This window comes from Mycobacterium persicum (assembly GCF_002086915.1).
Taxonomy (GTDB): domain Bacteria; phylum Actinomycetota; class Actinomycetes; order Mycobacteriales; family Mycobacteriaceae; genus Mycobacterium; species Mycobacterium persicum.
This window is the reverse complement of the sequence record NZ_MWQA01000001.1, coordinates 4399036-4456706: the sequence shown is the minus strand read 5'-3', so window position 1 is coordinate 4456706 and position 57671 is coordinate 4399036. Positions and strand designations below refer to the sequence as shown.

Sequence of the window (57671 nt, the reverse complement as noted above, 5' to 3'; positions counted from 1 at the left end):
GAGGATCATCTGCAGGGGCACTGGCTGCTGGCCCGGCTGGGCAAACGAGTGCTACGGCCTGGTGGCGTGGAGCTGACCCGCACCCTGCTGGCCCGCGCCGACGTCAGTGACGCCGACGTGCTCGAGCTGGCTCCGGGCCTGGGCCGGACCGCCGCCGAAATACTGGTCCGGCACCCGCGGTCGTACGTCGGCGCCGAAGGCGACCCCGATGCCGCCAACCTAGTTCGCGGGGTGCTACACGATCACGGAAACCCGGGCGACGTGCGGGTCACCGACGCCTCCGATACCGGATTACCCGACGCCAGCGTCGATGTGGTGATCGGCGAGGCGATGTTGACCATGCAGGGGGATGCCGCCAAGCATGCGATCGTCGCCGAAGCGGCGCGGGTGCTGCGCCCGCGGGGCCGCTACGCCATCCACGAGCTGGCCCTGACGCCCGACGACGTGCCCGACGACGTCAGCACCGAGGTCAGGCAGTCGCTGGCACGGGCGATCAAGGTCAACGCGCGTCCGCTCACCATTGCCGAATGGTCCCAGCTGCTGGCCGGACACGGCCTGGTTGTCGAGCACGTCGCGACCGCCCCGATGGCACTGTTGCAGCCGCGCCGGCTGATCGCCGACGAAGGCCTGTTCGGTGCGCTGCGCTTTGCCAAGAACGTCCTCACCCAACCGGCCGCGCGTAAGCGAGTGCTGGTGATGCGCAACACATTCCGCAAGCATCGGGAGCGGTTGGCCGCCGTGGCGATCATCGCCTCTAAACCCGCCACATCGAGCATCTGATCGCTGAAGGTCCGGGACTTATGCCCGCACGCTGGTGACAAACGGCTCTGACCCGGCCGGGAGGCCGCCGATAGCGTCGGGTCATGTCATCGCGCAACGCACCTCTGGGAATTGTCGTCGGCATCGACGAGTCACCATCCGCCCGGCTGGCGGTGCAGTGGGCGGCCCGCGATGCCGAGCTACGAAATATTCCACTCACATTGGTGCACGCAGTGTCCCCCGAAGTGTCGACCCGGCTGAAGATGCCCATGCCGGCGGGTCTGGCGCAATGGCAACAGGATCGTGGACGCCGACTGGTCGACGAGGCGCTCAAAGTCGTCGACGAAGCGACTCAGGGTGGAGGTCCCGCCGGCGTACACACCGAAATCCTGGGGTCGGCTGCCGTTCCCGCGTTGGTCGACCTGTCCAAAGACGCGGAAATGGTGGTCACGGGTTGCCTGGGCGGCCGACGATGGCCCGGCCGGCTGCTGGGCTCGGTCAGCTCCGCCGTGTTGCGCTACGCGCACTGTCCGGTCGTGATCGTCCACGACGACGACCCGTCGGCGGCGCACCGCGGTCAAGCGCCGGTACTGGTGGGCATCGACGGCTCGTCGGCCTCCGAACTGGCTACCGCGTTCGCATTCGACGAGGCCACACGCCGGCGCGTCGGGTTGGTGGGCCTGCATGCATGGAGCGATATCGACATCTCGGAGTGGCCCGGAATCGATTGGCCGGCAACACAATCGATGGCCGAACAGGTGCTGGCCGAGCGCTTGGCGGGTTGGCAGGAACAGTATCCGGATGTGGCGGTAACCCGGATCGTCGTGCAGGATCAGCCGGCGCGCCAGCTCGTCGACAAGTCCGGACAAGCCCAGCTGGTGGTCGTCGGCAGCCGGGGCCGCGGCGGGTTCGCCGGCATGTCGGTGGGCTCCGTCGGGGAAGCGGTCGCGCAGCTGGCACAGGTACCGGTGATCGTGGCACGCGAATCGCCCGATTAAGTCGGTTGGTCAATTCACGCCGGCGGAATCAGCTCCAGCACGTCCCCGACCGCACCACCCAGCACAGATAGCACTGTCACCGTCGGCTGACCCAGGAAGAAATTCACTCCCGGGTTGATGGACGGAAGATACGGGTAGGCGTTCGGCGTATAGGACTGTGGCAACAAACCAATATCCACCGACGGGCTTGGGGTCCTTGCACGGTCCCTGACGCCAGATAGGGAATGACGGTGAAGGGGTTGGGTACCGATAACAAACGCGGCAGGAGTCGGAATATCCGCATAGCTGAGCCCGGGCCCGTAGGACGAATAGCCCAAATCGACGAGCACCCGCACATTGGGCTGGAATATGTCGGCGATCGGAGGACCGATAAAGGGGATGTCACGAATCGGCTGCAGCAGCGGCAGATCTGAGTCAGGATCATGTAGTACTCGGTGTTGCCGGTATAGCCCGGAGACGTCGGCAACCGAACTGCGTTAGCAACCTGTGGGGACGTGAAGTCAGGATATTGGCCGTGGATGTAAAACGGGCCCATGAAGCCGTTGAGGGTCGACATGGCATTGAGTGGGTACTGCGGGGCATTCCCGATGCCATCGTATTGGGCCGTGTAAATGGTTGTCGGGTAAGGTGAATTCGGTGGTGTCGCACCGTTGAAAGGCACATCCAGAATGGGGATGTAGAAGCCCGGCAGACGCGCCAGGATCCCGCGGTTGGGGTTATTGGGGTTAGCCATCAGCATGAAGGACAGCCGGTCTTGATCGGGCGAACCCATCGCCATCAGAGCGCTTGTTTCATTGGTGGCCACCGTGGAGCTCTGCGAGTAACCGAAAACGAGGGCGCTATTTTCCGGGTTGCTCAATGTCGTATTGATCGCGTTGTTCAGCAGCGTCACACCCTCGGCGACTGATTGGCCGAAGGTGAGTTTGTCCCACGGCCAGAATTGCTCGGGTGTGTACACGGGTTGGTCGATGGCCCCCGAGAAGCTGGGCTGGATGTAGGCGGCGTTGACTCGGGATCGGCGCTGATTGCGTTAGCGCGTTCGACGGCCGAAACAGCAGGGCCGCGTTGGCGGCGTCCGCTTGCGCGTAAACGCTGCTCGCACCGGCCAGCGCCTGGACGAATTGGTTGTGAAACGCGGCGGCCTGCGCGACGACGGCCTGGTATTCCTGGCCATATGCGCCAACGAGTTGCGCGACAGCCGCCGATACCTCGTCACCCGCCGCCGGCAACACATGGGTTATCGGGCCCGCCCAGGCCCGTAATTCCCCTGTCCCGCAGCGCCCGGCGTGTGCGGCCAAGCCAGATCGGCCCGCGAGCTCAGTCGCGGACCACCAGCACCGAGCATTCCGGGTGCCGGAAAACGGGATGTCCCGACGGGCCAACCAGCCGCGCCAGCTGACCGGCCTCGGCCGCTCCGATCACGGCGAGCAGTACCCGCTCGCGGTGCTCGGCCAGGAAGCGCGCGATGCCCGCTTGGGTGGTGACCGGGTAGACCCGCACGTCGGGATGGCGCTGGTGCCAATCGTGCACCCGGCGTTCGAAGTCGCCGTCCGGGGTTTCGGTGAGTTCCTCCGGCCGCCCGCCCAGCGCGAGTATGGGTGCTTGCCGCAGCAGCGCTTCCCGGGCCGCCTGCTCGACGACGGCGTCGTTGTCAGGCGCGTCGGTCATGCGCACCACAATCCAGTTGATATCCGGCGGCGGCTGATCCGCATCCGATCGGATCACCGCGACCGGGCAGTGCGCTTTTTCGGCGAGCTCGGTTGCCGTCGAACCCAGAATCGAGCGAGCGTAGCGCCGCATCCCGGTGGATCCGACACAGACCAGTTCGGCATCGCGGGAGGCCTCGACGAGAACCGCCGCGGCCGGGCCGCGAGGGGTGTCGGTCTCGACCTTGACCTGCTTGCCAGTGGCCGCCACCGCGACTTGCGCTGTCAGCAAAGACGTTTCGGCATGCCGCAGGTCACCTTCGTAGTCTTCCGGGGAGGGATGCGTGGTCTTGATGACCGAGATCAGGCGTAGCGGCACGGCTGCGCTGCGGGCCTCGTCGGCACCCCATAAGGCGGCCGTGATCGCCGCCGGCGAACCGTCGACCCCGACAACGACCGGTTTCATGTCCGTTCTCCTCTGTCTTTATCCCGGCACCCTGTCGAATACCCCTGCGCGGCACTACTTCTCGTCACTTCTGGTCCCACTGGCTGGCCGGCTGGGGCTGGGCGAGCCGGTAGACGTCGACAAGCCGCGCGATGTCGCTGGCCGTGACGATGCCGACCACCGCGCCGGCGTCGACGACCAGGGCGCGGCTACGGGGGCCGGCCGGCGCCATCTGCTCGAGCAGCGCGCTCAGCGGCTCCCGGGGTGCCGCGGTCGGCACCTCCTGCAGTGGCACGGCGATGTCGCGCACGCTGGTGGTGCCGCGGCGGGCGGGTGGCAGCTCCCGCAACTGCCGTAGCGTGACCAAACCCATGATCGATCCGTCCTGCTCGGCAACCGGGTAGGCCGAGTGGCGGTCGCCGAGCACATAACGCTGGATGAATTCCTCGACGGTGATCCACCCGGGCGCGGTATGCGGCCGGGGGGTCATCGCGTCCGCGACCGTGACGCCGGCGAACAGCTGCCGGGTCGAAATCCGGGTTTCCTCCTCCCGAGCGGCGGCGAAGATGAACCAGCCGATGAAGGCCAACCAGACGCCGCCGACCAGGCCGCCGGCCACAAACTCGGCCAGGCCCAACGCGATCAAGACGAGCGCGACGACGCGTCCGGCGCGCGCCGCCCCGATTCCGGCGCGCACGATGTCGCCGTGACGGCGCCAGAGATAGGCCCGGACCAGCCGGCCGCCGTCCAGCGGCGCGCCCGGCAACAGATTGAACAGACCCAGCAGCAGATTGACCCCCGCCAGCCACCAGGCGACGCTGATCGCGATCGACGGGGTCCGTATGACGGTGAGCGCGACGGCCAGGGTGCCGAATGTCGCGGACAGCGCCAGGCTGGTGGCCGGGCCGGCGAACGCGATCCGGAACGCGGCCCTGGGTGTCTTGGCTTCACCGCCCAGCGTGGTCACTCCGCCGAACAGCCACAGGGTCACGTTCTCGACGGGTACCCCGCAACGGCGAGCGACGATGGCGTGCGCGAGTTCATGGGCCAGCAGCGACGCCAGCAGAACCGCTGCTCCACCCGCGCCGGCGAGCCAATATGCCACGGGCGCATAACCTTTGACCGTACCGGGCAATGTGGTGGCCAGGCTCCAGGTGAACAACCACAGGATGACCAGCACGCTCCAGTGGACCTTCACCGAAAACCCGGCGATCCGTCCCAGTGGGATCTCGTCGTGCACGTCGATAACCTCCGAAACTGGCGGACCAGGCCCGGGCCGCCGACGTCGCTAGCTGGTGATGGCCATCGGCGCGCAGATCGCCTTGACGAACTGGGCGATGGAGTGCTCGGGCAGGTGCCGGGCGATGTCCGCTGCGGTGACGATGCCCACCAGGCGGTGCTCTTCTACGACCGGAAGACGGCGGACCTGATGCTCTTCCATGACGTTGAGCGTCGCCGGGATGGTTGGGTTGACGCCGACGTGGTGAATGTGATCGTGCACCAGCTGACCAGCGGTAGAGGTGTTCGGATCGAGCCCCGTCGCAATGCCTTTGATCACGATGTCACGATCGGTGAGGATTCCATGGAGCCGGTCGGCGTCTCCGCAGATTGGCAGCGCGCCGACGTCGCGCTCACGCATGTGTTGGGCAGCGGCAGTCAGCGTCTCGTGCTCACCGATGCATGTCACGCCGGCGTTGATGATGTCGCGGGCGGTGGTCATCGCATCCTCTCCTCGAGTTCGATTCGCCTACTACCGAACGTAAGCCGACGCTGCGGCGGACACTAGGGTCGTTTGACCTTCTGGTCGCGGATCAATGGCCCCGCGTGGCGACGCGAGAAGCTCGGTCGACGCGTCGAGTGGGGACTTCGGGCTCGGTCGGAGTTCTCCTACGGCTCGTTCGTTCGCACGGTCTCACTACCGGGGGGTGCCGACGAGGACGACATCAAGGCCACTTACGACGAGGGCATCCTGACCGTCTCCGTTCGGGTTTCGGAGCCCGCCAAGCCCGCAAAGCACATCCAGGTTGCGACCAATTAGCCAAGCGTTGCGGGCCCGGGCACTGTGCTCGGACCCGCAACATCGCGCTGTCACACCGGGTATCCGCAGCGAATCTCAGCAACCGGGCGCGGTGGGTTGCGGCAGCGGCAGCCGCTCAACCCGGTGCTTGACACCGAGCAGCAGTCCTCGGGTGCCCAGCGAGATCAACGGCCTGGCCAGTTCCAGGGCGAACACTTCGCCGGGGCGGCGCAGCGCAATCCGGGCGCGGGTGAGGAGCCGCACGCGATCCTCCCAATGCGGCTGCAGGTGAAAAGACCACACCGCATTCCAGCGCAGGTCCGGTCGGGTCGCATTGAGCACGAGGTATTTGTCGGGCACGATTTCGGCGACACGCAAAGTCACCCCGTCGGGCAGGCCCATCCAGCCTTCGGGAGCCAGCCGCACCACATCGCCCACCCCGAGCTGTTGCCATTCCGGGTGAACTCGATCGGCGTCGTTGTGGCCAAGCCCGGCTAGATTTTTCAGCCCTTCACCACCGTAGAAGCCACCGCGGTCCTGACCCATTTGCACCAACCACGGCCACACGGCAGCGGCCGGGGCGTCGATGTTGAGCGCTTCGGTCGTTTGGGTGGCCGGGTCGCTGACCAAGCTGTCGCCGGGCAGCAGCATCCGGGCTTCCTGCTTGGTGGTACCCCAGTTGCGGTAGTACCGGCGCGCGGCGTACAACACTGCCAGCGAGGCCCCCACCCCGGCAATCCGTTTCATCGTCTTGGCCATAGCGCCAGTCTGCGGCCCGCCAGGGGTCGTTCACCAGGGTCTATGGTCCTTGGCGCACAAGCCGACATACCGGACAGGTGACTTTAGACCCTATTCCGCAACATGAGTGTGACGAAATGATGACTTGGTCCACGTAACTTGGCTGCGGTCGTGGCTCAGCAAGGATTAGGACGGCTATGCGTGGCGAACCACCATTATTGACCGATTCCGACGTCGATGGTCTCGCCTGGGAATTCTTGCGCTCACGCTACGTCGACACCATCTACGCCGGCTGGTCGCCCGATCGGCGCCTGGACACTTTCCTGCGACGGCGCGGCCTCGGCCGGGTTGCCGACGACGGCGATCTGTCCAACATCGTTCTGGATCGCATCATGAGGTACGTGGGCATCGCGCCTCGTGAGTTGTCCGACGTGGCGGACGAGTCACCGGTCCCGATCCACTGAACGCGCCGTTCGCCGGAGCGAGTGGCGATGATTCGACCAGGTTGGGAAGTCCGGCACTAGTCCTTGGGGACTAACGGCACTATTGCCCTCGGTGCCGTCCCGCGGATAGTGATGCCGATCGATGGGGATCGGAGGTGGCTGGCGGTGGAACAGCTGACGACCATGGAGGCCAGTTTCCTGGAGGCAGAGGACGCCGACAGGCACGTAAGCCTGGCCATCGGCGCGCTGGCCGTCATCGACGGACCCAGCCCCGGGCGAGACGAACTCGTCGAGACACTGTCGGAGCGGATGCGAACCATCCCCCGGTTGACGCAGTTGGTACACAAGCATCCGTTGGAACTCGCGGCGCCGGAATGGGTCGACGACGCCAACTTCGACATCACCCACCATGTGCGGTGGGCGGCATTGCCGCGGCCCGGTGACGATGCCGCCTTGTTCCGGACCATCGCCGATCTCATGGAGCGCCGGCTCGATCGCGACCACCCCTTGTGGGAGTGCTGGATCATCGAAGGCCTGCCGGAACGGCGGTGGGCGGCGCTGATCAAGATCCACCATTGCATCGCCGACGGGATTGCCGCCATGCGGATGTTGGCCAACATCGCCGATACGGGTCCGGCCGCGACGTTCGCGACCGACATCCGCGCCGCCAAAGAACCGCCGACGTCGATCGGCAACCCGGCCGGGCTCAGCCTCAACCCACTGAGCTGGGCCGGCGGACTGTGGCGCGCATCGGTGGCCACCACCGGCGCGGCCGCGCACACCGCCAAAGGCGCTGCCGAATTCGTTGCCGGCCTACTCGCTCCCGCCGCAAACTCGTCGCTGCGCGGCTCGGTGACGAACATGCGCCGTTACAGCGCGGCGCGAGTGTCGCTCAAAGATGTCGAAACGGTGTGCGAGGTCTTCGGCGTCACACTCAACGACGTGGCACTGGCCGCCATCACCGATAGCTATCGGGCGGTCCTGCTGCGTCGCGGTGAGAAGCCGCGGCGCAACTCGCTACGTACGCTGATCCCGGTATCGGTGCGCACGCCGGATGCCATGGACCGCACCGATATTCGCGTGTCGGCGATGCTGCCGTCGTTACCGGTGGAGCAGGAAGACCCGGTGAAGCGGTTACGGTCGGTGCACACCCGCTTGGACAGGCTGAAAGGCAGCGGCGAGCGCCAGGCGGCGAGCGCCTTTGTCGCGCTGGCCAACGTCGTGCCGTTCGTGTTGAGCGCGTGGACGGTTCGGCTACTGGCGCGGCTGCCGCAGCGCAGCGTGGTCACGCTGGCGACCAATGTGCCGGCCCCCCGCCAGCGGCTGCAGGTCCTGGGCCGCCGGGTGGAAGAGCTGCTGCCGGTACCGCCGATCGCGATGCACCTGCGCACGGTCATCGGCATGCTCACCTATGTCGACACCCTGGTGTTCGGCATTACCGCCGATTACGACGCCACGCCCGACGTCGACGAACTCGCCCGCGGCATCGAACTCGGCGTCGCCCGGCTGCTGGCCCGCGCCCTGGCACGCAAACAGACCCGCGCGAAGCAAAACCGGCGGCCTTCCCGGTTGGCCACCTGAGTTCCGGAAACTGCCGCACGTGATTTCGCGTCCGATAGCTAGCCCGTATGCGGGTCCCGCTTAGCCGAGGAAGGAGCCCCTCATGTCCGATCAGCAACTCTTGCGTCAAACCACGCCGTATCCGCTGCCGCACCCGTTGCGCACCGTACGGTTCTGGTTGGCCCCGATCGTCGTCACGCTCGCCGTATTAGCGGGACTGTCGTGGCTGTTCTTCGGCAGCAGCTTGAACCCGAAGAAAAACTTCCACAACTTCCCGATCGCGATCGTCAACGAGGACACGGGAAGCGCCAAGGCGGGCGCAAAGATCACCGACGCACTCAAAGCCAAACTCGAGGAAGGGCATAAGTTCGACATCCGGCTGCTGACCGCCGAGCAGGCGAACCATCAGTTCGACACCGGCAAGATCTACGGCGCGCTGGTGATACCGCCGGACTTCTCCGACAAGCTGCTGGGGTTGTTGCAAACCGTGTCGAAGCCGGGCGAGCTGACCAAGCCGGTCATCACCATCGAAACCAACCCCCGGGCCAGCGCGATGGGCGCGGGCATCGCCGAAAGTGTGCTGAGAAAGGCGATGGTCGACTACAACACCAAGGCCGGCAAGAAACTCACGGATGCGGCGGCTGCGGGCGGTGGCGACCAGCTGAGCGCCAGTGCCGCATGGGTGCTCGCCAATCCCCTCGACGTTCGGGTCGAACAGCGCAATGAATTGCCTGACGGCACCGGGATCGGACTGTCCAGTTACTTCTACACCCTGATGTTGCTGATCGGCGGCGTCACCGGCGCCCTGGTGGTGAGCATGCTGGTCGAGGCGATGCTCGGCTATTCGCCGGCCGAATTCGGACCGATGTACCGGTTGGCGGATCGGGTCCGGGTGTCCTGGTTCCGCACGCTACTGCTCAAGTGGATGTTGGTGGCGGTGGTGTCGTTGTTCTCCTCGGCGGTCTACCTGTGGGTGGCAAAGGCATTCGGGATGCCGGTGCCCCACCCGTGGGCGCTGTGGCTTTTCGGTGTCTTCATCATGTTGACCGTGGGGGTCGCCTCCACCAGCCTCATCACGGCATTGGGCACGCTCGGCATTCTGACCGCCCTGTTCATCTTCAACTTCCTGGGCCTGCCGTCCACCGGCGCCACGATTCCGCTCGAGGCGGAGCCGAAGATCTTCAGCTGGCTGGCCAATTTCGAGCCGATGCGTCAGGTTTTCATCGGCACCCGGGCGCTGCTGTACTTCGATGGCCGCCTTGACGCCGGCCTGGGCCGCTCGCTGACGCTGACGGCGATCGGGCTGGTGATCGGTGTGGTGTTCGGCGCCGTGCTGACCTGGATCTACGACCGTAAGGGCATCCACCGTATCGCGGCGGTACCCACAACGGCCCCCGCGGCAACGCCGGCTCCTGAATCCAGCTCCCCGGAACCGGCTCATTCCATGTCCGGCGCACCATCGGATGCCGCGCCTGGATCAGCCGAGGAGCGTGGCAAACACGAAGCGCCATGACACAATTCGGTCAGGGGGTGTGGTGTCTCAGACAGAGGGGCCCACTACCCCTTTGTCGTTCGAGATGACATTCGAGTTGTCGGCTGGGCGAGACTCGGCGGGGAACCGGCCGACGAGGTCACCGAACTCGGCGATGCTGGCCATCCCTCAGGGCTTCGAACACACCCGTCAGGAGGAGTACCCACCCGGCAGCGGCTACCAGCGACCAAGTTTGCCCGATGCTTGCCACGATAGGTCTGGCACTTCCCGTAAGTCGGGTTCAGAAGACTCGGCGTCGGCGTATCGTTGCTGCGCATCGAGGGTGATTGCCCTGAGCGCCCGCTGGTCGCGGGCCTCACTCTCGTCGGTCACGCTAAGCGCTTTCCCAAACCTATTTGGGCTGAGCCAGCGACCCCATCGACGCCCAGCTAAGGTTCTGCCGCGCGCCGCCTGATCAGATCTCGACGCCTAGAGCGGTTTCCAGTTCGGTCAGACACTGCTCGGTCAGTGGGATCAACGTCTCGATATCGGGCACGATTTCGAGGCCCGCGACGTAACCGAACCCGATGTGGTCGGCATAGGAGCACGTCGTCACGTTGAGCGCCTGACCGTCGTAGACGGTGGACACCGGATATATCTCGTCGACATGCGCGCCGTTCCAATATCTTTCGGCACGGGGACCCGGAACGTGTGAAATCGGGACGTTGTATCCGGTGCGGATCTTCGGCGAAAACGGCAGCAGCGGAAAAACTACCGTGGCGGCAATGCTTCCCGCGACGGTCAGCAACGATGCCGCCGCTCCGCGCTTGCCCACCCACTGTTTTCCTTCCGACATCGACCGGTGGATGAGTTCCAACCGCGCCACCGGGTCATCGATGTCGGTACCCAAGCGGCACAACCAAAGACCGAACATGTTGCCGTGCTCGTCATCTGCCCCGGCGTGCTCGTGACCACGCACCGTGATCGGGCAGGCGGCCACCAGCGACTGCTTGGGCAACTCGCCGCGGTCGAGCAACCAGCGGCGTAGCGCACCGGCCACCATGGCGGTCACCACGTCGTTGCCGGTCACCCGGGCGGCATGTCGCACCGCCTGAATGCGGGTCTTCGGCCAGCTGCCCGCCGCAACGGCTCGCTCGGGCCCGAGACGACCGTTGAATCGCGTATAGGGAGCTCCGAACGGCAACACCGTCGTATGCCCGATCAAGCTGTCGAGTATCGTCGATATCTCGCCGGTGACAACATGATTCACCAGCCCGACCCCGGACGCGGCCGTCCCGACCAGCGACCGCAACGGCGACACCAGACGAGGTAGCAGACCAGTCGACGTCGCCGCCGTGGCGCGCTCCCGGTGGTGCTCTGCGTAGAAGGGCGGCATCGACCGCCGGTCCGCATCGGTGCTCAGCGCATCGGCGATCATCTTGAACCCGGCCACACCGTCGATGACGGTGTGATGCACCTTGATATAGAAGGCAAATCGGCCATCCTCGAGGCCATCGATCAGATACGACATCCACATCGGGCGGGACCGATCTAGGCGCTCGGCATCCAGTTCGGCGATCAGCCGCCAGAATCCGGAACCGTCACCGGAGGTCGTGCGCCGCTGACAGTGCTGCCCAATGTCAACGGCGTCGGCGTCACGCCAGACCCAGATGCCGCCGGTGTCCACACCCTGATGCGGGTATCGCCGCAGCCGCGGGTCGATCGGATCGTTTCCCGCCTGCGTTACTCGATACAGCTCGTCGACGTATTCGGGACCCGCACCCGGCGGTGGTGACAGGATCAGCACAGCGCCGACATGCATTGGGTTGGATAACATTTCCGCGGTCATCATCGCCGCGTCCAGCGGATCCAGTGGATTCATCTCGTCCTCCGCAACTAGGCCGGGCGGTCGCGCTGTGCCGTCGGCCGGTCCAGGAGCCCTGATTGCCGCAGCGCCTCCTCGACAAACCGCTGCACCGGCCGGGACCGGAAGAATCCCGTGTGACCACCTGGGTACCAAACGATTTCGGGCTTACCCCAGTGCTCCCACAGCCGGGTAACCTGCTCGCGCGGATGGACAAGCTGGTCGGCGACACCGGCGTAGATGAACCGGCCTGCCATGGGCACCAGCGGGGTAAGCGAAAGAGGTGAAATCATTCGGCCGATGGGTTCGGCCATCTTCACCGTGTCGCGGCGCGGGTCGTCATGGCGCAGACCGGAGTGGTGGCCGAGCAACTCGACCAGATCAGCGACCGGTACTCCGAGGATTGCGCAGGTGAGGTCCTCTTCGAGGCTGGCAACCAACGACGCAATGTAGCCGCCCAGCGATAGACCGTTCAGCCCGATCAGTGATTCCGGCTCCTGCAACCGTATCCAGGACAGCAGCCTCCGGATGTCCCACACGCCCTGAGCCGTCGCGTGGACGTTGTCGAGCACGTCCTCGCCGGGAAACACCGCGCCCTTCGGCAGGCCGCGCGCCCGCGGGCCGTGCATGGGAAGGACCGGCATGACGATGTTCAGGCCGAGCTCGTCGTGCAGTTTCCAGGACCGAAACAGCGCCAGATCCAGTGGGGCGCGCCCCATTTCGGTCCCGTGTACACATACCAGCCAGGGGCGCGGTTCGGGATGGCGCAGCAACAATGCGTATTCGCGGTTGTTCGCGGTGTATCCCAGCCATCGTTCGGCGCCCGGTTCGCCCGCGTGCGGCGCATAGCCGCTGTCGAAGTGCAGGCGATAAAAGGTGCGGCGCCGGTTCTTGACCTTGCGGACCGTGACGTCTGGGAGCGGCGGCGGATCACCAAAGAATCCTCGGGGCCACGCCAGCCATTCCCGGTTGCCGTAGAACTCCACGCCGGCGGCCACTTCGTCTCGGATTCGCTCGAACACGTGCCCAGCGCTGACCGGGCGGCGCGCCTTCAGGCCCATCAGGACGATCTCGTCACGAAATGCCTGGGCCGCCAACGCAATGGTGGGTCGGGCGATCGGCAGCTCGTCGGGAGTGTGGTCGAGATAGTCGCGCCATGACTGGGCGAAGTACCGGCCGGTGTGCAGGAACGGTTTGACCACGTTGCCTAACCCGCCGATGCCGGGTGGGTTCAGCTGCCGCGGACCCGGGCGATCCCGGACGTCATCACCGGCCGATGTTGCCATGGCGGCAAAGCTAACAGCCCACGATGTGGTGCGTTAGGGTCTTACGTCCCGCCGAAGGTCACCGGATGGGACAAATCCTCATACCAGGAAAGGACTTTAGTCACTCGTGCCGGTGACTCGACAATCGTAACTTCATCAGCGTCGGCAAGCGTGGTGCGAAGCGCCGGCCAGGCGGCCAGGCGGCCAGGCGGCCAGGCGGCCAGCAAAACACGGTGAGCTGAACCGCAGCACCATCAACCCGCATTGCGGGTTTTGCTTCGGATTGTCTTCTCCGGCACGGTGATCCCCCTGACAGCCGGGTCATTCGACGTCCGGCTCACCCGACATCCGCAGCACCGCCTCGCGGGCCTTGCGTTGCACGTCAACCGCGGCATCCCAGTCCGGGCCCGCCGGCCGGATCGGTGTTCCGATGACGACGTCGACCGCGCCGCGGCGCGGGAAGTGGTGGCCTGGTCTCATGACCGACCGGGTCCCCCGGATGGCGATCGGAAGGGCCGGCACCCCGGCCTCGGCCGCGACGACGAATGCGCCGATGTGGAACGGCCGCAAACCCGGGGCGCGGGCCAGCCGGCCTTCGGGGAAGATGACCAGCGACTGCCCCGCTCGGGCACACCCGACGAGCTGGTCGGTGTCGGCCACACCCTGCTCCCGCCGGTGACGTTCGACGAACGTCGTGCCCAGCCGCCGCAGCGCAAATCCGTAGAGCCCCTGCTGCAACTGCTCGGCGACGACGAAGTGGAACGACGGCGGCAGCACCGAGGCGAGCACGATTCCGTCGATCCAGCTCGGATGGTTGGCCACCGCGATGCAGGTCTGGGCCGGCAGGTGATCGCGGCCGTGCACGGTGATGGCCGTTCCGGTAAGGCGGGCCAGCAGCCGGATCGATCGCCGGACCGCCCACCAGCGCCATCGCTCCCGCGGCAACAGCATCAGCAAAACCACCAACACCAGCCCCAGGACCAGGTACACCGCCCAGGTGTAGGCGGCGAACGCGACGGCGTACGCCGCGCGGCCGGTGCGGCGCATCGACGGGGCCGCGCCGCGCAGCCGCAGCCGCACCAACTCCCACCACACCGCATGTGGCCGGGCGCCGATTCTTCCCGCCTCGTAGAGTTGCCGGCTGGCGGCCCGCCGGATCTTGCCGCTCGAGGTCTTCAACACCGCGCGCGGCGGCGCCAGCACCACGTCGTCCGGCGGTACGCCTAGCAAATCAACTGTGGTGGAAGCTATTTCAGAGCGCAGCGCGGCGCGGGCGGCGTCCTCGGTCAGCCGGGTCTCGGCCACCACGACCAGTCGTTCGGCGCCTCCCGACCGATCGGCGGAGGCGAACACCGCCACACAACCCTTACGGACCCCGGTGAGGTTGCCGACGGCCTCTTCCAGCTCGGCCGGATGCAGGTTACGGCCGGCCCGGATGATCAGATCCTTGACCCGGCCGGTGACGTAGAGGTCGGCGTCAGCCATGTAGCCCAGGTCGCCGGTATCGAGCCAGTCGCCGTGGAACAGCGAACGGGTGGGCGTCGGGTTGTTGAAATATCCGGCGGTCGCCGACGGACCACGGAACTCGATGCGTCCTTCGCGGCGATCGCCCAGTTCGGTGCCGGCGGTGTCGACGATGCGGATTTCGTGGCCGGGCAGCGGCTGGCCGCAGGCCACGAAGCGCAGGGCGTCACGCTCGCCGGGCCCGGCCGGCTCGGCCCGTCCGGAACGCACGAACTCGTCGCGGCGGATCCGGTCGATCAGCGGACCGCGGCCCAGCGGCGGGAAGGCCAGGCCCACCGAGGATTCGGCCAGGCCGTACACCGGGGTCATCGCGTCTCGCCGGAAGCCGTACGCGGCGAAGCGGTCGGCGAACCGCTCGATCGTCGTGGGGCTCACCGGCTCGGCGCCGTTGTAGGCCAAGCGCCACGAGCTCAGGTCGAGTCCCTCGATCTCGTCGTCGCGGACCTTGGCCAGGCACAGCTCGTAGGCAAAGTTGGGGCCGGCCGACATGGTCGCCCGGTTTGTGTGGATGGCCCACAGCCATCGGGACGGACGGATGAGGAACGCCTGGGGACTCATGACCACCAGCGGGACACCGAAATACATGCACCCCAACCACGCGCCGATCAAACCCATGTCGTGGTAGAGCGGCAGCCAGCTGACGAACGTGTCCGTCCCCGACGCCCCGGCGGCCTGGCCCATGGCCCGGATGTTGGCAAGCAGGTTGCGGTGCGCCAGCGCGACTCCTTTGGGCTGGCCGGTGCTGCCCGAGGTGTACTGCACCAGGGCGAGATCGTCGGTTCTCGGCCTTGGCAGTGCGGGCCGGCCCGGCCCTGGGTCTTCGCCTGCGCCCGTGAGGGTTTCGGGTACGACGACATGACGCAGGCTTTCGACGTTGGAGCGCAACAGGTGCCCGAGGGTCACCGCCTCCGGGACGGTGACCAGCAGCGTGGTCCCGGCGTTGGTGAGGATGCCGGTGGTGCGGCGCAGATGATCGGCCAACTGGGACGGCCGCGCCGGCGGGTAGACGGGAACGGGCACCGCGCCGGCGAGCACCACCCCGGCGAACGTGGTGAAGTAGGCCCGGCAGGTGGGCAACATGATAGCGACCGTCTCGCCCGGCATGACGTCGTGTGCGATCAACCCGGCCGCGACGGCGGCCGCTTCCCGGTGCAGCGTCGCATACGTCAGGTCAGTGCCGGCGCCGGAATCGTCGAGCAGCCGGATGTGCATACGCTGCGGGGTCGCGCCGACGTGCCAGTCGAGGACATCGTTGAGGGTCGACGCAGCTTCGGGCGCCAGCCCTCCCGGTTCTGTGGTGGGCAGAGACACCATGGCGCCGCGCTCCGGGGCCAGGTCGGGACGGCCGTGAGCGACCGCCACCACCAGGTCACGCGGTGTCTCCGCGTGGGCCAGCAGGTCCGACGGCAGCGCCACCCCGTACTTGCCCTGGACCCGCAACAGCAGTTCGGCCAGTTCCAGGCTGCCGATACCGAGGTCGTCGAAAGTGCTGTCGAGGGTCACCGAGGGCGGCAAGGCATGCGGGCGGACCTCGGTGACCAGGCCGCGCACCAGCGCCAGGACGTCGCGCTCCTCGCCAGCCATCTGTCAGGACGCCGCTCTGGACCCCGCGACCCGTTCGCGAATCCGTTCCGCGAAGGCCGCGGCCCGATCCAGGTCGTGGTGGTCTGGCCGGCCCTTGTTGATCCCGCCGATGTACCCGAACGGACCCACGGTGTCCAGCCCCCGGCAGGAGAACAATCCGATCACCTCAAAACCCTTGGCAGCAAGCTGTTTTCCCATCGGCTTGTGATAACTCGTCAGCGGGATCTCGCGGGCGCCGCTGGTGAAGAAGGTGAACGCCGCAACGCCGTCGACCTGGGGCAGGCGACGCAAAAGGCTCCGTAACCTCGGGTGCACCGCCATGAAGTAGATGCCTGATCCGAAGCCGACGAGATCGTAGTCGCCGAGTGTGTGCGGATCGACCTGCTCGGGTTCGACGACCTTCGCGCGCAACACCTCAGCCATCCGGTCGGCGACGCGGCGGGTGTTGCCGTGCGACGTCGACACGCACACGATGAGTGTTTTCATCGACCAACTCCTTCCGATACCGAAGCCGGACAGGTCCATGCTGCGCAGCCACCGCGCCGTCGGGTAGGGCGCAAAGGCCCTAGATGGCAGGGGCGTTATTCCCGCCTTAGTCGAATGCGTGGATCACCTGGTAGGCCACATTCAGGATCTGCTTGCGCAGGACCTCATCGAGGGGCAGGTCCCGCAGGGCTGGGATCTGCACCGTCGTGGTGACCACACCGGGATCCTCCCGCTCCCAACAGGGATGCAGCTTGCGCACCAACGCATGAACGGCTTCGTTGTCGGCTAGCACCTGGGCACAGAAGCGGTCGATCCCGTCGGTGCGTGCCGCGATCGCCAGGGCGGTCAGCAGCATCGTCCCGAGCCCCCGGCGCTGATACGCGTCGCCGACGGTGAGCGCGACCTCGGCCAGGCCGGGGTCGTCCTGGTCCCGAACGAACCGGCCGACCGCGACCACCGGCCCGTCGGCGCCATTGGTCATGATCCAGACGAAATGATCGACATAGTCGACCTCGAACAGGTAGGCCAGCCGCGCATCGTTGAGCTGGTATGACGACATGAAGCGCCGATACAGGGTTTCTCGGGAGAACGTCCCGCTGCTCTGGAACCGTTCGGCATCGCCGGGCAGGACCGGGCGCAACAGCAGATCGGGATGGTCTTCGACGGACACCGGGATCGGGGCGATGTAGGCCGCCAACCGTTGTCGCGCGGTGCGGACCATTCGCTCGGCGACCGCCGGGATGGCCAGCATGGCCTCGAAGGCGTCGTTGTATCCCAGATAGCCGTTCACGTCGTCTTTGGCGATCACCGTCGCCGTCCTCATCGTGTGCCGCAACAACGCGATTTCGCCGACGATCAGCCCCGCCGACAGCTCGGTCACCGATATCTGGCCGTCCCGGTCGACGTGGCTGACCTCCACCCGGCCGTCGGTGATGATGGCAAACGACTCCGCCCGGTCACCCTGGCGCATCAAAACCTTGCCCGCCCCCGCATGCAACGGCTTCAGGTGCTCAGCCAACGCTGTGAGCTGCTCCGTCGCGATGTCGGCGAACACCTCCACCGCTGCCAGATCCTGCGCCCGGACCGGTCTCACCGCGGCCCGCCCACCAACGCGGCCGGCGTAGCTGCGCGGTAATCGGTTGCTAGAGCAGTCATCTCGCTCATTTCTCGGTTACACGACATGGCCAACATTCCCGACATCCCCAACATCTCAACATCGAAGAACGCTACTCGCCCGGTCCGGCGACGGCCTGGGCCGAAAGTCCCTTCCGCCGGGGACTTCGGCGGGTCCGGACACCGACCAAAGCACACCGGCAACGGTGCTCTTGGCCTCTAGGACCGGGGAGGCGCCGGTGGTCAGATCGATGGTGACGAGCTGACCAACTCGGGAGAACCGGGAGACCATGATGAACGCAGCGATCTGGCGGCATCACAAGGTCACGACGATCTACCAGGTGACCGACCGCCTGCACGACGGACGTACTGCCCGGGTAACCGCGAACGAGATCACGGCCACGGTGGCCGGCTGGCTGTCGGAATTGGGCGTCCAAACGTCGTTGGTCGACGACCTGGCGTGCGCGGTGCGTACCGGCGACTGGCCGACGGCCTATGCCATCGGCGAATGCCTGTCCATTCAGGTGAGCATCGCGGCCTGAACCCGGGCCGCTGACTGCTGAAGGGACGATTGCCGCCGGCTGGATGACTTTGGTCCCTATACCTGCCCGGGCAACCGCACCAGCATCGGATGTATTCAAGGCGCAACAGAAGAGATCGTCATGCACCACTTCGCTAACCAATCAGAGTTGATTCCTTTGGGCGAGAAGGGATTTTCGTCATGAACACCGCACTCGCCTCGCTGGAGAGGCCCGATTTCTCCAAGATCGAGAGCCGGCCGCCGTCGGTGGCGAGGATGTTCCTCGACCGGGTGGCCGCCACCCCCCACGCGGAGGCCTTCCGCTATCCACACAATCACGGCTGGGAGAGCGTCACCTGGGAGCAGGTCGGTGAGCGGGTGCGCCACCTCGCCGCGGGGCTGATCTCGCTCGGGATCGCCGCCGAGGACCGGGTAGCGCTTGCCAGCTCGACGCGATACGAGTGGGTGCTCACCGACTTCGCGGTGATGTGTGCCGGCGCCGCGACCACCACCGTCTACCCGACGACCATCGCCCCCGACGTCGCCTACATCGTCGCCAACTCCGGCAGCCGGATCGTGGTCGCCGAGGACCAGAAACAGGTCGACAAGTTGCTCGCGCATCGCGCCGAACTGCCTGCGGTGAGCAAGGTCGTGATCATCGACGGCAACGGTGACGGCGACTGGGTGATCACCTTCGCCGACCTGGAGCAGCTGGGTAAGCAACTGCTGGCCGACTCCCCCAACGCCGTCGAGGAGCGGGTGGCGGCCGTCGGTTCCGACCAGCTTGCCAGCCTGATCTACACCTCGGGCACCACCGGGCGGCCCAAGGGGGTGCGGCTGACCCACGGGGCCTGGACATACACCGCCGCGGCCATCGACGCCCTCAACGTGCTGGGCCCCGACGACCTGAACTTCCTGTGGCTGCCGCTGGCCCACGCCTTCGGCAAGGTGATGCTGGCGCTGCCGCTATCGATCGGCTTCACCACCGCCATCGACGGGCGCGTCGAAAAGATCGTCGACAATCTCGCCGTGCTGCATCCCACCGTCATGGGCGCCGCACCCCGGATCTTCGAAAAGGCCCATGCCCGCATCGAGCAACTGGTGGCCGAGCAAAGCCGGTTCAAGAGAACGGTTTTCGGGTGGTCGATGGGGGTCGGGTTGAAGGTCTCGGCGGCCAGGCAAGCGGGCCGCAAACCGTCGCGAGCCGCCCTATTGGCATACAAGCTGGCCGACCGGCTGGTGTTCGCCACCATCCGTGAGCGCTTCGGCGGCCGGATCCGGTTTTTTGTGTCCGCGGCCGCCGCCCTGGACCGCAACGTCGCGCAGTGGTTCGACGCGATCGGCATCACCGTGCTCGAGGGATACGGGCTGACCGAGACCGCTGCCGCGTCGTTCATCAACCGCCCGCACGCATATCGGTTCGGCACGGTCGGCTGGCCGTTCCCCGCTACCGAGGTCAGGATCGCCGGTGACGGCGAAATCCTGCTCAGGGGACCGGGTTTGATGACCTCCTACCACGATCTTCCCGAGGCGACCGCCGAGGCACTCGACCAGGACGGGTGGTTCCACACCGGCGACATCGGTGAGGTCGACGCCGACGGCTACTTGCGGATCACCGACCGCAAGAAGGACATGTTCAAGACCTCCCAGGGCAAATACGTGGCACCTTCGGCGATCGAAGTGCGGTTCAAGGGTCTGTGTCCGTATGTGGGCGAACTCATCGTCATCGGCGAAGCCAAGCCCTACTGCGTGGCACTGGTCAGCCTGGACCGCGAGGCGATCACCGATTGGGCGGCCAAACACGGGTTGGCCGGCCGATCATTCGCCGAAATCGCCGGCGACGATCGGACGCGCACCCTGATCGCGGGATACATCGACATGCTCAACGCGGAACTGAATCGCTGGGAGCAGATCAAGAAATTCACCATCCTCGATCGCGAGCTCTCCATCGAATCCGGTGACCTGACGCCGAGCATGAAGCTGCGCCGCAAGGTGGTCGTCGGCAAGTCCGCCGACCAGATAGCGGCTCTGTACCAAGACTGATCGCCGCATAGGCAAACCGCGGGTAGGTATCACGACGACATAACGAAGAAGGTGGGCATGCGATCAGAACGCCTCCGATGGCTGGTAACGGCCGAAGGTCCGGTTGCCTCGGTGTATTTCGACGATTCCCACGACACCGCCGATGCCGCCGGGCAACTCGAGGCGAAATGGCGGGATATCCGTCGGCATCTCGAGGAGCTGCGGGCAGCCGCGGAACTCGTCGGCAAGCTCGAAGACGCGGTGCTGCACCATCGACCGGCCGTGGGCCGTCGCGGCCGCGCGGTCATCGCGACCAGCGACCAGGTGCTGGTCAACGAGCAACTCCTCAGCCCGCCCCCGATGACCGTGGTCCGGCTGTCCGATTACCCCTATCTGGTGCCGTTGATCGACCGCGAAATGCTGCGGCCCACATATGTTTTCGCTGCAGTGGACCACACCGGGGCCGACGTCCGGCTGTACCGCGGCGACACCTTCAGTTCCACCAGCATCGACGGCGGCGGCTACCCGGTCCACAAGCCGGTCACGGCGGGCTGGAACGGCTACGGAGATCTGCAGCACACGACCGAGGAAGCCATCCGGATGAACTGCCGCGCCGTCGCCGACCACCTCACCCGGCTCGTCGACGAAACCGACCCCGAGGTGGTGTTCGTCTGCGGCGAGGTCCGTTCGCGCTCCGACCTGGTTTCGGCATTGCCGCAGCGGGTGGCGCGGCGGGTGTCGCAATTGCATGCCGGAGCCCGCACCAGCGGCATCAGCGAGGACGAGATCCGCGACTTGACGGCAGCGGAGTTCGCCCGCCGGCGATCCGCCGAGCTGACCGAGGTCGCGGAGCGTTTCCAGGCGCAGCTGGGACGTGGTTCGGGGCTGGCCGCCGAAGGGGTGGCCGCGGTGTGCGCGGCGCTGCGTGACGGCGACGTCGACACCCTGATCATCGGCGAGCTTGGCGACACCACGGTGGTCACCGGCGCGGCGCGGACGACGGTCGCTCCCGATGCCGACGCGTTGTCCGAACTGGGTGAGCCGGTGGCACGGGTGGTTCGGGCGGACGAAGCATTGCCGTTTGCCGCGATCGCGGTTGACGCGTCGCTGGTGCGCGCCGACGACCGGCTGACGCCCGCCGACGGTGTGGGCGCGCTGCTTCGATATGCCGCGACCGAAAGGCTGGCCGGGCAGAGTTCGTAGCGGGCGCCGGCCGCGGTCCGTTAAACCGCCCGGCAGGCTTGACGCACCGCCGAACGCAGGTGCAATGTGATACTCGTCATATGACCACTGGTCACGCCGGGCCGGAAAGGCGGCAAACTCATGAGCACGAGAGACAAGTACACAGACGTGCCCGCGCCGTACTCCTGGGAGGTCCCCAGCGTCGGCGACGCACGCTTCACCTGGGAGTACGACGAAGGACGGGCCCGGCTGCTTTCCCTGTACCAGAAGGGAAAGGACAAGCAGTGGGATGCCCAGTCGCGCATCGACTGGGCGCAAGACGTCGACCCGCACAACCCAGTGGGACTGCCCGACGAGTTCCATCCGCTGTTCGGCAGCCCGATGTGGGACGCCGCAGACGACGCACGTCGCGCCGAGATGCGCCACCACTTCCAGGCGTGGCAGTTCTCGCAGTTCTTGCACGGCGAGCAGGGCGCGATGGTGTGCGCCGCCAAGATCGTCGAGGTCGTCCCGGACCTGGACGCAAAGTTCTATGCGGCCACCCAGACCATGGACGAGGCCCGGCACGTCGAGGCCTTCTCGCGGTTCCTGCAGGACAAGGTAGACCTGGTCTACCCGATCAACAAGCACCTGACCGCGCTGCTGGAGGACACCCTGCGCGACTCTCGCTGGGACATGCCCTACCTCGGGATGCAGGTCTTGATCGAAGGGCTCGCGCTCGCCGCGTTCGGGGTGCTGCGTGACATGGCGGCGCCGGACTCGCTGGCCAAGCAGTTGCTGGCCTACGTCATGCAGGACGAGGCACGGCATGTCGCCTTCGGACGGATCTCGCTGAAGGACTACTACTCCGCGCTGACCGAGGCCGAGCGAGGCGAGCGCGAAGAGTTCGTCGTGGACGCCTGCTACCTGATGCGCGACCGGTTCCGCGGCGAGGAGGTTTTCGAGACTCTCGGCATGGACGTCCAGACGTGCGCCGAGTGGGTTGACACGTCGCCGCTGATGATCCAATTCCGCTCGCACCTGTTCAGCCGAATCGTGCCGATAGTCAAGGACATTGGGCTGTGGGGCGACAAGGTGCAGCAGGCCTTCCGGGACATGGGTGTGCTCGACATGGCCGGCTTCAACATCGAAGCGCTGATGAAGGCCGATGAGGATCAGGCCGACGCGCTGGACAAGGCACACGCCGAGATGGCCGACCGTGCCCGCGAGGTGGACCAGGTGATCGCGGCGGGCGCCGGCTAGTCAGCTCGCCGTCTGAGCCGGTGCCGTCGTCGCGGCGTCGGTCGCGAAGAACCCCCGTAACGCGTCGGCGATCTGGGCACGAATCGGAGCTCCGGAGACCACCACATCCACCATGGACAACGACAGGTGCGTGTGTCCTCGGGCCCGCACACGCCGAGTGGGAACCCCTGCCGCCGCAAGCGCTTCGGCGTACGCGTCGCCTTCATCGCGCAGCGGGTCGAACTCTGCCGACACGACGATCGCCGGTGGCAGGCCCGACAGATCCGGCGCACGCAGCGGGGCGATCCTCGGGTCATCCCGTAGGCCCGGATCGGCATAGTGGTCGAAGAACCAACGCATCAACGGGGCGGTAAGCCCGTAGCCATCGGCATTGTCGACATATGAGCGTCGGGCCTGATCGGTATCCACGACCGGCGTGATCAACGCTTGGCCGACAATCGTCGGCCGGCCCGTGTCCTTGGCCAACTGGCAGACCGCGGCGGCGATGCCGGCACCGGCGCTCCACCCGCACACCGCCAGTCGTCCCGGGATGCCGCCGAACTCCTCGGCATGCTCGGCAACCCATCGCACGGCCGCCCAGCCGTCGTCCAGCGCGGCGGGGAAGCGGTGCTCGGGCGCGTGCCGGTAGTTCACCGAGACGATGAGTGTGTCGCCGCGCACGCAGAGATCACGGCACAGCGGATCATCGGAAGTCTGGTCGCCGAGAACCCAACCGCCGCCATGGAAGTAGACGACAAGCGAGTGCGGCCCCGGACTCGCCGGCCGATACAGGCGGTAGGCCAAATCGCCGGCAGCACCGGGCAGGGATCCGTCCACGATTTCGCCGACGTCCGGACCCGTTGGACGTGCCATGTTCATGTCGTTCATCAGCGCGCGCGCCTGTTCGGGTGGCAATGACTCCATAGGCGGCAGGCCCAGCAGCGCCAGCTGCTCGAGGACCATCTGCACGTCGGGTTGCAGGCGGCGAATCACCCCGTCGTTGCAGTGCGCACCGTCAGGCCCGGATAACCTGAACCCCAGGTAGTCGCGGGCCACCACCTCCTCGCACGCCACCCGGTAGAAGTCGACGCCGGCGGCATAGGCCATGAAGGTGCGCGGCTTGCCGGGTATGTTGGCTCCGACATACCACGAATTGGCTTGCGGGAAAAGGGTTATCGATGCCGCATCGTCGACGTGTCGCATCCAGCCGGCCTCGGCGAGCTCGGTGGGTTCGATCTGGTCGAAGCCGTGGGCACGCAGATACGTCACAGCGTCAGCGACGAAATCGAGGTGTTGCTCGATCGACACGGCCATGTTCGACAGCACCGAGGGGCTGTGCGGGCCCGCGATGAGAAAGAGGTTGGGGAACCGCTCGGTCATCAGGCCGAGGTAAGTGGAGGGACCGTGGCGCCATTTGTCCTTTAGTGCGAGTCCGTCCCGGCCGAGGATGTCGACCGCCGTCACCGCGCCCGTTATTGCGTCGAATCCGGTGGCGAACACGATCGCGTCGAATTCGAAAGCTTCACCGGCCGTGGCGATTCCGGTCTCAGTGACGCTTACCAACGGCTGGTCTTGCAGGTTCACCAACCGCACCTGGGGCAGGTTGAACGTGGCGTAGTAGTTGGTGTCCAGGCAGAGCCGTTTCGCGCCGATGGGATAGGTCGTGGGGCACAGTGCCTCGGCCGTCGTGGGGTCACGCACGATACCGCGAATCTTGCCTCGGATGAACTCGGCAAAGTCGTTGTTGGCCAATGGATTACTCATGACATCGGTATAGAGGTTCAGTACTTCCAACAGCTCGCCGCGCTGCCAGGCGCGTTCGTAGCGTTGCCGGCGTTCGTCGGCGGACACCGAGAACGCCGGGGTGATGGTGCGCTCCAACGGCACTCCTCCGAAGGAGTATTTCGCCGCCTGCCGGTAGGCCGAATCGTCGGCCAACTGGGCGAGTTTGTCCGGGGCGATCGGCCCATTGTGCGCGGGGATCGAAAAGCAGGGGGTGCGCTGGAAGACCACCAGCTGCGCTGCCTGGGCCGCGATCAACGGGATCGATTGGATTCCCGATGACCCGGTGCCGACGACACCGACGCGCTTACCGGTGAGGTCGACGGGCTCATGCGGCCAGCGACTGGTGAAATACACTTCGCCGGTGAAGTTTTCGACACCGGGGATGTCGAGGTCCTTGGGTACCGACAGACAGCCCGTCGCCATCACCAGGTAGCGGCAAAGATCTCGTCGCCGCGATCCGTCCGCACGCGGTAGCCGGACAACGTGTCGTCCCAATGCGCCCGCGTGACCCGGGTTCTGAACTGCATGTCGCGACGAAGGTCGTGCTTGTCGGCGACGTGGTTCAGATAGCGCAGGATCTCGGGCTGGGTGGCGTACTTCTCCGACCACTGCCAGTCTTTCGACCAGTCCGCGTCGAAGCTGAACATGTAGTCGACACTCGGGATGTCGACCCGCGCGCCCGGATAGCGGTTCCAGTACCAGGTGCCGCCGAGGTCGTCACCCGCCTCGAAGATGCGCATCGATTGACCCGCGAGTCGCAGACGGTACGCGGCGTACAGACCGGCGAAGCCGGCGCCCACCACAACAACATCCACGTTGGACACGGTGGAGATCTGCTCATCAGCCATGTGAATCATCATGACTATCCGAGCGCATTTTGGTTAGTCGCTGGATCCCCCAATTTCGTATGTGCGCGGTGAGGACCGTGACGGGGCCCGACCACGACGAACGATCCCACCTGCCGGCTGCGGCGCCGAGGACTGCGGAAGAAACCCGACAATTAGGGACCTGTGGCCGTACCGGCAACCCGTCAGGCAATGGACACTCAAAATATGAGGCAGTTCGCGGATCGCGCCGACGCCGGCCGGCAATTGTCGCGCCGTCTGGAATTCTTACGAGGTCACCACGTGGTGGTGCTGGGTCTGCCGCGAGGCGGTGTTCCGGTGGCCTTCGAAGTTGCCCGGGCGCTGCACGCTCCCCTCGACGTGCTCCTAGTGCGCAAGCTCGGCGTGCCGGCGCACTCCGAGCTCGCGTTCGGCGCCATCGGGGAAGGCGATGTGCGGGTCATCAACGACGACGTGGTGCGCGAGGCACACCTCACCGACCGGGAAATGGCCGCGGTGGAGACCACCCAGCGGGCCGAACTGCAACGCCGAGCGGAACGCTTCCGCGGCGACCACGTCCCGGTCGCGCTCGACGGGCGCATCGCGGTGATCGTCGACGACGGCGTCGCGACCGGAGCCACCGCGCAGGCCGCCTGCCAGGTAGCCCGTGCGCAGCGGGCGAGCCGGGTGATTCTGGCCGTTCCCATCGGAGCGACGGACATCGCCCAACGTTTTGCCGGGTACGCCGACGAGGTGGTGTGCCTGGAAACACCGGTGCCCTACTTCGCGGTCGGCCAGGGATACCGCAACTTCACCCAGACCTCCGACGACGAGGTGGTGGCGCTGCTGCATCGCGCCCGCGCCGAATTCGGCGCCGTCAGCGAAGCCGGTGACCCGCCGCCGCGCGACGAGGAGGTCCGGGTGACTGCCGGACCGGTATCGGTGGCCGGGCGGCTGACCATTCCCGAACACCCCGGCGGCGTCGTCGTTTTCGCTCACGGCAGCGGAAGCAGCCGACACAGCCCGCGCAATCGATACGTCGCCGAGGTCCTCAACCGGGCCGGGCTGGCCACCCTGCTGCTCGACTTGCTGACGCCCGAGGAAGAACGCCACCGCGCCAACGTTTTTGACATCGGCCTGCTCGCCCGGCGACTGGTCGACGTCACCGGCTGGCTGGCCGGCCAGCCCGACACCGCTTCACTGCCGGTCGGTTTTTTCGGGGCCAGCACCGGGGCCGGCGCGGCTCTGGTTGCCGCCGCACATCCCGGGGTCAAGGTCGCGGCGGTGGTGTCCCGTGGCGGGCGGCCCGATCTGGCGGGCGATGCGCTCCGCGACGTACACACGCCCACCCTGTTGATTGTCGGTGGCCGCGACGAACTGGTCCTCGAACTGAATCGGCAGGCTCAGGCGGCGATCCCGGCCGTGTGCGAACTGGCGGTGGTTCCCGGCGCCACTCACCTCTTCGAAGAACCGGGCACACTGGAACGTGCGGCGACCCTGGCGCGCGACTGGTTCCTCGAGCACCTCGCCGTCAGCAGGCCCTGAGGCGGTTGCTCCGGAACGTGAGTCGCCGGCAACTCAGTGGTGCAGACCCGTGACCGGCTGGTGCGTGCTGGCCTGGATGTCGGCCGACGTCACCGCGAACAGCTGGTTCGCCAGATCCGTCAAGGCCCGCGCGATCGCGAGTTCGTCGCCGATCTCGGCCACCGGCTCGTCGGCCGGGTCGAGTCGGGCCAAGCCGACACCGACCAGTGTGTGATCGCCCCAGACCAGTCGCGCCTTGGCCCGGGTTCGCTCGTCGCGCTCCTCGATCAACACATCGACATGGCAGGACTTGGCGCAGTTGGCGTTGTCGGTCATCGCCGTCTCCTTAGTGTCTGCAGTCACTATTGATGCGATCACCGCCGAACCTATGACCAGTAGAGGCAAAAGTCACGAGTCGGCGGGGCGTAGCCTGCGATCGCACGACAACGGCGGCGCCGAAACCTCACCACCGTCGTTCGACGGCCTCTAGCCGAGGCGGCGGACGGTCAGTGGCCGGACTTCGGCGATCCGCGCGTAGTCACGGTCAACGTGCACCACGCCGAGGCCGTGATAGACAGCCGTCTCAGCAATCATCAGGACCGGGATCGGGGTGCGGTGCCACATTCCGTGGTGATGAGCGAGGTCACGCTGGAGCGCCATCGCTCGCTCCAGGATGTCAGGTGGCGCCGCCACAATGTCGAAGCTAGCGCTCAGCTCGGCCTGCAGCTGGTCGTAATGGCGGGCCGAGCGGGCGGAGTAGAGCTGCTCGAGCTCCCCGACGAGGCAGATGAACAACCGCCCGGCCAGTGCCGCGAGCTGGCTGCCGATGACGGGATCGGACGCACGCGCCGCCGCGCTCTTGTCGAGGATCCAATTTGCTAGCGCCACATCTCCTCCGAGCCGAGCACCTTCTCGTCGACGTGGCTGGCGAGCCGGGTGAAGTAACGCCGTTGCTGAGCCGCTCGCTCGTCCTGCGCATGTTCTGCTTCGGCGGCGGCTCTCCGCAGGGCCTCTTCGACGGTCGCCCGAGTCGTCGCGCAGCCCAGGGCGCGCTTGGCCCGCGTCAGGAGGTCCTCGTCGATCTCGATCGTCGTCCGTTTCCGCATGCGTACATACTATCAATCCGATATGTACATATCCCTAGACGCCATTTGCTTGTCCCCGCGTGCAATTGCACAACCAGGGTCGGGCGCAATTGCTTGCCCGCCGTCGCTGCAAGCGACGCGAATCCCATTGCAGACCGACCTTGGTCAAATGGAACGCAAGTATTATCATGCAAAAGATTTTGGCGTGACAGATTCCCGCTGGCGCGCCGGATTCGACGCGTCCGACCGAGCTGTGAAACACGTACTAAATGATCCTGCTACCATGCACATCCAGGGCACCTACCGTGGTCAGCCTGCTATAATAGACTATAATCCGAAGTCCGGATTGTGCGTCATTCAGACTCCGGATGGAAGATTTATATCGGGCTGGAGATTAAATTATGAACAAGCTGCATATGTGCTGAACGAGGGGAAGTTGGGCGGCGATTGATGTTTCGCGATAGTGCATCGGTTGAGCGTATGATTGCAAAATATCGAGACCTGATAGTTAGATTCATCAATCGTGAGATCACAGCACCAGAGTTTCAATCATTGTATTTTATGGTATTCAAGAACGACGGAGATCAAGTTCCTGGCACGGAATTCAACATACTCGACAGATTATTCGCCGATGTCGATGACTACGCCGCGGATCCCGGGTTACGGGAGAGGGCGGGCGGTTTAGATGATGAACAATTGCGAACTTGTGCGCGTGAAGCCTACCGAAAGCTGTACGAGGTCTAGCACCACCTGAAAGGTTTCACGCGCCAGATCGGGACGTTCTTCCATGCTTTTTTCGCAAATGACGCAGATTGTGTGGCAACGCAACACGTTTCGCGCGTCCAATCCCGTGTCGGCAACAACTCCAGGGTTCCTGGTGGCGGGCTGAACGGGAGGCGGGACCACCCGCCCGCCCAAAAGGTCCGACCTGAGCGGTAATCCGATAACCCGACTCGCCCGGAGGTTCTAGTCTCGGTGCCGACCCACGCGAAAGCCTGGGCAGCACTCCGCGACACTCGGGGGTACCGACCACCCTGATCGCCAGCGCATTGAGGCGACCATCTGCAAGAACCACCAATTGGGCGGTGCGCCGGGGGACTCGGGGCCGGCCTCACGAGTATTCGCTCAACGCCCGCTCGGCCCGCTGCAGGCTCTGGTCGATCAACCGGTCGACGGCTCCGAGGTAGGTAGCCGAGGCTTCCGTTCCGGCCAACTCGGCGATCGTCCGCTGCTCCCCCAGAACATCTGCCGCACTGAGGTTTTGGGCCATCTGCGCGGTATGCACGTCAAGTCCGGCGAGCAATTCGCCGCATTGGGAGCCTGCGACCACGGTACGCCTGGCCAGGGTGCGCAGGGTGTCCCATTCGACATGCCAGGAGCCATCGGGACGTTCGTCGTTGGCCAGTGCCGCGGCGGTGTGCAGCGTCGCGGCCATTTGCGGCGCGCCCGCGGCGGCCCGGCGGATCAGGATGGACAGCACCGGATTACGTTTGTGCGGCATCGACGACGATCCGCCGCGCGGTCCACTGACCGGCTCCCCCAGTTCGGCGATCTCGGGGCGCACCAAAGTGACGACGTCAGCGGCGATCCGGCCCCAGCAGTCGGTGCACCCGACCAGAGCGTCACCGGCGGTAGTGACCGGCGTCCGCGTGGTGTGCCACGGCAGCCGCACCCGAAGTCCCAAAGTGGTTGCGGCACTGCGTACCACACGCTCCGCTAATTCCGTCGGCTCCGTCGTGGCGGTGAGCAGAGAGGCCAATTCGGTCGTGGCCGACCAAGTTCCGACAGCGCCGCCGAACTGAGCCGGGGTGACCAGCGCGCCGAGCCGCCGATAGGCGTCGACAACACCGTTGAGCCAGACCGCGGCCTTGGCACCGAACGTGGTGGGCGCCGCGTGCTGAGTCAGGGTGCGGGCCACCATCGGTGTGCCCCGATGCGCCCTGGCCAGCGCCGACAGCGTCGTAATCTGTTGCGCCAATTGCTTTGTCACATGGTCGGCGACCGAACGCACCCCCAGCATCAGGGCGGTGTCGAGGACATCCTGGCTGGTCAGTCCGCGGTGGATCCACGGCGCCACGGCCGGCAACGCGCGATCTCGTAGCAGCGACACCAACCCGATGACCGGGTTCCCGCCGTCCTCGGCGGTGACCGCGAGCAGTTCGCAGTCATGCTCGCCCACCAGATGCCGCAGGTCCGCCCCGGCCCGGTCGATGGGCGCCAGTCCGGCGTCGGCCAGTGCCCCCAGCCAGGCGGATTCCACCGCCACCATCGACCGCAGCAGCGACTCGTCGCTCAGATGCTCGCCGGCCCGCTGGTCGCCGGGCCACAACAGGTTGGTCATCGCATATCGTCTCGGTACGTCAAGAACACGGTTTCGGAAGGGCCCTGCAGGTGGATGTCGAAACGGTATCCGACACGGCCCGAATAATTTTCGTCGACGCACAGCAGCGTGGCACGCCGTCGGGGCTCGACGCGCGCCAGCACCGGATCGGCATCCACCTCAGGAGAGGGCAGGTAGGCGCGGGTGAACAGCCGGTGCAACAGGCCCCGAGCGAAGACGGCGATCGCGAAAAACGGCACCCGACCGTCGACCGAGCCGGGTGCCACGGTGGTGAACCGGTAACGTCCGTGCGCGTCGGTCGCGGCCCGGCCGAATCCGGTGAACTCAGCCGACCCGGCGCCCGCCCGCCGTAGCGAGCCGGCCTGTCGAGGAATGCGACCGTCACCGTCGGCCTGCCAGAGTTCGAGGAGGGCGTCGGGCACACCGGCGCCGGCGCCGTCGTAGACCGTGCCGTGTAACCTGACAGCGCCGGGATGCTCGTCGGCGACCAGCTGGCTGTCGCCGGGATACGACAACGCGATGCCGAAGAACGGCCCGACGGTTTGCCCTGGGGTGCAGGCCAATTCAGCCATCGCTAGCGGTCCTCGGTCCAGGTCCGGCAGCTGCCCGACACCACGATGTCCCACCGGTAACCGGTCGCGTACTCGGGCTCGGTGAGACCGTGGTCAAAGCTGGCTAGCAACCGTTGGCGGGCAACGGGTTCCATGATCGACTGGAAGATCGGATCCAATCCCAGGAACGGATCGCCCGGGAAATACATCTGAGTGACCAGACGCTGGGTGAACGCCGTCCCGAAGACCGAGAAGTGAATGTGCGCGGGTCGCCAGGCGTTGTGATGGTTGCGCCACGGATAGGGGCCGGGCTTGATGGTGACAAATCGGTACGAGCCGTCGGGACCGGTCAGGCAGCGGCCCACGCCGGTGAAGTTGGGGTCCAGCGGCGCGGGATGCTGGTCGCCCGGGTGGCGGTAGCGGCCGGCGGCGTTGGCCTGCCAGATCTCCACCAGCTGGCCCGCCACCGGCCGGCCGGCTCCGTCGAGCACCCGGCCGGCCACGATGCAGCGCTCCCCGATCGGCTCGCCCGGTTGGCCGGACGTGAGGTCGGCATCGAGCGGCCCGACATCCCGCTCGCCGAAGCACGGGGCCCAGCGCTCGACCACCTCGGGGTCGACGGCCAGCAGGGCACGTTCGGGATGGCGCAGCACACTGCTGCGATACGGCGGATAGTCGAGGCGGGGCTGGGTCGCTGCCCTGCCGCCGCGCTGGTATTCGGCTGCGATGGCATTGATTTCCGACGTGATGTCGGCTTGGGACGCGATGCGCTGCGGTGCGGCATTCACGAACCGTGACGCTACTCGCGGTCGGCAACCTGTGGGGCTAGCGTTACCGGCATGCCCCAGGACTACGTCTACGACCAGGGCTTTGCACAGGAACGCACCCGGTTGGCCGGCATCGAGAACCTGTGGGACCCCGGCACCCAGGCCTTGCTGGACGAGCTCGGTATCTGCCCCGGCTGGCGGTGCCTGGAGGTCGGCGCCGGCGGCGGCTCGCTATTGGAATGGATGAGCGGCCGCGGTGCCGCGGTGGTGGCCGTCGACATCGATACCCGCTTCATCGAACCGCTGGCCGGCGACACCATCGACGTCCGCCGCCTCGACATCAGAACCGACGAGCTTCCCCGGGGTGAGTTCGACTTGGTGCACTGCCGGCTGGTGCTGGAGCACCTGCCGGACCGCCGGCAGATCATCGACCGGCTGGCCGCGGCGCTCCGGCCCGGCGGGTGGATGGTCATCGAGGACTACGACTGGACAGCCTTCGGCTTCGAGGGGGCTGGCGCAGAACTCGACCGGGTAACCGAGGCGATCCTGTCCTTCATGCAGCGCTCCGGCTTCGAACCGCATTACGGCCGCAAGGTCGTCGCCGACCTGGCCGCCGCCGGTCTCACCGAGGTCCGCGGTGACGGCCGCGCTCGGATAATCGATTCCGCCACACCGGGTTTCGACTTCTTCAGGTTGTCTTTCGAGAGCCTGCGGAACGCCGTCGTCGATGCGGGGCTCATTTCCTCCGAGGACGCCGATGCGGCCGCGGCGCGCCTCGGCGGGGACATCCGCGTCTTCACCCCGATCATGATGGCCGGAATCGGCCGCCGGTAATCGGCTGGGACGCTACAGGCTTCGGACCAGCGCAGCCCTGCCCTTGGTACGGAGCTTGTACACCGCAGATCCGCGGTATTGCTCCATACGTGCGGCCATCTTCTCCCCCAGTTCCTCGAGTTCGGCGTCGGTGAGCTTCACCTCGGGAGGAGCGGGGATCATGTCGCGTTCCTCTTCGTCGGCGTGCGCTTCGAGGACGGTCTTGAAGGAGTTCCATTCGTCTTCGTACCCGGGTGCGCGTTGCGGCGTGCGCAACAGCACCGAAAGTTGGTCGATCACCTGACGATGCTCGGCGTGAGCCACCGCGATCAACTTGGTGGCCGCGGACAGCGCCGGGTAATAGAGGTCGTCCTCGATGCGGAAGTGAATGTCCAGCTCGATCAGCAACTCGTCGAACAGCGCATGGCGCTCTTCGCTGTTCACCGGCGCTTCGCTGATCTTGCGGCCGAGCCCCTTGATCACCACGTGGTGTTCTTTGAGCACTTCGTAAGCGTTCACTTTGCGATCCCTTCCGACGCGGGGAGACCTTCATGGCCGTCGCCACGCACTTCCACCATTCCGTCGACCAGCCGGGCCTCATAACAGGGCAGCGGAGCTGCCGACGGCCCGCGCAACACCTCACCTGACTCCAGCGCGAACCGCGACCCGTGCCATGGGCACACCAGCCGGCCGCGATCGATCCAGCCGTCGGCCATCGGTGCGGCCAGGTGCGGGCAGAACTCACCGAACGCCGACACCTCGCCCGGCTTGGTTTGGCAGACCACCAGGCCCACTCCGTCGACCTCGACGCGAACCGGCTTGCCGTTCAACGAGCTCGCGGGCAGTACCGGTGTCCATTCTTTGGTGCGCAGTCGTCCGCCCGACTGGTCGATCCCGATGCCGGACTCGAACACCAGCGCCCCGCCGAGGTAGGCGCCGCCGACGGTGATGGCGTAGCCCAGCGCGCTGGCTGCGATCCCGCGGAGGTGGTGGCCGCGGCGACGGTCCACCCACGACATCACGTACAGCGCGGTCGCCGCTGTGTTGACCAAACCGTGTACCAGCCCCACCCGGCGGTCCTCTTCGTGGGTGTGCTGCCAGTCGGCAATCCCGGTGACAGCCGAGCCGACGCTCGCCGCAATACCCAACCCCAGAGCGCGGCTAGCAAACCGTGATGCGTCCAGCACCTCCGAGGCAGGCCGACCGGGCAGCAGGCTGAGGGCGTCCAGGGCCACCGTGGTGCCGAGCGCTCCACTGGCAAACGAGGTCAGTGGCGGATGCACCGGGTGCCCCAGCCATACGCCGTTCAAGGCGTTGGTGACGCGGTCGCGTGCCCCGCCCAGCGCGTTGAAACCGAAGCTGATCAGGTGCTCTAGCCGGTAGCTGGGCCGATCCAGCCATGCTTGGCGCCCAATTGCGGCCAGCGCCCGCGATCCGAATTTATGCGGCTGCCGATCTCGAGGCCGCTCCACCATGACACCAGTCCTTCCCCTTTGAGAGACTCAGACAGAGTCAGCCAGGCGGTGACGCGCATCAAGTGAACCCGCCCCCGCACACACCAGCTACCAACGTATCCACGCGGCACATCTCCACAACGCTTAGACAAATGTGAAGTGGCTGTGAATCAGCCTCGGGGCGCCTGTGCGGTCGCTGACGCCGTCGAAACCGATTGACCGACACAGCATTCTCAGGGATTCTGATAAGCAGAATATATTTCTGCAATACAGAGCAAGCGAGAATGGGGCTGGGTTTGGCCGCTCACGGTGCTGCCCTCGACGGTGTTACCGGCGCCGTACGCCGGGGGATGATTCCCGCCCACATCTACAACGACAAAGAGCTGTTCGACGTGGAAAAAGAGCGGCTGTTCGGCCGGGCGTGGATGTTCATGGCCCATGAATCGGAGATCCCGCATGAAGGCGACTACGTCGTGCGCCGGGTGCTCGACGATTCGTTCATCATCGCCCGCGACTCCGATGGCGCGGTGCGCGCGATGTTCAATATGTGCCTGCACCGCGGCATGCAGCTGTGCCGTGCGGAGATGGGCAATGCCTCCAATTTCCGCTGCCCCTACCACGGCTGGACATACCGCAACGACGGCCGGCTCACCGGACTGCCGTTCCATCGGGAGGCATACGGCGGCGACGCGGGGTTCCCGAAGGGCCAAACCCTTTTGCCCGCACCGAATTTGGCCAGCTACAACGGTTTGATCTTCGTCAGCCTGGACGCGCGCGCCGAACCGCTCGAGGACTACCTCGGCGACTTCCGGTTCTACCTGGACTACTACACCAAGCAGAGCGCCGGCGGGTTGGAGGTGCGCGGACCGCAGCGCTGGCGGATCAAGGCCAACTGGAAGATCGGCGCCGAGAATTTCGCCGGCGACATGTACCACACCCCGCACACCCATGCCTCGATCGTCGAGATCGGGTTGTTCCGCGAACCCAAGGCGCACCAGCGCAAGGACGGCGCCACCTACTGGGCACATCGCGGCGGCGGAACCACCTACAAACTCCCGCCCGGCAGCTTCGCGGAACGCATGCGCTATGTCGGCTACCCCGACGACATGATCGACCGGATGAAAGGCGCCTGGACCGACCGGCAACAGCGGGTCATCGGCGACGACGGCTTCATGTTCTCGGCCGCCACCTGCTTTCCCAACCTGAGTTTCGTACACAACTGGCCCAAGCTGCCCGGCGGCGATCCCGAAAATGAAGAGGCGCTGCCGTTCATCTCGATCCGCCAGTGGCAGCCCATCAGCGAGAACGAAACCGAGGTCTGCTCATGGTTCGCGGTGGACGCGGGCGCACCCGCGGACTTCAAGAAGCGGTCCTACCGGGCCTACTTGATGTGCTTCGGGTCGACGGGCATGTTCGAGCAGGACGACGTGGAGAACTGGGTCTCGCTGACCACCACCGCCGGCGGGACGATGGCACGGCGGCTGCTGCTGAACAGCCGGATGGGCCTGCTGTCCGACGACCGGCCCGTCGTCGAGGCGCTGCCGGCCGAGGCTTTTCACGGGCCGGGACGCGCTCAGGTCGGCTACAACGAGTACAACCAGCGCGAGCTGCTCAAGCTTTGGGCCGCGTACCTATCATGAGAAACTCCCTGCCGTTCAACGATATTCGTCATCTGCAGGCGCACCGGTTTCTGGTGGACGAGGCCTACCTGCTGGACGCCCAGCGGTATCAGGAATGGCTGGACACCATGACCGACGACATTCGTTACGTCATGCCGGTGCGCGTCACCACTGCTCGTGGCGCAGGATTCGACACGTCACCGGGGATGGCTCATTTCGACGAGGACAAGTACTCGCTGCGCCAACGGGTGGCACGTTTTGCCACCGAGCACGCCTGGACCGAGGATCCCCCGTCGCGGCTGCGGCATTTCATCACCAACGTGCGCACCTTCGCCGGCGCGGACTCTGAGCATGTCATCGTCGAATCGGCCGAGTTGCTATTCCGCAGTCGCGGCGATGTCAACGAAAGCGCGTTGTTGTCCTGCGGCCGGCAGGATGTGCTGCGCTGGTGCGGCGATCCGGAGAACAGGTGGAAGTTGGCCCGTCGCACCATTATTGCCGACGAGTCGGTGTTGCGGATGCAGAACCTGGCGGTGTTCCTGTGAATCCCGTCGGTGAGCCCATCACTGTGGCAAACGAATTCACCGAGGTTGTGGTGCAGCGCGTCGACACGCGCAACGGCTCCCGACTGCTGATCACCGCACCCAGAACCGGGCGGTCGATCAGCCTGGACGCGCTCGAAGTAGAGGCGCTCACCTGGCAGAACCCCCGTACGCTGGCGGCCATGGTCGGCAATTCCCGCGCTCCGCTGCTGCCCGACGAGCCGGAGGGACGCGATGACGGGCTGGCTTGACGGCAAGCGCGCGCTCGTGGTGGGCGCCGGCTCGGGAATCGGCCGCGCCGTCGTCGACGCGTTTTGTAGCGAAGGCGCGAAAGTCGCTGTGCTGGAACTCGATAGCAGTAAGTGCGCGAGGTTACGTCAGGAACTGCCGGACGTGCCGGTGGTCGAGGGTGACGCCACCACCCGGGCGGCCAATGACCGTGCGGTGACGACGGCCGTGGACGCGTTCGGCGGTCTCGACACTCTGGTCAACTGCGTCGGCGTCTTCGACTTCTACCGGGGTGTCTACGATCTCGACGCCGACGTCCTTGCGGCGGCCTTCGACGAGATGTTTCGCACCAATGTGCTGAGCCAGCTGCAGTCGGTGAAGGCCGCGGTGTCGGCATTGCGGGCCCAAACGGGGTCCTCGATTGTGCTGACCGAGTCGACATCGTCGTTCTACCCCGGACGCGGCGGCGTGCTGTACGTGTCGTCGAAGTTCGCCGTGCGCGGGCTGGTTGCCTCGCTGGCACACGAATTAGCACCGCGGATCCGGGTCAACGGGGTGGCGCCGGGCGGCACGCTGGACACCGACCTGCGCGGTCCTGCCAGCCTGGGGCTGGATGGCGTGCGCCTCGACTCCCCCAACAGGGCAACCGATTTGGCCGCGCGAGTGCCGCTCAACGTCGCACTTACCGGTCACGACCATGCGTGGAGTTTCGTGTTCCTGGCCTCCGACCGCTCCCGCGGCATCACCGGTGAAACCGTCCACCCCGACGGCGGATTTGGCCTGGGGGGTGGCCATGATGCTTGACCCGCAGCGCACTCTGCTGGCCCTGGGCTGCCGGGTGGCCGCGGCGCGCGGCCTGGCTGACGGCATCCTCGGCCATCTGAGTTTGCGAATCGACGACGATAGGTTGCTGATCCGGTGCCGCAGCGATACCGATACCGGGACGGCATTCACCCGGCCCAACGACATCCGGCTTGTCCGATTAGACGGAACCGCCGGTGCCGCAGGGGAACTCGACGGATACCGGGTCCCCAACGAACTACCCATCCACGTCGAGACCATGCTGGCCAACCCGGCATATCGGGCAGTCGCGCACTTACACCCTCCGGCGGTCGTCGCCGCGGATTTTGCCGACATCACGTTGCGGCCGATCTACGGCGCCTACGACATTCCCGGAGCGCGGCTCGCGCGCGGCGGCGTGCCCGTCTACGAACGCGCCGTCCTGATCCGCTCCGCACAGCTGGGCAAGGAGATGGTGGCCGCCATGCGCGGTCAGCCGGTGGTGATCTGCCGCGGACACGGAATCACCAGCGCGGCAGCCAGTGTCGAGCAGGCCGTCTTACAGGCGATCAGCCTCGACGCGCTGGCCCGAATGTCGTTGCAGGTCAGTGCTGCCGGCGGAACGCTGCGCGACATCGCCGATGCCGACTGGGATGACTTGCCGGACTTGGGATCTGACTTCAACGTCGAGGCGGCCTGGCGACATGAGGTGGCGCGATTGGGTGTTCAACCAAGCTGATCGCCAATCTCCTTGGCTGCTTGGGCAAGTACTGCGGCGAACGAGGAGTACTGGGTCTTGTCCAGCCGATGGTGTGGAGCCGCGGCGTTGAGCGCAAGCCGCAGACCTGGCGCCTTGGTGGGAATCGGTACCGCAACCGACGCCACGCCCTCCTCACTCTCCTCGCGGTTGACGGCATAACCGGACTCGCGGACGCGGGAAAGCTCGGCCTCCAGCTCGGTGCGGCTGCCGATCGAATGGTCGGTGACGCGCTCCAGCACCTCATGCGGAAGTAGTTGTCGCAGTTCAGGTTCCGGGAGTTGGGCCAGCAGCACCTTGCCCGTCGACGTGCAATGCGCCGGCATGGTGCGGCCCAGCCGGGAAGCCACTCTTACCGCCGCCGGACCCTCGACCGCGGCCACGAACCGAACGCTGGCGCCGTCCAGCATGCCGACGTGAATCGTTTCCCGCAGACGCTCACTGAGACCGCGCATGACGGGCATGGCGGCTCCCTGGATATCGATACGGCTGAAGATCGAGAACGCCACGCTGGTCAACGCCGGTCCGGGTAGATACGCCTTGGACACCGGGTCTTGGCGCACGAAGCCCCGATAGGTCAGCATCGCCAGCAGCCGGTGCGCGGTGGACGACGCCACACCCAGATACCGGGTCGCCTCACTCAACCGGATCTCGGGACGTTCACCGAGCAGCAACAGCAGCTTCAGCGCATTGTCGACCGATTCGATCGGGTATTGCGGCACAAGCGAATCGGCGGCCGGCATGCCCGTCGCACGCTGCCTTTCCTTCGGCATGACTGTGACGGTATCAGCGCACCGTCACACAATCGTCCCGGGCAAACCGTTGCTGCCGGGCACACCCAAGTTGCCGGTGAACCCGGAGTTGCCGCCCGGACCACCGGCAGCGCCACCAGTACCGCCCTGCCCGCCGAGCGCCAGATTGCCGCCCTGGCCGACGGTGCCGCCCGTCGACGCATTTCCACCGTTGCCGCCATTGCCGCCGGCGCCGCCCTGACCGCCGTTGCCACCGGTGCCGCCGACACCCGTACCGCCGTTGGCACCGGCCCAACCGATCACGCCGCCGGCTCCCCCGCTGCCGCCGGTCGTACCGCCGGCCCCTCCCGCGCCGCCGGTGCCGCCGTCGCCGCCGAGAGCACCGTTGTTACCGGTACCGCCAAACGCCACTGCGGTGCTGGTGGCGATGCCTGCCCCGCCGAAACCACCTTCACCACCGGCACCGCCGATCCCGCCGATACCGCCGAAACCACCCGCGCCGCCGGTGCCGCCGGCGCCGCCGATACCGATGAACCCGGCGCCGCCGCCATTGCCGCCGACACCCCCGGCACCACCCGTCCCGCCGGAGCCGCCAACGCCGCCGGCGCCGCCGAGACCGCCGTTGCCGCCGGTCGCTGTGCCCGTGCCGTTGTTGAGGCCCTGGCCGCCGGCGCCTCCGTCACCGCCGGCAAAGCCGGCTGCGCCGATTCCACCGGTACCACCGGTCCCTCCCGCGCCTCCGGCACCGCCGTTGCCGATGAACATCCCGCCATGTCCGCCGTTGCCGCCCATGCCGCCGGCACCGCCGTTGCCGCCGGTTGCGCCCAATGCCACGCTCGCGGCACCGCCGTTGCCGCCGGCGCCGCCCTGTGCGACACCATTGCCCGCGGTTTGACCCAGGCCGCCCATGCCGCCGGAACCACCGTCACCACCGCTGGCACTGCCGGTGTTGCCACCGCCTCCGGCCCCGCCGGTGGCATTGACGGATCCCGTGATCGAGCCGTTGTTCGTGACCGTGGCGTTCCCGCCGGCCCCGCCCGCGCCGCCGTTCCCGCCGGCACCGGCAGTGCCGCCGCCACCGCCGCCGCCGGCGGTCATGTCGATGACGCCCGTGATCGAGCCGGTATTGGTGTTCGTCACCGACGTGGCACCGCCGGTACCGCCGGTGCCGCCGGTCTGGCCGGCACCGCCGGGGTCTCCGGGACCGCCGTTCATGCCGTTGAAAATGACGTGAGCACTGATGGTGCCGGAATTCGTGATCGACAGTGGACCCGGGCTGGAACCGGGGCCGGCCGTGCCGCTCGGCGGTGGGTTGACCCCATTCGCTCCGGTCAGACCGGTGCCGCCCTGCCCGCCGTTGCCGCCGGAACCGAACCAGTTGGCGTTGCCCCCGTTACCGCCCTGTCCGGGCAGGCCGCCCAGGATGCCCGCGACAGCGGCACCGCCCTGCCCGCCCTGGCCACCGTCGCCGAACCACGTGCCGCCGGCGCCACCGTTACCGCCGGCCGCCCCGGCCCCGCCGAGCCCTCCGTTACCGCCGTTGCCGATCAACATCGGGCCGGCACCACCGTTGCCACCGGGCGCACCCTCGCCGCCGGCACCGCCAACCCCGCCGCTGCCGAACCAGCTGGCCGCCCCGCCGACTCCGCCGGCTCCACCGCCACCGGTGAGGTCACCGGCACCGCCGTGTCCACCGAAGCCACCGTTGCCGAACACGCCGCCGATCCCGCCGGCACCACCGACCCCTCCGGTGGTCCCCGCCGCTCGGGCACCACCGCCACCGCCGGTTCCGCCGCTGCCGATGAGCCCGGTAGCCCCGCCGACACCGCCGGCGCCTCCTACTCCACCAGCGGCGGCCGCTCCGCCGGCCCCGCCGGTGCCACCGTTGCCCAGCAACCATCCGCCGGCCCCACCGGCGCCACCGGCACCCCCGTTCCCGGCTACCGCATCCCCGCCCTTCCCGCCGATCCCGCCGTTGCCGAGCAACCCCGCGGCTCCGCCAGCACCACCGACCTGACCCGGCGCGCCGGAACCGCCGTTACCGCCGTTGCCGAGCAGGAGCCCGCCCGGCCCACCGGGAGCGCCGGTGCCGTCGGCGCCGTTGGTGCCATTGCCGATCAGTGGGCGGCCGAGCAGCGCCTGGGTGGGCGCATTGATCAATCCCAGCAACTGTGCCAAGGGTGACGTGCTGGCCGCCTCGGTGGCCGCATACGCGCCGGCACCCGCCGTCAACGCCGCCACGAACTGCTCATGGAACGCCGACATCTGGGCACTGAGGGCCTGATACCCCTGTGCGTGCGATCCGAACATGGCCGCTATCGCAGCGGACACCTCATCCTCGGCCGCCGCAACGATCGCCGTCGTCGGTAAAGCTGCAGCCGCATTGGCGGCCGTGAGCGCAGAGCCGATACCCGCCACATCCGACGCCGTTGTCGCTATCCATTCCGGCGCCGCCACAACAAACGACATGTGCAACCTCCCGACAAGAACAACGCAACGGTTGCCAGGGACTATCGAGCACTCTGCAGCAACAGATCCTATCCCCGCAGCGAACACCTCGAGGCGACTTCAGCGTGTACGTTGTGGTGGCCGCCGGCGGCTCCGGCGTGCACCAGCTGCCAGGTGTCGCGGGCATACAGATCTGAGCACGATGGGCACACGGCGGCGCGGCGGTTGTTGCAGCGCGTCCACACCGTATGCTGACGCCCGCCGTGGTCGTCACCGACCAGTTGGATCGGGTGGGCGCAGTACCCGACCGATTCCACCCGCCGCCACCATGTTTCGAAGCGTGGTGAGGAAGCGCGTCGGCACATCTGGGTGATCACCGCATCGGCATCGATGGTGAACGGCCGGCCCGGCAGCACGAACATCGGCTGCCCGCCAGTGACGGCGAGGGTGTTCACCGGTTTCCCTGGTCGCCCGGGCGTGGTGCCCGGAAGGTACGGGCCAACGCGGCGATGTCGCGGTCGGTGACGTGGAAGGCCCTCACCCGTAACGGGTCGGCGGTGCCGTCGATCATCACGTACCCGACCCCGGGGGTGCCATCAGGGATGAGGTCGCATTCGGCACCGCCATCGCGGGCGCCGTGGCCGAGCACCATTGCGGTCTGGGTGGCTTCGGTCATGCGCAGTCCGATGCGCACGGTGAACAACTGCCGCACCGGCAGGGTCTCTTTGGCCGGGTCTTGTACCGCGGCCACCACCGAAATCCCGACGGCACGCCCCTGCGACAGGAGCAGGCCGAGCAGGTGTTCGATCTCGGCACGCAGCTTGCGGTCGCTGACATAGGCGGTCAGCGCGGCGATCTCATCGATGATCACCACATACAAGGGCTCGGCGAGGGTAGGGCTGTGTAGGCGGGTGTGCCCGCGCAGTCGGGTGGCGCGTGCCTGCATCAGCTCCACCAGCTCGCGCAGCAACTCCACGCTGTGTTGATCGGTGTCGTAGCAGAACCGGGTGAACAGCGCTGCCCCGGCACCGAGTTCCATGCCGCCTTGGGATCGATCACCCACAACCGCACCCGGCCACGCTTAACGTCAGGGGCGAGGGCGGCGATCAGCGACCACAGCGCCGAGCCCTTACCGGCTCCGGTGGCCCCCGCTACCAGGATGTGGTTACCGAGAACCAGCAGCGTCCAGCAGCGCCGTGATTCGGGGACCCCGACCCGCACCGCGCGCAGATCAACCGCCGACCCCGGGTTTGGCATGGGCACCGCGATCGGCTGGCCGAGCACATCCCCGCGGCCGATGATGATCCGCAGCTGCCCGGGCGCGGTGGCGCGGATCGTCAACCGCTGCGCTGCCCATTGCCGCCAACGCCGGAACGCGTTTCTGCCAGTCAGCAATCGACTGGCCGGTCACAACCTTACGATCAGCACGTCGACGTGGCGGCCGATCCGCACCGACACCACCGCCGGGACCAGGGTGCGCTCACCCAGGCGGGCGGTCAGCCCGTGCAGGGCGCACACCGATGCCCGGCTGTGTCGATACGTAACTTCATGGATTGCTGTCCTTCCTTGCGGTATGGGCGCGGTCTGTTCGGCCGCGACTCAAGGACATCGCCATCCTGGATGCGCCCGGAAGTGACAGGCAGTGACAGGCAGTGATGACCGTAAACGCGCACAGGTAGCTGAACTGCGCTGATGTATGCGGCATGATCGACGTCATGGCCGGCGCCGACCCGATCCGCGCACTCAACGCGCAGCGGCTCAGCCAAGCCCGCAAACGCTACGGCTACACCCTGCGCGAGTTGGCAATCGAGGTCGAAAACGTCCGTAAGCTACGCGGCGATGCCGACCTGCCCACCCAAGAGTCCCTGCGACAAAAAATCGCCCAGATCGAGCGGACCGGGATGCTCGGCCCGGTGTGGCGTGAAGACTGGCCGCGGTGTTCGGCGTCGAACCCGACGAGATGTTCAGCGTGCCCATCGCCACCGAGTTACCGCACCCACTGCTGCTACAACTACCCGTCGACCACGATGTGCTCGCCGTCATCGCCGCCCAGCAACAGGCCCACATCCAAGCTGAGCACACCTTCGGCCCCCAGCACGCCCGCCCCCTGGTCGAATCCGATCTGCTCACCATCGAATCCCTCATCGTCCACGCACCCTCACAGGTCAAAGCAGAGATACGCCGTGCCGCGGGGGCTATCGCCGAGGTCGCCGGGTGGATCGCCCAAGACCTCGGAGATCACGCCGCCGCGGAGAAACTCACCCACACCGCCGCCTTGCACCTGCATACGGCCGGCCCAGCATTCAACGCCATGATCTTGATGCGCCAATCCAACATTCTCACCCGCACCAACCCTGACCTGGCCGCCGCCTTGGCCGCCGATGCCGCCGAACTGATCGACGGTCACGACGTGGGTCGTCTGGCCGCCAGCATCGCCCGCCAACAGGCCCTCGCGGAGCTGGCCAATCACAATGAGCGGGGATTTCATCGCCACGCCGCCGCACCCCTCGAACTCGGTGACCTGCAACCTCACCCGCAAGATCATGCGATCTATGCCCACGGCGCCTACGTCGCCAGCGAGATCGCCTCCGGCTATCTTCGCATCGGTGAGCCCGATAAAGCCGTCGCGCTGCTCGCCGGGCACCATCACGCCTGGACATCACAGCAGCATCACGATGAGACCGTGGCCGACATGCGACTCCTGCACGCCTACCTCGCCACCAGCGAATATCAGCAGGCACTGGCACTGACCGCTACAGCGATCCCCGGCTACCTGTCCGCGCCCTCGCAGCGAGCCCGATTTCATCTGGCCAGGGCAGGCACAATCGTGCGGGACCGCCGACGCAGAAGCAAAGACCCGATCCTGCAACAGCTGGCCGGCCGCATCAAAAACGCCACCCAAGGAGTCACCCAACGAGCCGCCGAGTCATCCCCGACACCACCACCACCGACCAAGCGGCCACCCGGCCCGTCGCGGTCCTGCCGGTCGGCTCCTTCGAACAACACGGCCCCTACCTGCCGCTGGGCACCGACACCCTCATCGCCAGCGCTATTGCAGCATCAATCAGTCAGTACCACAGCGTGTTTCAGCTACCACCGGTCACGTTCGGCTGCTCCCACGAACACGCCACCTACCCCGGCACCATCAGCATCAGCGCCACCACGCTGGCCGCGATCGTCGCTGACATCATCGAATCGCTGGCACGCCAGAACGTCGCCGGGCTGATCGTCGTCAACGGCCACGGCGGAAACGCGGTACTCACCAACGTCGTCCAACAAGCCAACCACCCCAACAACCCCGTCAAGGTGGGGCTCTACCCCAGCCGCGAAGACTGGGCCGAAGCCCGCACCGCCGCAGGAATCCACAGCAGCAACCACGACGACATGCACGCCGGCGAACTGGAAACCTCCATCCTGCTCGCCAGCTACCCCAACTACCTGCGCGACGGCTGGCAGACCAGCGACCACACCGCCAACGACCGCCGCTACCTCACCAGCCTCGGCATCCACGCCTACACACCCACCGGCGTTATCGGCTCCCCATCACAGGCCACCGCCGCCAAAGGCAGCAATGTCCTCGGCCACCTCGGCCGCAACGCCGACACCCTGATCGGGTTCCTCACCACACGCTGAGCAGACCCGATAACTCGGCGGCTACCTCCGGGCTTCGCTACGCTCCCTTCGCTTCCGTCCGCTGGCGCTCCCGTCCGCGCCGGTCACTCCACTGCGCCCTGCATCCGCCGCCGAGCACCAGACCAATGCCCACCAGCCAGTGAAAACACCGGCAGCGTTCGCACCAGCCGCCGCCAGGCCAACCTGCTTGCGCCTCTCGCGCTGCGGCCAGCATCTTCACCGCGATCCCGCGTCGGCCCACCCGCCCGCACGCTGCCGACAACAGACATTGACCTCGCACGTGAGAACTTTCTCTACTGGGATCAAGGCGCTTGCTCGCGGTTAGCCGCGTCCACTCAGTCGGCGTGGCGGTGTCGATCTCTGCAGCGAGCGCGGTGGTGGTCTCCCCGGGGGGCCAGCCCGGGAGGTGGCGTCCCACTCGACCCTGTGGTCGAACTCAGCTCAGATGACAATTGTTGCAACCTGAACGCCGGCAGCAAGCCACCTTCCGCGAACTTCATCGAGTTCATCGGCGGGAGCCGAAAGTACTACGCCGAAGGCCGCCGGTGGGTCGGCTTCGTCACGGTAGTAATCCCGGTAGAAAGGGATTGAGTTCGCGAACCAAGAAAAAACTCCGTGTTGTTCAGCCAAGAGCAAGTGCGCATTGATTATCTCGGTGACGTAGCCGCGAGCAGGCGGCTTACTCATGGTTGGGTTGGTTAAATTGTCGAAGTCGCGCATCCAATCATCAAATGCACCCTTGTTATGGTGTTGCGCGAATCGCGGCGGAAAGTGCCAGACCTCCGCGAAGGCGTCGAAGAGTGTATCGAGTGTTGTGATATTCTCCCCATTCACTTTTCGAAGCTCGACTCCAGCCGGAGCCACCAAAGGCGAGGATGTCGCGGCGTTTACACAAACGCACGCCCCGTGACCGGCGGCCCCTAAGACGAATTCGTCTAAGTTCATAATCCGCTTGCCTCGCTAACGAATCCGACGGAATGTAGCGTAGTGATCAGTGGTGTACCACGCCGATCCGTCGCTGCCGGTAACGATGCGCTCATCGCCGCGGTCTTCACCAGGCACCTTCGGGTTGACATCCCACTCTTGATAGGTGATCGGCTTACCGGAGGCGTCCGTCGTAGGCAGATGTTCATCTTCATTTCGGTACGGTTTCCCACCCTTAGTGCCCGGCGCTTTCGCCGCCTGTGGCCATTTTCCCTCATCGATCTGCTTAAGAACGTCCTGAACCTTCTGCGGTACGCGCGGTCCTTGGGGCCCCACTTGTTCTGGTGCGGGTTGTGCCCAGGACGGTATTTCGAAGCGTATGGCGTCTTTGGCGGGCGTGTATTGTACGTTCCCGGCATCTAATTGTCGCTCGAGCTGCGCCTTCAACGCGTTGTAATACCAGGCCTCTTGATTATAAACCTGAACCGCGTTCCAATCGGCAGAGTTGGGCGGATTCAAATTGTGGTGATCGATATCGTATATCAATTTGTTGTAGGCGTCGCGGGTGGCTTGCAGCGATGTCGGTGGCGGTGGGTGGGCCCAGGGCGGAATGGGTGGGGGTCTCAGCGGCGGGTCACCTGGCGAGGGAGGGGGTGGGACCGGTGGTTGGGGAGCAAGCGGTATCGGCAGCGGCGGCGCTTGAGGTGCTGGGCCAGCACCGAAATCCAGCATCTGGGCGCCGGTACCCCCGGCCCCGCTAGGCCCACCGCTACCGCCGGCCGGCCCCGGGGGGCCGCCCTGCGGCGCATGCGGTTGGGGAGCCGGCAGCGGGGGCGGTTGCGGCGGCGGGGGTGGGGAGTTCAGGGTGTGCGCGGCGTCGCCGGGGTCGAACAGGGGCGGTGGGGAAGCTACGGATGCGCCGCTGGGTCGTGGTTCCGGGTGGACATAGGCCAGCGGCTGCACCGTGGCGGTCGAGTTAGGGGCGGTGGTGACCGGAGTGTGCAGCGCGGCGCCGGTGAGCATGCCCGCGGGTGGGTTAAACGCCGTTGACGAGGGCGGAGAACGAATCCACCCCCGCGCCGACGCTGCCGCTCCAGGGCTCGAAGCCGGCTTGGATGCTGGTCAGGTACCACGAGTCGGTGACCGGCTCCAAGGTTTGGGTGTGGTCGATGAACCCCATCACATCGAAGTTGTTCCAGGAGGTGATCGGTGTGGTCGCGACGTAGGACACCACGTTGTTCTGGCCGTTACTGCCCTTCCACACCTGGAAGTTTTGCCCGTCGATGGTGGTGTTGCCCACCACGGAGCCGACCGGCTGGATGGGGCCCTGGTGGTTGAACCAGATCATTACTTCCTGCTGGTTGACGCCGGTTGTGATGGGCGTGGGATTCAGCCAGATGTCATAGGAAGCGTCATAGATGCCGCTGCTGGGGTAGGTGTAGTTGATGCTGCTGGTGGCAGTCTGGATCTGGCCCAACTGAATGGGCAGGTTGGTGCCGGGCGAACCGGTGCCGTAGTGCCAGCCGTCGTATATCGACGGGTATCCGAGCGGTGCGCCGTTGGTTGGGGCAGAGCCGTTTTCGGTGGCGATGGAAAACCCGGTGGGGGTGACGTTGATCGACTGTCCACCCGGGTTGTTCCATGCATTGTTTTGAACCACATAGGCGTTCTGGATTGTCGTCGTTCCGTACTGGGACGTGATCAGCGTGCCGCCGGTGCCGGTGCCGGTGCCGGTGCCGCCGGTCCCCGTGCCACCGGTGCCCGTGCCGCCGGTGCCGGTGCCGGTGCCGCCGGTGCCCGTGCCGCCGGTGACTGGTTGTCCGTTCACCAGCAAATTCGTGGGCGGCGCGTATGAGCCGGTCTGCGCCGCTTGGAAACCAACAGTGACCGAGCTGCCGGGCGCGATGGTGGCGTCATAGCTCTGGGGGGTCACGGTGTAGTGGGTGCCTGAGTGGGCGACCTGTCCGTTCCACAGATTCGTGATGGATTCGTTTGCGGGCAAGTCGAATTGGAGTTGCCAGTCGGTTACCGGGGCAGTGCCGGTATTGGCGATCGTGTAGTTGGCGACGAAGCCGTTGTTCCACTGCGATGTCGGCGCGTATGTCGCCGTGATCCCGCTGCCGCCGGTGCCCGTGCCGCCAGTGCTTCCGGTGCCCGTGCCGCCAGTACCGGTGCCGCCAGTGCTTCCGGTGCCGGTGCCGCCGGTGCTTCCGGTCCCCGTACCACCGGTGCCGGCGCCGCCAGTGCTTCCGGTGCCAGTACCGCCCGTGCCCGTTCCGGTCCCGGTACCACCGGTACCCGTGCCGCCGGTGCTCGTACCAGTGCCGGTACCACCGGTGTCACCGCCGACGGGTTGTCCGTTGACCAGCACATGCGTCGGTGGCGAGTAGGAGCCGTTCTGCGCGGCCTGGAATCCGACGGTGACCGAATTGCCGGGTTCGATCGTCCCGTTGTAGCTGGCGGAGGTGACGGTGTAGTGCGTGCCGGATTGGGACACCTGCCCATTCCACAGGTTGGTGACGGATTCGTTTGTCGGCAAGTCGAATTGAAGCTGCCAGTTGGTCAGCGGAGTCGTACCCGTATTGGTGATCGTGTAATTCGCGGTGAAGCCGCTATTCCACTGTGCCGTCGGAGTGTACGTCGCCGTCACCCCGGTGCCTCCGGTGCTGGCGGCGGTCGTCGCGGTGGACGTCGTCGTCGCGGCCGCAGTTGCCAGGGCAGCCGTGCTCGTCGGGGCGGCGGTAGTCGGGTTGACCGCCGCGGTGCCGCTGGCACCGGTGTCGGTCAGGGCGGGGGTCGCAGCCGCCGTGGCGGTGGCGCCACTACCCGAGGTCGTCGTGTTGGCAGAGCTCGGGCTGACCGCCGCGGCGCCGGTGCCACCGGTGCCGATCGGCGCGGCGCTCCCGTCGCGACCATAGACGGCGGCCGTCCCGCCACCGGTCCCCGGAGCGGAACTGCCGCCGTCTACGGCCGTCCCGCCTTGCCCGCCGGCGCCGGTTGCCACCGACTGACCACCGTTGCCGGCGGCCGGTGCGCCCAGCATTCCGAGCAGCCCTTGCACGACATTGCGTAACGGCGCGATGTTGGCCGCCTCGGTGCTCAGATACGACCTCGCACTTGCGGTCAATGCATTGACGAACTGGTCATGAAATGCCGCCGCCTGGGCGCTCAGTGTTTGGTATTCCCGGGCATGCGAGCTGAACAGACCCGCGATGGCCGCCGACACTTCGTCGGCGCCCGCCGCCAGCAGCCCTGTTGTCGGCACCGCTGCCGCGGAATTCGCGGCGCTCAGGGTCGAGCCAATGCCGGTGATATCCCTGGCCGCCGCCGCCAGCGCCTCAGGTACGGCAGTCACATATGACATATTCATTCGATCACAACCTTATTACGAACCAATCACTGCCCTATCACGGGCGACCCTAATGAGGTTGATCACGATTTGATCACGGTCTTATCACTGCTTCATAAATTTGCCATGAGATCTTTAAACTGCCAGCCCGTCAAAATTCGAGCGGGTCACCACGATTCGCGGCCGGGCTCATCCGCTGGATCGGCCGCAAGATCTGCACGGAAAGGTTCCGGCAGTAGTTCGCCGAGCCGACGCGGCCCGCCCGCATGGTCGATCAACAGCTCCGGGCCGCCGTGTTCGAGCAACAGCTGACGACACCGTCCGCACGGCATCAATGCCGACCCGGCGCCGTCCACACACGCCAACGCGACCAGCCGACCGCCTCCGGTCGTGTGCAAGGCGCACACCACCCCGCACTCGGCGCACAGGCCCAGGCCGTAGGAGACATTCTCGACATTGCAGCCGGTGACGACACGGCCGTCGTCAACCAGCGCGGCCGCACCGACCGGGAACCGTGAATACGGTGCATAGGCCCCGGCTGAAACCTGAATTGCCTTGTCGCGCAGCATATCCCAATCGACATCAGGCATTCGCAACCCCGCTCGACGATGGGCCGACCTCGGTAAGCAACCTTAACCCCGACGACACGAACCGCGTCCACCACGAATGGCCACGCGACACATGATTGCGATCGGACTGTCGGTACCGCCCGCGGACCTGGTCAAGTTAAGCTCGATTGCCCGGCTAGAGCTGTTTGATGCCGTTTCTTACGGGGTTTGGAAGGCGGTGAGGACGGTCTGAATACCAAGGCGACGACCGCGAATCCGGAAGCGCCCACAAAGGGGCCTGAACCTGCCCCCGGATCATCACGCAAACGGCGGCCACCACGGACCCTCTATCGCGGCGACCCCGGCATGTGGTCGTGGGTGCTGCATCGCATCACCGGCGCGACGATCTTCTTCTTCCTGTTCGTCCACGTCCTGGACACCGCGCTGGTCCGGGTCAGCCCCCAGGCGTACAACTCGGTGATCGGCACCTACAAGACGCCGGTCGTCGGCCTGATGGAATTCGGGTTGGTGGTTGCGGTCTCCTACCACGCCCTCAACGGAATCCGGATCATCTTGATCGACTTCTGGTCGCAGGGGCCGCGCTATCAGCGGCTGATGTTGGGTGTCGTCGGCATCGTGTGGCTGCTGATCCTGGTACCCGCGGCCGTGGTGCTGGGCATCCACATGTGGGAGCACTTCCGATGAGCAGCCCCGGCGTTCAGCTCAACCCGCACACCGGCAACAGCCGCCGCGCGCCGGTGCTGCAGCGCACCCATGACCGGCCAGCCAGCCTGGACAATCCGCGGTCGCCGCGGCGCCGCGCCGGCATGCCCAACTTCGAGAAATTCGCCTGGCTGTTCATGCGGTTCTCCGGAGTGGTGCTGGTGTTCCTGGCCCTGGGTCACCTGTTCATCGGTCTGATGTGGGACAACGGCGTCTATCGCATCGACTTCAACTACGTGGCGCAGCGCTGGAACTCACCGTTTTGGCAGACCTGGGACCTGCTGCTGTTGTGGCTGGCGCAGTTGCACGGCGGCAACGGCCTGCGCGTCATCATCGACGACTACAGCCGCAAGGAATCCACCCGGTTCTGGCTCAATTCGCTGCTGGCGGTGTCGATGACATTCACGCTGGTGCTGGGCAGCTACGTGTTGCTGACCTTCGACGCGAACATCTCCTGAAAGGCCCACATGTTTTCGCCACCTCCTCCTCATCGCTTCGCTCTGCATCGTCGGCGGCGGCGGTGATTCACCAACACCGATACGACGTGGTGATCGTCGGCGCGGGCGGTGCCGGCATGCGCGCTGCGGTAGAGGCCGGTCCGCGGGCCCGCACCGCCGTGTTGACCAAGCTCTACCCCACCCGCAGCCACACCGGCGCCGCTCAGGGCGGCATGTGCGCCGCCCTGGCCAACGTCGAAGACGACAACTGGGAATGGCACACCTTCGACACCGTCAAGGGCGGCGACTACCTGGCTGACCAGGACGCCGTCGAGATCATGTGCAAGGAAGCCATCGACGCGGTGCTGGACCTGGAGAAAATGGGGATGCCGTTCAACCGTACCCCCGAGGGCCGCATCGACCAGCGCCGCTTCGGCGGACATACCCGCGACCACGGCAAGGCTCCGGTGCGCCGGGCGTGCTACGCCGCCGACCGCACCGGCCACATGATCCTGCAGACCCTTTACCAAAACTGTGTCAAGCACGACGTGGAGTTCTTCAACGAGTTCTACGTACTCGACCTGGCACTCACCCACACTCCCAGCGGTCCGGTCGCGACCGGGGTGGTGGCCTACGAGTTGGCGACGGGCGACATCCACGTCTTCCACGCCAAGGCCGTCGTGATCGCGACCGGCGGCTCCGGCCGGATGTACAAGACGACCTCCAACGCGCTCACGCTGACCGGCGACGGTATCGGCATCGTCTTCCGTAAGGGACTTCCGTTGGAGGACATGGAGTTTCACCAGTTCCACCCGACCGGACTGGCCGGCCTGGGCATCCTGATTTCCGAGGCGGTGCGCGGCGAGGGCGGCCGACTGCTCAATGGCGAGGGTGAACGCTTCATGGAGCGCTACGCCCCCACCATCGTCGACCTGGCTCCCCGCGACATCGTCGCCCGCTCGATGGTGCTGGAGGTGCTGGAGGGCCGCGGCGCCGGCCCGCACAAGGACTACGTCTACATCGACGTGCGCCACCTGGGTGCGGACGTGCTGGAGGCCAAGCTGCCCGACATCACCGAGTTCGCCCGCACCTACCTGGGCGTGGATCCGGTGCACGAGCTGGTCCCGGTCTACCCGACCTGCCACTACGTGATGGGCGGCATCCCCACCACGGTCACCGGGCAGGTGCTGCGGGACAACACCCACACCGTCCCGGGCCTATACGCGGCCGGCGAGTGCGCGTGCGTGTCGGTGCACGGCGCCAACCGGCTGGGCACCAACTCACTGCTGGACATCAACGTGTTCGGTCGCCGGGCCGGCATCGCCGCGGCCAACTATGCGCGCGGCCACGACTTCGTCGAGATGCCGCCGAACCCGGCGGCCATGGTCGTCGGATGGGTCAACGACATCCTGTCCGAACACGGCAACGAACGGGTCGCCGACATCCGCGGCGCGCTGCAGCGCACGATGGACAACAACGCCGCGGTGTTCCGCACCGAGGAAACCCTGAAGCAGGCGCTCACCGACATCCACGCACTCAAGGAGCGGTACTCCCGAATCAGCGTGCACGACAAGGGGAAACGGTTCAACAGTGACCTGTTGGAAGCCATCGAGTTGGGCTTCTTGCTGGAGCTGGCCGAGGTCACCGTGGTCGGCGCGCTCAACCGCAAGGAATCCCGCGGCGGGCATGCCCGCGAGGACTACCCCAACCGCGACGACGTCAACTACATGCGACACACCATGGCATACAAGCAGGGCACCGAACTGCTCAGCGACATCACGCTGGACTTCAAACCCGTCGTGCAGACCCGCTACGAACCCAAGGAACGGAAGTACTGATGGCCGAAGGCGACACTGTGGGCTCAGGCGAGGTAGCCGAGACCGAACCGGCGCCGGACCTGCCGGACAGACCGCTGCCGCCCGTTCCCGAGGGCGCGGTGATGGTGACCGTCAAGATCGCCCGGTTCAACCCGGATGACCCGGAGCGGTACACCGAAACCGGTGGCTGGCAAAGCTTTCGGGTGCCGTGCCTGCCCAGCGACCGGCTGATCAACCTGCTCATCTACATCAAGGGTTACCTCGACGGCACGCTGACCTTCCGGCGGTCGTGCGGGCACGGAGTCTGCGGCTCGGACGCCATGCGGATCAACGGCGTCAACCGGCTGGCCTGCAAGGTGCTGATGCGTGACCTGCTGCCCAAAAAGCCCGGTAAGCAACTGACCCTCACGGTCGAACCGATTCGCGGGCTGCCGGTGGAAAAGGACCTGGTGGTCGACATGGAGCCGTTCTTCGACGCCTACCGCGCGGTCAAGCCGTATCTGATCACCAGCGGCAATCCGCCCACCCGCGAACGGATTCAGAGCCAGACCGACCGCGCCCGCTACGACGACACCACCAAATGCATCCTGTGCGCGGCCTGCACCACCAGCTGCCCGGTGTTCTGGAACGAGGGCAGCTACTTCGGCCCGGCGGCGATCGTCAACGCCCACCGCTTCATCTTCGACAGCCGCGACGAAGCGGCCGCCGAACGCCTCGACATCCTCAACGAAGTCGACGGGGTGTGGCGCTGCCGAACCACGTTCAACTGCACCGACGCCTGCCCGCGCGGTATCGAGGTGACCAAGGCGATCCAGGAGGTCAAGCGCGCGCTGATGTTCTCGCGCTGAGCAACCCGAGAAGGCAACCAACGTGGCCCTGATCGATCGGCGAAAACTTCGCCATGTACCCGAGGCACCCACCAACCCCACGGCCGACCATCGCGGTGCGCCCGTCTTCGATGTCGCCGACCTCTACCGAGGTCCGATCAGCACGGGTGAGGAGCATGTCGGCGAGGTCGCGCTCGATGAAAAGCTCCGTCAGGCCTACTTCTGGATCGTCAACCAGGCGATCATCAGCCCGCATTACGACATCGACTACTTCCACGGCGCTCACCAGAGTTTCCGATTCGGCGACTCCCAGACCCAGGTCGATCTTCCCAGCGGCCAGTCCTACAGCAGCTTCGTCCTGATCCCCCTGCTCAACTTCGCGGTCCGGCGGCGGTGCCTGCTCGTCGGCGGGCCGGGCCGGGGCAAGACGGCCAGTGCGGTATTGATGGGTGTCTTGGCGGGCTACTCGGTTACCGAAATCCGCCGCGGGATGCAGCATGGTCATCCGGAGATGACGGTGGCGGACCTGCTGGGCAGCCCGCTGCCCGCCGACCTGATCAAAGCCGCCAGCCCACAGGACATTCGGATCGCCTGGCGGGCTTGGCTGCAGATGCGCGTCCGAATTGTCGACGAGTACAACCGGATTCCCACTCGCACCCAATCGGCACTGCTGACGCTGATGGGCGACAACTACGCCGAGATGTTCGATCAGGTGCTGGAATGTCCCGAGGCCGCCTGGTATCTGACCGCCAATGACGACGCCGGCGGCGGCACCTATCACGTGATCGAAGCGCTGCGCGACCGCATCGACGTGGTGGTGGCGGCGCTGAACTTCAACCCGCGCTTCCTCACCCATCTGCTGGACCGGATCGAGGCCGGCTTTCGTCCGGACGAAGTCGTACCCGAACAGCTGGTGTTCAGCGCCGCCGAGCTGGATCGGCTCTATGCGGAGGTCCTCGCCGTCGAGATTCCTTTCGAAGTGCGACGGCGGATCGAGTTCTTCGTCAGCCAGTTCGAGTTCCTCGATGCCGCGGCGTGCACCCTGGAGTACAAGACAAAGGACACCGCACGGCTGGCCGGGCTCGATCCGCACCTGCTGGCGCTGGACGACACCGGCCGCGATCGCCTCGCCGACCTGGGCGCGCAAACCCACAACGGGCTGTCGGTGAGGTCGCTGCAGACCATTTTGGTATTCGCAAAAGCGTTGGCGTACTTCCGCGGAACTCGCATCGTCGCGATCGAGGACGTTCGGCACATACTGCCGTTCGTCCTGGTGAACCGGCTGGTCCAGGATCGCGACGCGCCGTTTTTCGAGGTGGCGGGCAACGCCGCCTACCGAGCCGACCGAGTCGGCTGGATCCGGCGCCTGTTCGAACTGTCCTGCGCGCAATACGACCAACAGGGACTCGACGCCGACGATCCGGTGGTCGACCTGTTCGCCGAGTTCGAGCTGGGCCTCGACGGCATCACCGAGCGCCAGGTGCGCGATCGACTGGTCCGCATCGAGCGCACGCTGGCCGGCTGGTCGACCGGACGAAAGCTGTACGGCACCGTCTACGACGACATCATCGCGCTGAAGTACCTGCACCAGCGCTACACCAACTATCTCGCATGGCTGACCCATGACGCTGGTTGACGGCCCGATGGCCGCCGCGCTGGCCCAGCATCGGGACCGCTGCAACGCGATCGTCGCCAACGCGCGCCGAACCTATGTCGACTTCGACACCACCATCCTGGAGAACCAAATTCGGGGCCCGCTGCGCGACCTCGTCGACTCATGCGACCGGATCTCGCCCGGCTCAGGTGCGCGCGTGCTGGCCGCGGTATTCGACTCCGTTGTCGAGCTCGTCGGCCAGCACCGCCTTGGCGGCGGCTCCCACGACCCGCTGCTGGCCGCGCTGCCGGGGTTGGCGCGGATCCTGCTCGACGAACCGCGCAAGGTCTTCGGTTCACTCGCCAATGCCGTTGTCCACCTGCACCACTGCGGGCTGTCCGTCGGCGAGTGGCTCACCCGCGTGACCACCGCGGCGGCCGGCGGCAACCCGACGATGACGATGCGTGCCGGGCAGGTGGCGGCCTGGCTGCTTGGCCTCAGCCAGTACCGCGACAGCGCCCTGAGCGTCGCGGCGACGCTCAGTGATGCCGCATTCAGCGCCGCAGTCGGCGTCAACGGGGTGACGGCAGCTGACACGCTGCAACGGATGCGGGACAACCGGTGGTGGCGACCCGGCCGAACCCCGACCGGCGCTCCGTCCGTCGCCCACCGGGTGGGGGCTTTCCGCGGGTTCGGAGGTCAGTTCTTGAGTCCGCCGCGGGTCGGGGTCCGGGCCGGGCACCTCGTGGTCTGCTCCGGAGCGGACGCCTGGTTGCTGCACGCCGATGCCTGGGGCGCCACCCTGACCCGCACCGAACCGCAGAGCATCGATTTTTCCTCGGCCACAAAGGCTTTCGTTCCCCCGGGGGTGCGCCCGGTCAGTGTCGCCGCGACCGCGGACATGACCGCGCTCACGGTGCCCACCAGCTATCAGGTGCTGGTCGTGGAGCCCGGCCGATGACGACCGTCGCCACCGCGGCCGACGCCCGCCAAGAATGGCACCGACGCTGGTCCGACGCCCTGGCGTTGTGGAGCCGGTTCACCCGGCTGCGTGAGCCGCAGTTGTGCACGACGACCGAGCAGGCCAAGAGGTCGGGCCTGGACGGCAGCTTCGCCATGATCCGGCTGACCGACCAGCTGGTGGTGATCGACCTACAACAGGTGATCGAGCGGAACCTGGTTGACCTGCCGCTGGAGATCATGGGTCACGAGATCGGCCACCACATCCTGTGTCCGGCCAACCTCACCGACCATGCGCGGATGCTGGCCCGCATGCGCTGGGCGCTGCCGGGGGTGGAAGGCGCCGCACCGGCGGTGGCCAACCTCTACGCCGACCTGCACATCAACGACCGGCTGCAACGCGGCTCCGGCCTGCGCATGGACGAGGTGTATCGCCGGCTGAAAGCGCATGCCCCCGAGGGACCGATCAGCGACTTGTGGCGCCTCTACCAGCGCATCTACGAGATCTTGTGGGCATTGCGCCGCGGCGACCTGGCCCCCGGTCCGCTGCCCGACCGGATCGAAGGCGACGCCCAGCTGGGAAGCCGGCTGGTGCGTGCCTACCGTTCGGACTGGCTCGACGGGGCAGCCGGGTTCGCCGCCCTATGCCTGCCATATCTGGCCCAAGACCCTGACGCCCGCCGCGTTCTGGCCGGCTGGGACGACTCGCTGAACACGGCCGGGGGTGTGGTACCGCCCGGGCTCACCGACATGGACGCCGGCGAACGGACCGAGCCACTGCATCCCGCCAACGACCCGCGGGTCACCGAGAGCGCCGAACCTGTTGCAGCGCAGCCGCTCTCAGAAGTTCCGTCGGCCGCGCCGCGGGGCCAGGCTCGCGAGCCCTTCCAGTACGGCGAACTGCTGCGCGCGCTGGGTCTGAAGCTGAGCGACCATGACGTCGCGGTCCGCTACTACCGGGAGGCGGCCCAGCGCCATCTCATCCCGTTCCCGTCGAAGCCGGCGCCTAGCACCGGAGACCTGGTGCCGGAAGGCCTTTCGCCGTGGACGGTGGGGGAACCGATGGCCGACATCGATTGGCTGCACTCGGTCATTCGCAGCCCGCTCGTCATACCGGGGGTCACCACCGTCAAGCGAGTGCTGGCCCCCGAGGAAGACCTGCCGCCGCGCCCGCAACCACTGGACCTCGATCTCTACATCGACTCGTCAGGCTCCATCGTCAACCCGCAACGACAGCTGTCTTTCCTGGCGCTGGCCGCAGCGATCATCGCGCTGTCGTGTCTGCGCTGCGGCGGCCGTGTCCAGGCCACCCTGTGGAGCGGTGCGCGGCGGTTCGAAACCACCGCCGGTTTCATCACCGACACCGAACGCATCTTGCGGATCGTCACCGGCTACCTCGGCGGCGGCACCGCCTTTCCGATCCATGTGCTGCGCGACACCTACGCTGCTCGCACCGAACGGGACCGGCCCGTGCATGTGCTGGTGATCTCCGATGACGGCGTGACGACGATGTTCAACCGGGACGAACGCGGCAACGACGGCGCGGTGATTGCCCGGGAATCGTTGGCTCGGGCGCGCGGCGGCGGCACCATGGTGCTCAACCTGTACCGGTGGCCCGACGACTTGAGTCCGGCCGTCGACATGGGCTGGGACGTGGTTTCGATCCGGGGCTGGGCAGAGTTGCTGGGTTTCGCCCGCCGTTTCGCGCGCCAGGCATACCCGGGCCGGTGA

Annotated in this window: 50 protein-coding genes and 9 pseudogenes (1 of these 59 running past the window's edge); 28 read left to right on the top strand and 31 right to left on the bottom strand. The window is 66.3% G+C overall.

Going from position 1 to position 57671, the window contains the following annotated elements; genetic code table 11:
- Both B4U45_RS20355 and B4U45_RS20350 read left to right on the top strand, forming a co-directional pair.
- Positions 1–780, top strand: the 3' portion of a protein-coding gene (locus B4U45_RS20355; protein ID WP_075547570.1) for a class I SAM-dependent methyltransferase. Its footprint begins 54 nt before the window's first position; 780 of the gene's 834 nt are visible here — the last part of the coding sequence; its start codon lies beyond the left edge, outside the window; its stop codon occupies positions 778–780.
- 83 nt (positions 781–863) lie between these two features.
- Complete coding sequence (locus B4U45_RS20350; RefSeq protein WP_075547571.1) at positions 864–1757, top strand: universal stress protein; 894 nt, start codon at positions 864–866, stop codon at positions 1755–1757.
- Between the two features lie 14 nt (positions 1758–1771).
- Here B4U45_RS20350 and B4U45_RS29960 read toward each other — a convergent pair.
- From B4U45_RS29960 to B4U45_RS20325, 4 genes and pseudogenes are all read right to left on the bottom strand, one after another.
- Positions 1772–3055: pseudogene (locus B4U45_RS29960) on the bottom strand (PE family protein).
- Between the two features lie 19 nt (positions 3056–3074).
- Positions 3075–3869 carry a universal stress protein gene (locus B4U45_RS20335; RefSeq protein WP_075547572.1) on the bottom strand — a complete coding sequence of 265 codons (795 nt, stop codon included), beginning with the start codon at positions 3867–3869 and terminating at the stop codon, positions 3075–3077.
- A 64-nt stretch (positions 3870–3933) separates the two neighbouring features.
- A complete protein-coding gene (locus B4U45_RS20330; protein ID WP_083154318.1) occupies positions 3934–5088 on the bottom strand; it encodes a site-2 protease family protein in 1155 nt (384 codons plus the stop codon).
- Between the two features lie 48 nt (positions 5089–5136).
- Positions 5137–5568, bottom strand: a complete 432-nt coding sequence (locus B4U45_RS20325; protein WP_083154316.1) for a CBS domain-containing protein — start codon at positions 5566–5568, stop codon at positions 5137–5139.
- 153 nt (positions 5569–5721) lie between these two features.
- Between B4U45_RS20325 and B4U45_RS20320 the strand changes: the two are divergent.
- Positions 5722–5886 (top strand): annotated as a pseudogene (locus B4U45_RS20320) (Hsp20 family protein); the annotation flags it as partial.
- 75 nt (positions 5887–5961) lie between these two features.
- Here B4U45_RS20320 and B4U45_RS20315 read toward each other — a convergent pair.
- Positions 5962–6624: a hypothetical protein gene (locus B4U45_RS20315; protein WP_075547576.1), complete on the bottom strand. Its 663-nt coding sequence runs from the start codon at positions 6622–6624 to the stop codon at positions 5962–5964.
- 176 nt (positions 6625–6800) lie between these two features.
- On the opposite strand from B4U45_RS20315, the gene B4U45_RS20310 reads away from it, so the two are divergent.
- From B4U45_RS20310 to B4U45_RS20300, 3 genes are all read left to right on the top strand, one after another.
- A complete protein-coding gene (locus B4U45_RS20310) occupies positions 6801–7067 on the top strand; it encodes a hypothetical protein (protein WP_075547577.1) in 267 nt (88 codons plus the stop codon).
- Positions 7068–7211: 144 nt separating this feature from the next.
- A complete protein-coding gene (locus B4U45_RS20305) occupies positions 7212–8627 on the top strand; it encodes a WS/DGAT/MGAT family O-acyltransferase (RefSeq protein ID WP_219859494.1) in 1416 nt (471 codons plus the stop codon).
- A 100-nt stretch (positions 8628–8727) separates the two neighbouring features.
- Positions 8728–10119 (top strand): YhgE/Pip domain-containing protein, encoded by a 1392-nt coding sequence (locus B4U45_RS20300; protein ID WP_371687114.1) that lies wholly within the window; start codon positions 8728–8730, stop codon positions 10117–10119.
- Positions 10120–10552: 433 nt separating this feature from the next.
- Here the strand turns inward: B4U45_RS20300 and B4U45_RS20295 are convergent, their stop codons facing one another.
- The 5 genes from B4U45_RS20295 to B4U45_RS20275 form a co-directional block, all read right to left on the bottom strand.
- Positions 10553–11959, bottom strand: coding sequence for a wax ester/triacylglycerol synthase family O-acyltransferase (locus B4U45_RS20295; protein ID WP_075547580.1), 1407 nt, complete (start codon positions 11957–11959; stop codon positions 10553–10555).
- A gap of 14 nt (positions 11960–11973) precedes the next feature.
- A complete protein-coding gene (locus tag B4U45_RS20290) occupies positions 11974–13227 on the bottom strand; it encodes an alpha/beta hydrolase family protein (protein ID WP_075547581.1) in 1254 nt (417 codons plus the stop codon).
- A gap of 300 nt (positions 13228–13527) precedes the next feature.
- The gene (locus tag B4U45_RS20285) at positions 13528–16314 is read right to left on the bottom strand and encodes an AMP-binding protein (protein ID WP_075547582.1); all 2787 of its coding nucleotides are present in this window, start codon (positions 16312–16314) and stop codon (positions 13528–13530) included.
- Between the two features lie 3 nt (positions 16315–16317).
- Positions 16318–16800, bottom strand: coding sequence for a flavodoxin family protein (locus B4U45_RS20280; protein ID WP_075547604.1), 483 nt, complete (start codon positions 16798–16800; stop codon positions 16318–16320).
- A gap of 106 nt (positions 16801–16906) precedes the next feature.
- On the bottom strand, positions 16907–17893 hold the full coding sequence (locus B4U45_RS20275) for a GNAT family N-acetyltransferase (protein WP_075547583.1): 987 nt from the start codon (positions 17891–17893) through the stop codon (positions 16907–16909).
- Positions 17894–18206: 313 nt separating this feature from the next.
- On the opposite strand from B4U45_RS20275, the gene B4U45_RS20270 reads away from it, so the two are divergent.
- The 4 genes from B4U45_RS20270 (at position 18207) to B4U45_RS20255 (ending at position 22879) form a co-directional block, all read left to right on the top strand.
- Positions 18207–18455: a hypothetical protein gene (locus tag B4U45_RS20270; protein WP_240316627.1), complete on the top strand. Its 249-nt coding sequence runs from the start codon at positions 18207–18209 to the stop codon at positions 18453–18455.
- A gap of 179 nt (positions 18456–18634) precedes the next feature.
- Entirely contained in the window at positions 18635–20476 is a 1842-nt protein-coding gene (locus tag B4U45_RS20265; protein ID WP_075547585.1) for an AMP-dependent synthetase/ligase, read from the top strand.
- A gap of 57 nt (positions 20477–20533) precedes the next feature.
- Entirely contained in the window at positions 20534–21658 is a 1125-nt protein-coding gene (locus tag B4U45_RS20260; protein ID WP_075547586.1) for an Rv2629 family ribosome hibernation factor, read from the top strand.
- Between the two features lie 120 nt (positions 21659–21778).
- Positions 21779–22879: a ferritin-like domain-containing protein gene (locus B4U45_RS20255; protein WP_075547587.1), complete on the top strand. Its 1101-nt coding sequence runs from the start codon at positions 21779–21781 to the stop codon at positions 22877–22879.
- Here the strand turns inward: B4U45_RS20255 and B4U45_RS20250 are convergent.
- Positions 22880–25491, bottom strand: a pseudogene (locus B4U45_RS20250) (flavin-containing monooxygenase).
- Between the two features lie 204 nt (positions 25492–25695).
- Between B4U45_RS20250 and B4U45_RS20245 the strand changes: the two are divergent.
- The gene (locus B4U45_RS20245) at positions 25696–27012 is read left to right on the top strand and encodes a phosphoribosyltransferase (RefSeq protein WP_075547588.1); all 1317 of its coding nucleotides are present in this window, start codon (positions 25696–25698) and stop codon (positions 27010–27012) included.
- 33 nt (positions 27013–27045) lie between these two features.
- On the opposite strand, the gene B4U45_RS20240 is transcribed toward B4U45_RS20245, so the two are convergent.
- From B4U45_RS20240 to B4U45_RS20230, 3 genes are all read right to left on the bottom strand, one after another.
- A complete protein-coding gene (locus tag B4U45_RS20240; protein WP_075547589.1) occupies positions 27046–27327 on the bottom strand; it encodes a DUF1876 domain-containing protein in 282 nt (93 codons plus the stop codon).
- 150 nt (positions 27328–27477) lie between these two features.
- Entirely contained in the window at positions 27478–27879 is a 402-nt protein-coding gene (locus tag B4U45_RS20235; RefSeq protein WP_075547590.1) for a PIN domain-containing protein, read from the bottom strand.
- Positions 27870–28097 (bottom strand): type II toxin-antitoxin system VapB family antitoxin, encoded by a 228-nt coding sequence (locus B4U45_RS20230; protein WP_075542359.1) that lies wholly within the window; start codon positions 28095–28097, stop codon positions 27870–27872. The genes B4U45_RS20235 and B4U45_RS20230 overlap by 10 nt, the downstream gene beginning before the upstream one ends.
- Before the next feature lie 148 nt (positions 28098–28245).
- Here B4U45_RS20230 and B4U45_RS20225 point away from each other — a divergent pair, with 148 nt between their 5' ends.
- A complete protein-coding gene (locus B4U45_RS20225; RefSeq protein WP_116671266.1) occupies positions 28246–28527 on the top strand; it encodes a colicin D domain-containing protein in 282 nt (93 codons plus the stop codon).
- Positions 28527–28820, top strand: a complete 294-nt coding sequence (locus B4U45_RS30495) for a colicin immunity domain-containing protein (protein WP_082275454.1) — start codon at positions 28527–28529, stop codon at positions 28818–28820. Before B4U45_RS20225 ends, B4U45_RS30495 begins: the two co-directional genes overlap by 1 nt.
- Before the next feature lie 367 nt (positions 28821–29187).
- Here B4U45_RS30495 and B4U45_RS20215 read toward each other — a convergent pair whose 3' ends face one another.
- The 3 genes from B4U45_RS20215 to pcaH are packed head-to-tail and all read right to left on the bottom strand — an operon-like array spanning position 29188 to position 31756.
- The gene (locus tag B4U45_RS20215; protein ID WP_075547591.1) at positions 29188–30417 is read right to left on the bottom strand and encodes a lyase family protein; all 1230 of its coding nucleotides are present in this window, start codon (positions 30415–30417) and stop codon (positions 29188–29190) included.
- A complete protein-coding gene (pcaG, locus tag B4U45_RS20210) occupies positions 30414–30989 on the bottom strand; it encodes a protocatechuate 3,4-dioxygenase subunit alpha (protein ID WP_075547592.1) in 576 nt (191 codons plus the stop codon). The genes B4U45_RS20215 and pcaG overlap by 4 nt, the downstream gene beginning before the upstream one ends.
- A gap of 2 nt (positions 30990–30991) precedes the next feature.
- On the bottom strand, positions 30992–31756 hold the full coding sequence (gene pcaH, locus B4U45_RS20205; RefSeq protein ID WP_075547593.1) for a protocatechuate 3,4-dioxygenase subunit beta: 765 nt from the start codon (positions 31754–31756) through the stop codon (positions 30992–30994).
- A gap of 51 nt (positions 31757–31807) precedes the next feature.
- Between pcaH and B4U45_RS20200 the strand changes: the two genes are divergently transcribed.
- Positions 31808–32569, top strand: coding sequence for a class I SAM-dependent methyltransferase (locus B4U45_RS20200; RefSeq protein WP_075547594.1), 762 nt, complete (start codon positions 31808–31810; stop codon positions 32567–32569).
- A gap of 12 nt (positions 32570–32581) precedes the next feature.
- Here B4U45_RS20200 and B4U45_RS20195 read toward each other — a convergent pair whose 3' ends face one another.
- Together B4U45_RS20195 and B4U45_RS20190 are read right to left on the bottom strand one after the other, a co-directional pair.
- Positions 32582–33067 (bottom strand): hemerythrin domain-containing protein, encoded by a 486-nt coding sequence (locus B4U45_RS20195; RefSeq protein ID WP_075547595.1) that lies wholly within the window; start codon positions 33065–33067, stop codon positions 32582–32584.
- Positions 33064–34023, bottom strand: coding sequence for a Rieske (2Fe-2S) protein (locus B4U45_RS20190; protein ID WP_083154300.1), 960 nt, complete (start codon positions 34021–34023; stop codon positions 33064–33066). The genes B4U45_RS20195 and B4U45_RS20190 overlap by 4 nt, the downstream gene beginning before the upstream one ends.
- 263 nt (positions 34024–34286) lie before the next feature.
- Between B4U45_RS20190 and B4U45_RS20185 the strand changes: the two genes are divergently transcribed.
- The 5 genes from B4U45_RS20185 to phtC are packed head-to-tail and all read left to right on the top strand — an operon-like array spanning position 34287 to position 37910.
- Positions 34287–35642 carry an aromatic ring-hydroxylating dioxygenase subunit alpha gene (locus B4U45_RS20185; RefSeq protein ID WP_075547597.1) on the top strand — a complete coding sequence of 452 codons (1356 nt, stop codon included), beginning with the start codon at positions 34287–34289 and terminating at the stop codon, positions 35640–35642.
- A complete protein-coding gene (locus B4U45_RS20180) occupies positions 35639–36166 on the top strand; it encodes a 3-phenylpropionate/cinnamic acid dioxygenase subunit beta (protein ID WP_075547598.1) in 528 nt (175 codons plus the stop codon). Before B4U45_RS20185 ends, B4U45_RS20180 begins: the two co-directional genes overlap by 4 nt.
- A complete protein-coding gene (locus tag B4U45_RS20175; protein WP_075547599.1) occupies positions 36163–36414 on the top strand; it encodes a dihydrodiol dehydrogenase in 252 nt (83 codons plus the stop codon). The genes B4U45_RS20180 and B4U45_RS20175 overlap by 4 nt, the downstream gene beginning before the upstream one ends.
- Complete coding sequence (gene hcaB / locus B4U45_RS20170; RefSeq protein WP_075547600.1) at positions 36398–37195, top strand: 3-(cis-5,6-dihydroxycyclohexa-1,3-dien-1-yl)propanoate dehydrogenase; 798 nt, start codon at positions 36398–36400, stop codon at positions 37193–37195. Before B4U45_RS20175 ends, hcaB begins: the two co-directional genes overlap by 17 nt.
- Positions 37188–37910 (top strand): 3,4-dihydroxyphthalate decarboxylase, encoded by a 723-nt coding sequence (gene phtC, locus B4U45_RS20165; RefSeq protein WP_075547605.1) that lies wholly within the window; start codon positions 37188–37190, stop codon positions 37908–37910. Before hcaB ends, phtC begins: the two co-directional genes overlap by 8 nt.
- Here phtC and B4U45_RS20160 read toward each other — a convergent pair.
- Positions 37898–38701 (bottom strand): IclR family transcriptional regulator, encoded by an 804-nt coding sequence (locus B4U45_RS20160; protein ID WP_083154294.1) that lies wholly within the window; start codon positions 38699–38701, stop codon positions 37898–37900. The genes phtC and B4U45_RS20160 overlap by 13 nt on opposite strands.
- Before the next feature lie 24 nt (positions 38702–38725).
- Positions 38726–41149: a PE family protein gene (locus B4U45_RS20155; protein WP_219859493.1), complete on the bottom strand. Its 2424-nt coding sequence runs from the start codon at positions 41147–41149 to the stop codon at positions 38726–38728.
- Between B4U45_RS20155 and B4U45_RS30490 the strand changes: the two are divergent.
- Positions 41150–41254, top strand: a pseudogene (locus B4U45_RS30490) (hypothetical protein); the annotation flags it as partial.
- Here B4U45_RS30490 and B4U45_RS29495 read toward each other — a convergent pair.
- From B4U45_RS29495 to B4U45_RS20135, 4 genes and pseudogenes are all read right to left on the bottom strand, one after another.
- Positions 41239–41550: pseudogene (locus B4U45_RS29495) on the bottom strand (replication initiator); the annotation flags it as partial. The pseudogenes B4U45_RS30490 and B4U45_RS29495 sit on opposite strands and share 16 nt — an antisense overlap.
- A 29-nt stretch (positions 41551–41579) precedes the next feature.
- Positions 41580–42667: pseudogene (locus tag B4U45_RS20145) on the bottom strand (FtsK/SpoIIIE domain-containing protein); the annotation flags it as partial.
- Between the two features lie 472 nt (positions 42668–43139).
- Positions 43140–43280 (bottom strand): hypothetical protein, encoded by a 141-nt coding sequence (locus B4U45_RS20140; protein ID WP_158006287.1) that lies wholly within the window; start codon positions 43278–43280, stop codon positions 43140–43142.
- Positions 43281–43286: 6 nt separating this feature from the next.
- Positions 43287–43772: a hypothetical protein gene (locus B4U45_RS20135; protein ID WP_219859492.1), complete on the bottom strand. Its 486-nt coding sequence runs from the start codon at positions 43770–43772 to the stop codon at positions 43287–43289.
- 284 nt (positions 43773–44056) lie between these two features.
- Here B4U45_RS20135 and B4U45_RS20130 point away from each other — a divergent pair, with 284 nt between their 5' ends.
- Complete coding sequence (locus tag B4U45_RS20130; RefSeq protein WP_083156496.1) at positions 44057–44761, top strand: creatininase family protein; 705 nt, start codon at positions 44057–44059, stop codon at positions 44759–44761.
- A 441-nt stretch (positions 44762–45202) separates the two neighbouring features.
- Here B4U45_RS20130 and B4U45_RS20125 read toward each other — a convergent pair whose 3' ends face one another.
- The 6 genes and pseudogenes from B4U45_RS20125 to B4U45_RS20105 all read right to left on the bottom strand — a co-directional run bounded on the left by B4U45_RS20125 (position 45203) and on the right by B4U45_RS20105 (position 49624).
- Positions 45203–45625, bottom strand: a complete 423-nt coding sequence (locus tag B4U45_RS20125; protein ID WP_158006297.1) for a barstar family protein — start codon at positions 45623–45625, stop codon at positions 45203–45205.
- Positions 45626–45721: 96 nt separating this feature from the next.
- Complete coding sequence (locus B4U45_RS20120) at positions 45722–46231, bottom strand: ribonuclease domain-containing protein (RefSeq protein WP_244899383.1); 510 nt, start codon at positions 46229–46231, stop codon at positions 45722–45724.
- 511 nt (positions 46232–46742) lie between these two features.
- A pseudogene (locus B4U45_RS30135) lies at positions 46743–47339 on the bottom strand (GH12 family glycosyl hydrolase domain-containing protein); the annotation flags it as partial.
- A 153-nt stretch (positions 47340–47492) separates the two neighbouring features.
- Positions 47493–47783: pseudogene (locus B4U45_RS30485) on the bottom strand (cellulose binding domain-containing protein); the annotation flags it as partial.
- 267 nt (positions 47784–48050) lie between these two features.
- A pseudogene (locus B4U45_RS29490) lies at positions 48051–49049 on the bottom strand (PE domain-containing protein); the annotation flags it as partial.
- Between the two features lie 152 nt (positions 49050–49201).
- Complete coding sequence (locus B4U45_RS20105; protein WP_075546821.1) at positions 49202–49624, bottom strand: cytidine deaminase; 423 nt, start codon at positions 49622–49624, stop codon at positions 49202–49204.
- Positions 49625–49831: 207 nt separating this feature from the next.
- Here B4U45_RS20105 and sdhC point away from each other — a divergent pair, with 207 nt between their 5' ends.
- From sdhC to B4U45_RS20070, 7 genes are all read left to right on the top strand, one after another.
- Positions 49832–50287 carry a succinate dehydrogenase, cytochrome b556 subunit gene (gene sdhC / locus B4U45_RS20100; protein ID WP_082275372.1) on the top strand — a complete coding sequence of 152 codons (456 nt, stop codon included), beginning with the start codon at positions 49832–49834 and terminating at the stop codon, positions 50285–50287.
- Positions 50284–50763: a succinate dehydrogenase hydrophobic membrane anchor subunit gene (locus B4U45_RS20095; protein WP_075546820.1), complete on the top strand. Its 480-nt coding sequence runs from the start codon at positions 50284–50286 to the stop codon at positions 50761–50763. Before sdhC ends, B4U45_RS20095 begins: the two co-directional genes overlap by 4 nt.
- A 62-nt stretch (positions 50764–50825) precedes the next feature.
- The gene (sdhA, locus tag B4U45_RS20090) at positions 50826–52580 is read left to right on the top strand and encodes a succinate dehydrogenase flavoprotein subunit (protein WP_075546819.1); all 1755 of its coding nucleotides are present in this window, start codon (positions 50826–50828) and stop codon (positions 52578–52580) included.
- Complete coding sequence (locus B4U45_RS20085) at positions 52580–53407, top strand: succinate dehydrogenase iron-sulfur subunit (protein ID WP_075546818.1); 828 nt, start codon at positions 52580–52582, stop codon at positions 53405–53407. Before sdhA ends, B4U45_RS20085 begins: the two co-directional genes overlap by 1 nt.
- A 22-nt stretch (positions 53408–53429) precedes the next feature.
- The gene (locus B4U45_RS20080; protein WP_198036555.1) at positions 53430–55022 is read left to right on the top strand and encodes an AAA family ATPase; all 1593 of its coding nucleotides are present in this window, start codon (positions 53430–53432) and stop codon (positions 55020–55022) included.
- A complete protein-coding gene (locus tag B4U45_RS20075; protein ID WP_075546817.1) occupies positions 55009–55941 on the top strand; it encodes a hypothetical protein in 933 nt (310 codons plus the stop codon). Before B4U45_RS20080 ends, B4U45_RS20075 begins: the two co-directional genes overlap by 14 nt.
- The gene (locus B4U45_RS20070) at positions 55938–57671 is read left to right on the top strand and encodes a hypothetical protein (RefSeq protein ID WP_075546816.1); all 1734 of its coding nucleotides are present in this window, start codon (positions 55938–55940) and stop codon (positions 57669–57671) included. The genes B4U45_RS20075 and B4U45_RS20070 overlap by 4 nt, the downstream gene beginning before the upstream one ends.

Bases quoted from the DNA above. Each gene is read 5' to 3' on its own strand.
- B4U45_RS20255 (WP_075547587.1), top strand. From the start codon at position 21,779: ATGAGCACGAGAGACAAGTACACAGACGTGCCCGCGCCGTACTCCTGG.
- B4U45_RS20225 (WP_116671266.1), top strand. From the start codon at position 28,246: ATGGAACGCAAGTATTATCATGCAAAAGATTTTGGCGTGACAGATTCC.
- B4U45_RS20270 (WP_240316627.1), top strand. From the start codon at position 18,207: ATGAACGCAGCGATCTGGCGGCATCACAAGGTCACGACGATCTACCAG.
- pcaG (WP_075547592.1), bottom strand. From the start codon at position 30,989: ATGGCTGAATTGGCCTGCACCCCAGGGCAAACCGTCGGGCCGTTCTTC.
- B4U45_RS30495 (WP_082275454.1), top strand. From the start codon at position 28,527: ATGTTTCGCGATAGTGCATCGGTTGAGCGTATGATTGCAAAATATCGA.
- B4U45_RS20105 (WP_075546821.1), bottom strand. From the start codon at position 49,624: ATGCCTGATGTCGATTGGGATATGCTGCGCGACAAGGCAATTCAGGTT.
- B4U45_RS20285 (WP_075547582.1), bottom strand. From the start codon at position 16,314: ATGGCTGGCGAGGAGCGCGACGTCCTGGCGCTGGTGCGCGGCCTGGTC.
- B4U45_RS20155 (WP_219859493.1), bottom strand. From the start codon at position 41,149: ATGTCGTTTGTTGTGGCGGCGCCGGAATGGATAGCGACAACGGCGTCG.
- B4U45_RS20215 (WP_075547591.1), bottom strand. From the start codon at position 30,417: ATGACCAACCTGTTGTGGCCCGGCGACCAGCGGGCCGGCGAGCATCTG.
- B4U45_RS20230 (WP_075542359.1), bottom strand. From the start codon at position 28,097: ATGCGGAAACGGACGACGATCGAGATCGACGAGGACCTCCTGACGCGG.
- B4U45_RS20200 (WP_075547594.1), top strand. From the start codon at position 31,808: ATGCCCCAGGACTACGTCTACGACCAGGGCTTTGCACAGGAACGCACC.
- B4U45_RS20325 (WP_083154316.1), bottom strand. From the start codon at position 5,568: ATGACCACCGCCCGCGACATCATCAACGCCGGCGTGACATGCATCGGT.
- B4U45_RS20095 (WP_075546820.1), top strand. From the start codon at position 50,284: ATGAGCAGCCCCGGCGTTCAGCTCAACCCGCACACCGGCAACAGCCGC.
- B4U45_RS20190 (WP_083154300.1), bottom strand. From the start codon at position 34,023: ATGGTGGAGCGGCCTCGAGATCGGCAGCCGCATAAATTCGGATCGCGG.
- B4U45_RS20350 (WP_075547571.1), top strand. From the start codon at position 864: ATGTCATCGCGCAACGCACCTCTGGGAATTGTCGTCGGCATCGACGAG.
- B4U45_RS20180 (WP_075547598.1), top strand. From the start codon at position 35,639: ATGAGAAACTCCCTGCCGTTCAACGATATTCGTCATCTGCAGGCGCAC.
- B4U45_RS20295 (WP_075547580.1), bottom strand. From the start codon at position 11,959: ATGAATCCACTGGATCCGCTGGACGCGGCGATGATGACCGCGGAAATG.
- B4U45_RS20160 (WP_083154294.1), bottom strand. From the start codon at position 38,701: ATGCCGAAGGAAAGGCAGCGTGCGACGGGCATGCCGGCCGCCGATTCG.
- B4U45_RS20290 (WP_075547581.1), bottom strand. From the start codon at position 13,227: ATGGCAACATCGGCCGGTGATGACGTCCGGGATCGCCCGGGTCCGCGG.
- B4U45_RS20280 (WP_075547604.1), bottom strand. From the start codon at position 16,800: ATGAAAACACTCATCGTGTGCGTGTCGACGTCGCACGGCAACACCCGC.
- B4U45_RS20075 (WP_075546817.1), top strand. From the start codon at position 55,009: ATGACGCTGGTTGACGGCCCGATGGCCGCCGCGCTGGCCCAGCATCGG.
- B4U45_RS20240 (WP_075547589.1), bottom strand. From the start codon at position 27,327: ATGACCGACAACGCCAACTGCGCCAAGTCCTGCCATGTCGATGTGTTG.
- hcaB (WP_075547600.1), top strand. From the start codon at position 36,398: ATGACGGGCTGGCTTGACGGCAAGCGCGCGCTCGTGGTGGGCGCCGGC.
- B4U45_RS20245 (WP_075547588.1), top strand. From the start codon at position 25,696: ATGAGGCAGTTCGCGGATCGCGCCGACGCCGGCCGGCAATTGTCGCGC.
- B4U45_RS20085 (WP_075546818.1), top strand. From the start codon at position 52,580: ATGGCCGAAGGCGACACTGTGGGCTCAGGCGAGGTAGCCGAGACCGAA.
- B4U45_RS20310 (WP_075547577.1), top strand. From the start codon at position 6,801: ATGCGTGGCGAACCACCATTATTGACCGATTCCGACGTCGATGGTCTC.
- B4U45_RS20185 (WP_075547597.1), top strand. From the start codon at position 34,287: ATGGGGCTGGGTTTGGCCGCTCACGGTGCTGCCCTCGACGGTGTTACC.
- B4U45_RS20335 (WP_075547572.1), bottom strand. From the start codon at position 3,869: ATGAAACCGGTCGTTGTCGGGGTCGACGGTTCGCCGGCGGCGATCACG.
- phtC (WP_075547605.1), top strand. From the start codon at position 37,188: ATGCTTGACCCGCAGCGCACTCTGCTGGCCCTGGGCTGCCGGGTGGCC.
- B4U45_RS20265 (WP_075547585.1), top strand. From the start codon at position 18,635: ATGAACACCGCACTCGCCTCGCTGGAGAGGCCCGATTTCTCCAAGATC.
- B4U45_RS20260 (WP_075547586.1), top strand. From the start codon at position 20,534: ATGCGATCAGAACGCCTCCGATGGCTGGTAACGGCCGAAGGTCCGGTT.
- B4U45_RS20070 (WP_075546816.1), top strand. From the start codon at position 55,938: ATGACGACCGTCGCCACCGCGGCCGACGCCCGCCAAGAATGGCACCGA.
- B4U45_RS20315 (WP_075547576.1), bottom strand. From the start codon at position 6,624: ATGGCCAAGACGATGAAACGGATTGCCGGGGTGGGGGCCTCGCTGGCA.